We start from the raw sequence: 55,945 nt of genomic DNA on the forward strand, positions 1-55,945 counted from the left end.
GCAGCCCCGACGGGCATTTTTCGATGGCACATCCATGTGCCAACGAAAAACGTCGCGCATCCTGCGCGCCGCCCTTCGGGTATTCGCCCGCCGGGTCTGCCGCGCTGAGGGGGCCCGGCAGATCAAACGCAAAGCAACAGCAACAGCAACAGCAACAGCTGGCGACTGCAGCCTTCTCGATCCGCCATCGCAAATAAGGGCGGACTCACACGTTCAACAACAGGAACTCCCGCTCCCACGAACTGATCACCCGGAAGAACGTTTCGTATTCCTTGCGCTTGACCGAAATGTAGGCGCGCACGAAACGCGGCCCCAGCATCTCCTGCAGCGGCGTACACCGCTCCAGCTCGTCCAGCGCCTCGCCCAGCGAACGCGGCAACTGGTAGCCCATCTCCTTGCCGTTGCCGCTGATCGGCGCGGTCGGCTCCAGCTTCTCGCGGATGCCCAGCAACCCGCAGGCCAGCGTCGCCGCCATCGCCAGATACGGATTGGCGTCGGAGCCAGCGAAGCGGCTCTCCACCCGCATGTTCTCGATCGTGTCGATCGGCACCCGCAGCCCGCAGGTGCGGTTGTCGAAACCCCACAGCACGTTGCTCGGCGACACCTCGCCGAACATCAGCCGGCGGTAGGAATTGACGTTCGGCGCCAGCACCGCCATCGCCATCGGCACGTACTTCTGCAACCCCGCCAGGTAGTGCGCGAAGGTGCGGCTGTACTCGCCGGCGCGGCGCCCGCTGAACACGTTCTTGCCGTGCTTGTCGACCAGGCTCTGGTGGATGTGCATCGCACTGCCCGGCTCGTTCTCCATCGGCTTGGCCAGGAACGTGGCGTAGACGCCGTGGCGCATCGCCGCCTCGCGCATCGTACGCTTGAACAGGAATACCTGGTCGGCGCGCGACAGCGCATCGGAATGGGTGAAGTTGACCTCCAGCTGCGCCGCGCCGGATTCGTGGATCAAGGTGTCCACGTCCAGTTCCATCGCGTCGCAGTAGTCGTACATCAGGTCCAGGATCGGGTCGAACTCGTTGACCGCGTCGATCGAGTACGACTGCCGCGCCGTCTCCGGCCGCCCCGAGCGGCCGGCCGGCGGCAGCAGCGGAAAGTCCGGATCGGTGTTCTTCTGCACCAGGAAGAACTCCAGCTCCGGCGCCACCACCGGCTTGAAACCGATCGCCGCATACGCCTGCAACACGCCGCGCAGCACGTTGCGCGGCGCCAGGTCGTGCGGCTGGCCGTCCTTGGTGTAACAGTCGTGGATCACCTGCGCGGTCGGGTCGGTGGCCCACGGCACCATCCGCACCGTATCCGGGTCCGGGCGCAGCTGCATGTCCGAGTCCGACGGCGAGGTCAGGTCGTAGTAGTCGTCGGGATACTCGCCGGTGACGGTGGTGGCGAAGATGCCCTCGGGCAGGCGCGTGCCGTAGTCGTGGGAGAACTTGGCCGCGGGAATGATCTTGCCGCGCGCGTTGCCGGTGATGTCCGGCACCAGGCACTCGACTTCGGTGATGTGGCGATCCTTCAGCCAACGGCGCAGCGAGCTTTCCTGCTGTTCGGGGGTATTCTTGCGGGAGCGCGGTCGGCTGGCCATGGGGGAATTCGATTCAGTGCGTGCGGCGAGCCGCGTAGTGGCGACAGGCATCGCCGAAGGATTGGAAGATGCCCAGGTAGAACGGGTCGTCGAGGACGCGCCATTCCGGATGCCACTGTACCCCCAGCAGGAAGCCGGGACCGATACCGCGGAACGCCTCGATCAATCCGTCCGGCGCGCGCGCCTCCACGATCAGGTCGCCGCCGAGCCGGGCCACGCCCTGCCCGTGCAGCGAGTTGACCCGCACCCGCTCCCTGCCGGCGATGTCCGCCAGCCAGCCGCCTTCGCTCAGGGTGACCTCGTGCACCGGCGCGTACTGCAGGTCCAGCGCGGCCTGGGTGTCCTCGCGATGGTCGGACAGGCCGGGCACCGCATGTACTTTCTGGTGCAGGCTGCCGCCCAGGGCCACGTTGACTTCCTGGAAGCCGCGGCAGATCGCCAGGATCGGCAGGCCGAGCGCGATCGCCTGCGGGATCAGGTCCAGCGTGTTGGCGTCGCGCGCCGGATCGTGCGGATTGCCGAGCCAGCTGGGTTCGTCGCCGTAGTGATGCGGTTCGATGTTGCTGACCGCGCCGGTCAGCAACAGGCCGTCCAGCCGCGCCAGCCAGTCGCGCGGTGCGACCGGCGGCTGCAGCGACGGCAGCAGCACCGGCGTCACGCCGGCGCCATCGACCGCTGCACGCAGATACTTTTCTCCAGCGACCAGGAACGGATGCTGGCCGATGAGCTTGCGATCGGTCGACAGGCCGACCAGGGGCGATACAGCCATGCGAAGAGCTCGTGTGGCGTCGTCGCAAGTTACCCCGGGCGTTTTATTTTTACAACACGCCACAGCGGCGCCTGGCGGCCAGCACGGGCGTACGGCCACTGCCCATATCCGGCGCAGCGCGCTTTGTTACAGGATCGGGACGGCGGACGCGCAGATGCGGCGCCCGTCGCGTCCACGCTGCCGGCGCATCGGCCTGTTGAGTATTCTTGACGCGAACCCGGCTCTGCTAAGCTCGTCGCACTCCCGCAGGCCGCCACCATGACCCGCACCCACGACGCTCCGCCCCTGCCCCCGGACGCCGCCCAGGCCCTGCAACGCATCCCCGGCTGCGAACAGATCGACCTGCTGCTGCCGGACAGCAATGGCCTGCTGCGCGGCAAGCGCATCGCCCGCGACGCGCTGGAAAAGGTCTATCGCGACGGCGTATGCCTGCCGATGTCGCTGATCGCCACCGACATCACCGGCAATACGGTCGAGGAAACCGGCCTGGGCTACGACATCGGCGACGAGGACCGGCTGTGCTTCCCGGTCCCCGGCACGCTGCAGCCGGTGCCGTGGGCGCCGGTGCCCTCGGCGCAGTTGCTGCTGGCGATGCGCGACGGCGCCGGCGACCCGCTGGACATCGCCCCGCGCGAAGTGCTGGCGCGGGTGCTGGCGCGGCTGCGCGCGCGCGGGCTGACTCCGGTGATCGCGGTGGAACTGGAGTTCTACCTGTTCGATCCGCGCGCCGACGCCGACGGCCGGCCGCAACCGCCGCTGCAGGCGCACACCGGGCTGCGCAACGACAGCACCCAGGTCTATTACATGCAGGAGCTGGACGACCAGCGCGGCTTCACCGACGCGGTCGCGCAGGCCTGCCGCGCGCAGGGCATCCCCGCCGATACCGCGGTCGCCGAGTACGCGCCCGGCCAGTTCGAGATCAACCTCAAGCACCGCGGCGACGCGCTGGCCGCCTGCGACGACGCGCTGATGCTCAAGCGCGCGATCAAGGCGATCGCGCAGCAGCAGGGCCTGCTCGCCAGCTTCATGGCCAAGCCGTTCGCCGCGCAGTCCGGCAGCGGCCTGCACCTGCACGTGAGCGTGCTCGACGACGCCGGCGACAACGTCTTCGCCGGCACGCCGCAGGCGCCGGCCGACGCATTGCGCCATGCCATCGGCGGCCTGCAGCGCAGCGCCGACGACTGCCTGCTGCTGTTCGCCCCGCACGCCAACAGCTACCGCCGCTTCGTGCCCAATGCGTTCGTGCCGCTCAACGACAGCTGGGGCTTCAACAACCGCACCGTGGCGATGCGGGTGCCGTACAGCGATCCGGCCAATACCCGCATCGAGCACCGCATCGCCGGCGCCGACGCCAATCCATACCTGGTCGCCGCGGCGGTGCTGGCCGGCATCGAGCACGGCCTGCAGCATGGCTTCGACCCGGGTCCGCCGGTACAGGGCAACGCCTACGCACAGACCGAGATCCGCCATCCGGACTGGCGCGGCGCGATCGCCGGATTCCTCGCCAGCGACTTCGTCGCCGATCGGTTCGGCGCCCGCTTCCGCCACGTCTACGGCCAGCAGAAACGCCGCGAGATGCTGGATTTCCATGCGCAGGTGAGCGATCTGGATTACCGGTGGTATTTGCGTACGGTGTGAGGGGCCGGGATTCGGCATTGGGGATTGGGGATTCGTAGAAGCGACATTCCCGCCACCCGCCTTCCATGCAGCCAGGCGCTTTGAATCCCCAATCCCCAATCTCGAATCCCCGCCCCTCAATGCCCCAGCCCTCCCGCAACTGGTACACCGACAGCGCCACGCCACTGCCGCCGCAGCCGCCGCTGCGCGGCCAGGTGCGGGCCGACGTGTGCATTCTCGGCGCCGGCTATACCGGGTTGAGCGCGGCGCTGGCGCTGGCCGAGGCCGGTTATCAGGTCGCGATCGTGGAAGCGCAGCGTGTGGGCTGGGGCGCGTCCGGGCGCAACGGCGGCCAGGCCATCGTCGGCTACGGCTGCGAGCAGCACACGCTGGAAACGCTGCTCGGCAGCGCCGAGGCGCGGCTGCTGTTCGATTTCTCGCGCGACGGCATGCAGCTGCTGCGCGACCGCATCCAGCGCCACGCCATCGCCTGCGACTGGCGCGACGGCCATGCGCACGTGGCGATCAAGCCGCGCCAGGTGCGTGCGTTGCAGGCCGGCATCGTCGAGATGGCGCAGCGCTACGACTATCCGCTGCAGTGGTGGGACCGCGACCAGTTGCGCGCACACCTGCGCAGCGAGCGCTACCTGGGCGCGATGTACGACCCGGCCAGCGGCCACCTGCACCCGCTCGAATACGCGCACGGGCTGGCGCGCGCGGCGCTGGCCGCCGGCGTGCGCATCTACGAGCACTCGCCGGTGACCGCGCTGGTGCGCGGCGCGCAGCCGATCCTGCGCAGCGCGCACGGCGAGGTGCAGGCCGATTTCGCGGTGCTGGCCGGCAACGCCTGGCTGCGCGGCATCGCGCCGGAACTGGAATCGCGGATCATGCCGGTCGGCACCTACATCGGCGCCAGCGCGCCGCTGGGCGCGGCGCTGGCGCGCGAACTGATCGGCAACGACATGGCGGTGGCCGACGTGAACTGGGCGCTGGACTATTTCCGCCTCAGCCGCGACCACCGCCTGCTGTTCGGCGGCCGCGCCAGCTATTCCTCGCTGCCGCCGCCGGGCCTGCGCGGGGTCATGACCCGGCGCATGCGCCGGGTGTTCCCGCAGCTGCGCGAGGTCGCGCTGGACTACGTGTGGGGCGGCTATGTCGACATCACCCGCAACCGCGCCCCGCACTGGGGCCGGCTGACCCCGAACGTGTACTTCGCGCAGGGCTTTTCCGGCCATGGCGTGGCCGCCACCGGCCTGGCCGGCGACGCCATCGCCGCGGCCATCGCCGGGCAGTCGCAGCGCCTGGACCTGTTCGCCAGGATTCCGCACGCGCCGTTCCCCGGCGGCCGTGCGTTGCGCACGCCGCTGCTGGTGGCGGCGATGTCCTGGTACAAGCTGCGCGACGCGCTGTGGTGAGCGCGCCGCGGCGGCGGCATGTCGCCGCCGCCGGACGGCCTAAAGTTGCCCGCGGCACGGCCGCTAACTGAGGTCTACTCCCCAAGGGCGCCTTGCGCGGCTCGCATGCTGCAACCGTTGCCGGCCTACCCGATCGCCAGCGAAAGCGCGGCTGCCCAGCAGCGCATCCTGCTGGTGGAGAATTCGCGCACGTTCACCGGCCTGCTGCGCGAAGCGATCGAGCAGCGGGTGGAACTGCCGGTCACCGTGGTCTCGACCCTGGCCGAAGCGGCGCACGCACTGGACGACGGCGGCTCCTGGTTCCTGGCCCTGACCGGCCTGGTGCTGGCCGACGGCGACCGCGACACGGTGGTGGATTTCTTCGTCGCCCGCGGCCTGCCCACGGTGGTGGTCAGCGGGGTCTACGACGAGAGCCTGCGCAAGCGCGTGCTGACCCAGCAGATCATCGACTTCGTGCTGAAGAACGCGCCCGGCAGCATCGATTACCTGGCCTGGCTGGTGCAGCGGTTGGCGCGCAACCGCAGCATCGCCGCGCTGGTGGTGGACGATTCGCGCTCGGCCCGCGCCTACGCCGCGAGCCTGCTGGCGATGTATGGCTACCAGGTGGTGGAAGCCGCCGACGGCGCCGCCGGACTGAAGGCGGTGGAGGCCAATCCGGCGATCCGCCTGGCGGTGGTGGACCAGGAAATGCCGGGCATGGAAGGGGTGGAATTCACCCGCCGGCTGCGCGCGATCCGCGCCCGCGACAAGCTGGCGGTGATCGGCCTGTCCGGCAACAGCGACCCGTCGCTGGTGCCGCGCTTCCTCAAGAACGGCGCCAACGATTTCCTGCGCAAGCCCTTCTCGCGCGAAGAGTTCTTCTGCCGCGTGTCGCAGAACGTGGACCAGCTGGAACTGATCGGCACGCTGCAGGACCTGGCCACCCGCGACTTCCTCACCGGCCTGCCCAACCGCCGGCATTTCCTGGAACAGAGCCAGCGCCTGCTGCCGCAATGGCTGGCGCGCAGCGACACGGTCAGCGTGGCGATGCTCGACATCGACCACTTCAAGCACATCAACGACAGCTGGGGCCACGAGGCCGGCGACGACGCGCTGCGCGCGGTGGCGGCGACGGTGGCCGCGCATGCGCGCCCGCAGGACCTGGTGGCGCGCTTCGGCGGCGAGGAATTCTGCATGCTGGTGCCGGGCCTGGACGCGGCGGCGGCCGGCGCCTATTTCGAGACCCTGCGCCAGCGCATCGATACGCTGCAGGTGCAGGTGGGCGGGCAGGCCCTGCGCATCACCATCAGCATCGGCGTATGCACCAGCGACGCGCGCCGCGATGCGCTGCATCCGCTCTTGGCCGAGGCCGACAAGCACCTGTACCTGGCCAAGGCCGGCGGCCGCAACCGGGTCGAGCACGCCGCCTGAGCGCGCGCGTGCGGCCTCAGCGGCGCCTGGCGCCGATCACCAGCAGCGCCAGCAGGCTCAGCGCCGCGCCGGCACTGAGGTAGTAGCCGACCCACGGCAGGCCGTAGTGCTTGGCCAGCCAGCTGGCCACGTACGGCGCCGGCGCCGCACCGATGATGCCGGCCAGGTTGAACGACATCGAGGCGCCGGTGTAACGCACCGGCACCGGATACAGCTCGGCCAGCAAGGTGCCGCAGGGCCCGTAGGTCAGGCCCATGAACAACGACCCCAGCGACAGGAACGCCAGCAGCTGCCACGGATGCGCAGCGCTGAACAGCGGCGCGAAGCCCAGCCCGAACAGGACGATGACGAGCCCGGCCGCGATCATCGCGCGGTGCGTGCCGTAGCGGTCGCCGTAGTGCGCCGACAGCGGAATGCCGGCGGCGAAGAACAGGATGCCGACCATCTGCAACAGCAGGAACTGCTCGCGGCCGTAGCCGAGCACCGCGGTGCCGTAGCCCAGCGCGAACACCGTCATCAGGTAGAACAGCATGAAGGTCGCGAACACGCCGAAGGTGCCGAGCAGCAGCGCGCCGGCATGCCGCGACAGCACCGTCCACATCGGCAACGCCACCCGCTCCTTGCGTTCCAGCGCCTTCTGGAAATCCGGGGTTTCGTGGATGCGCAGGCGCACCCACAGCCCGGTCACCACCAGCAGAGCGCTGGCCACGAACGGGATGCGCCAGCCCCAGCCCATGAACTGCGCATCGTCCAGCACCGCATCCAGCAGCAGGAAGATCCCGGAGGACAGCAGGAAGCCCAGCGGCGCGCCCAGCTGGGGGAACATGCCGTACCAGGCGCGCTTGCCCGGCGGCGCGTTCTCGGTGGCCAGCAACACCGCCCCGCCCCATTCGCCGCCCAGGCCCAGGCCCTGGCCGAAGCGGCACAGCGCCAGCAGCGCCGGCGCCCACATACCGATGCTGGCGTAGCTGGGCAACAGCCCGATCACCACCGTGGACAGGCCCATGGTCAGCAGCGCCGCGACCAGCGTCGCCTTGCGCCCGATGCGGTCGCCGAAATGGCCGAACAGCGCCGAGCCGACCGGCCGCGCCACGAACGCCACCGCGAACGTGGCCAGCGACTGCAGCCGCGCCGCGTCGGCGTCGCCCTCGGGGAAGAACAGCTTCGGGAACACCAGCACCGCGGCGGTGGCGTAGATGTAGAAATCGAAGAACTCGATGGTGGTGCCGACCAGGCTGGCCAACAGCACGCGGCGCGGCGAATTGACGGGCGAAGCGGGAAGCGCGGCAGCGGTCATGGAAGCGGCATCGACGGGAAACCGCCCGATTCTGGCAGATCGGCCGCGGCGCCGCAGCGCCATGCCGCTTCGCGCTCAGCGCGGCAGTTGCGCGCGACCGGCGGCGGTCAGCACCGCCACCTCGCGCTCGCCGCGCGTCTCCACCCGGATCCAGCCCGGCCCCGCGCGCCCGTCGAGGGTGGCCTCGCCCAGCCAGGCCAGGGTCCGCAGCAGCACGCTCATGCGCACGCCGAGGCGCTTGCACAGCCGCGCCAGGGCGATCCCCTCCGGCTCCGGCGCCAATGCCTCGAACAGCGCCCGGGTCAGCGCCGGATCAGCGGACAAGCGCCACGCCGATGTCGCGCGGTGCCGCGTCGGCGGCCTCGGCCAGGTGCGGCGTCACCACCACCGGGATCGACTTGGAGGTCGGCGTGCGCGCCTCGTCGGCGAAGCTGGACAACGGCACCAGGCCGTTGGTTTCCGGGTAGTACGCGGCCAGGCAGCCGCGCGGGATGTTGTACTCGACCAGCAGGAAGCGCTTGGCCCGGCGCTGCACGCCATCCTCGCCGAGGCTTTCCAGGTCCACCCAGGCGCCGGCCTGCAGTCCCAGGTCGGCGATGTCGGCGGAGTTGATGAACAGCACCCGGCGCTCGCCGAACACGCCGCGGTAGCGGTCGTCCAGGCCGTAGATGGTGGTGTTGTACTGGTCGTGCGAGCGCGTGGTGGCCAGGGTGAACACCGGTTGCTCGGGGCGCTGGCGGCGCGCGCGGTGGATCGGGTTGTCGGTGGGCACCGCGTGCGCCTTGAACACCGCGCGCCCTTCCGGCGTCTCCCACACGCGGTCGCGTGCGGTGTTGGACAGGCGGAAACCGCCGGGCACCCGCACCCGCGTGTTGAAGTCGGCGAAATCCTCGAACACCTGCGCGATCAGGTCGCGGATGCGGTCGTAGTCGGCGACCAGCCAGCGCCAGCGGATCGCGCTGCGCGTGCCGAGCGTGGCCTCGGCCAGGCGCGCGACGATCGCCGGCTCCGACAGCAGCTCCGGCGACGCCGGCGGATTGATGCCGGCCGACAGGTGCACCATGCTCATCGAATCCTCGACGCTGACGCTCTGCGGCCCGCCCTCCTGGATGTCGATCTCGGTGCGCCCCAGGCACGGCAGGATCAGCGCGTCGCGGCCGTGCACCAGGTGGCTGCGGTTGAGCTTGGTGGTCACGTGCACGGTGAGGTCGCAGCGGCGCAGCGCGCGATGCGTGGCGTCGGTATCGGGGGTGGCGGTGGCGAAGTTGCCGCCCATGCCGAAGAAGGTCCTGGCGCGGCCGTCCAGCATGGCCTCGATCGCGCCGACGGTGTCGAAACCGGATGCGCGCGGCGGATCGAACCCGAACACCGCCTGCAGCCGGTCCAGGAACGCGGCCGGCGGCTTCTCGTAGATCATCATCGTGCGATCGCCCTGCACGTTGCTGTGGCCGCGCACCGGGCAGGCGCCGGCGCCGGGGCGGCCCAGATGGCCGCGCAGCAGCAGCAGGTTGGCGATCATGTGGATCGTGGCCACCGAATGCTTGTGCTGGGTGATGCCCATGCCCCAGCAGGCGATCAGCCGTTCGGATTTCAGGTAGATCTCGCCGGCGCGGCGCAGCTCGGCCTCGCTCAGCCCGGACTCCTCGACGATGGTCGCCCACGGTTCGGCGATCACGTCCGCGGCGAAGGCGTCGAAGTTGGCGGTGTGCTGGGTGATGAACTGCAGATCCAGCAGGCGCGGTTGCGCCGCGCGCGCGGCCTCGGCATCGCGCTCGAGCACGTGCTTGATGATGCCCTTGACCGCGGCCAGGTCGCCACCGATCTTCAGCTGGAAATAATCCGACGAAATCCGCGTCGAACCGTTGTGCAGCATCTGCAGCTTGTCCTGCGGATCGGCGAACTTCTCCAGGCCGCGCTCGCGCAGCGGATTGAACGACACGATCGCCGCACCGCGCTTGGCCGCCTGGCGCAGCTCGCCGAGCATGCGCGGGTGGTTGGTGCCGGGATTCTGGCCGAAGATGAAGATCGCGTCGGCCAGCTCGAAGTCGTGCAGCGACACCGTGCCCTTGCCGACCCCGATCTGCGACTTGAGCGCGGTGCCCGACGGCTCGTGGCACATGTTCGAACAGTCGGGAAAGTTGTTGGTGCCGAACTCGCGCACGAACAGCTGGTACAGGAACGCGGCCTCGTTGCTGGTGCGCCCGGAGGTGTAGAAGATCGCCTCGTCCGGCGAGGCCAGGCCGTTGAGGTGCGCGGCGATCAGCGCGAACGCCTCGTCCCAGCCCACCGGCACGTAGTGGTCGCTGGCGCTGTCGTAGCGCAGCGGATGGGTCAGCCGGCCCTGCCCTTCCAGCCAGTAGTCGCTGTACTTGGCCAGCTGCGCGACGCTGTGCTGCGCGAACAGTTCCGGCGTGGCGCGGCGCGCGGTGGCTTCGGCGGCCACCGCCTTGGCGCCGTTCTCGCAGAACTCGAAGGTCGAGGTGTGGTCGCGGTCGGGCCAGGCGCAGCCGGGGCAGTCGAAGCCGTCGGGCTGGTTGGCGTGCAACAGGGTCTTGGCCCCCTGCACCGCCACGTCCTGCTGCAGCAGGTGGGTGGCGACGGCGCGCAACGCGCCCCAGCCGCCGGCCGGCTGCGTATAGGGTTGGATGGTTTTCTTGCTCATGCGGGCTCTCCGGCGTGCTCGGCCTGGTGCAGGCGCTGCGGATGGCTGTAGACGACGTAATCGTGGTCGCGGGCGAAACCGATCAGGGTCAGGCCGGCGCTGTCGGCCAGCGCGATCGCCAGCGCGGTGGGTGCGGAAATGGCGGCCAGCAGCGGGATGCCGGCCTGGGCGGCCTTCATCGCCATCTCGTAGCTGGCGCGGCTGGTGACCACGGCGAAACCGCTGGCCGGGTCCAGGCCGGCGCTGGCCAGCGCGCCGATCAGCTTGTCCAGCGCGTTGTGCCGGCCCACGTCCTCGCGCGCCAGCTGCACGCATCCGTCGGCGTCGGCCCATCCGGCGGCGTGGGTGGCGCCGGTGATCGCGTTGAGCGGTTGCTGCTGGCGCAGCTCGCGCAAGGCCCGCGCCAGCGCCGCCGGCGCGATCGCGACGCCGGCCGGCAACGGCCGCGGCGCGCGCAGCACCGCCTCGATCGATTCGCTGCCGCACACCCCGCAGCCGCTGCGGCCCTGCAGGTTGCGGCGTCGCGACTGCAGCGCCGCGGCATGTGCGGGCGGGATCTGCAGTTGCAGCGAAACCCCTTCCAGGAAGGTATCCACGCTGGCGATCCGCAACTGCGCCGGATCCTCGACGATGCCCTCGCTGAGCGAAAAGCCCAGCGCGAAGTCGTGCAGGTCTTCCGGAGTGGCCATCATCACCACGAACGGCTCGCCGTTGTAGGCGAACGCCACCGGCACCTCGGCCGCCACCAGGTCCTGGGTGAGCGCGGTGCGCCCGTCGCGATGGCGACGCACGCCGCGCGCGACGGCGCCGGGCCGGGAAGACGCACGCGAGTACATGGTGACGCCTCCCTTCCGCAAATTCAGTGGAACAGCACGAACGCCTTCTGCAAGGTGACCCAGATGCCCCACAGCATCGGCACCCCGACCGCCAGCCAGGCCAGCGCCACCAGCAGCGGATTGCCGCCGTGGCCGACCTGCGCCAGCTGCGCCGCATCCAGCGCCGCGCCGCCGTTGCTGCCGACCTTCTCGTGCGCCAGCTGCTTCTCCGCAGCCAGTTCCTGCGCGGTCATGAAGTGCCTGGCCGCCACCGGCCGCACCAGCAGGTTGCAGATCAGGCCCAGCACCAGCATCCCGGCCAGGATGTACATGGTGGTGTTGTACACCTGTGACGGCGGCACGCCCAGGCCCAGCTGGTATTCGCGCATGTAGCCCACCACCACCGGGCCGAGGATGCCGGCGGTGGCCCAGGCGGTCAGCAGGCGGCCATGGATCGCGCCGACCATCTGGGTGCCGAACAGGTCGGCCAGGTAGGCCGGAATGGTGGCGAAGCCGCCGCCGTACATCGACAGGATCACGCAGAAGATGCCGACGAACAGCGCGCTGCCGCCGACCTTGCCGGCCCACGGCGCCGCCGCGTACAGGGCGATGCCGAGCACGAAGAACACGCTGTAGGTGTGCTTGCGGCCGAGCTTGTCGGACATGCTGGCCCAGAAGAAGCGCCCGCCGATGTTGAACAGGCTGAGCAGGCCGGTGAAGCCGGCGGCGATCGCGGCGATGGCCGCCAGCTGCGCGGTGTCCAGGCTGCCGAAGCCGGCGTCCACGCCGATCAGGCGTCCGCCGAACACTTCCTGCAGCATCGGCGAGGCCATGCCGATCACGCCGATGCCGGCCGACACGTTCAGGCACAGCACGCCCCACAGCAGCCAGAACTGCGGGATGCCCCAGACCTTCCTCACGTGCACGTGGTGGGCGGTGATCATCGCGTTGGCGCTGGCCGCCGGCGCGGTCCAGCCGGCCGGCGTCCAACCGCTCGGCGGCACCCGGTAGCCGAACGCACCGGCCATCATGAACACGAAATACAGCGCCGCCATGACCAGAAAGGTCTCCTTCACCCCGACCGAGTCGAGGCCGGCGAAGTGGCGCATCAGCGCATCGGCCAGCGGGCTGCCGATCATCGCACCGCCGCCGAAGCCCATGATCGCCATGCCGGTGGCCATGCCGCGGCGGTCCGGGAACCACTTGATCAGGGTCGAGACCGGCGAGATGTAACCCAGCCCCAGGCCGATGCCGCCGATCACGCCCGAGCCCAGCCACAGCAGCCAGATCTGGTGCAGATGGATGCCCAGCGCCGAGATCACCAACCCGCCGCACCAGCACAGCGCCGAGACCACGCCGGCCTTGCGCGGCCCGGCGCGTTCCAGCCACCCGCCCCACAGCGCCGCCGAACAGCCCAGCAGCACGAAGAACAGCGTGTACATCCACTGCAGCTCGCTGATCTTCCAGTCGCAGCTGGCCGACACGATTCGCGCCAGGAAGCCCATGTCCGCCGGACACGCCACCGCTTCGGTGATCCCCAGCGCCTTGGACAACGGCAACCAGAACACGCTGAAGCCGTAGGCCATGCCGATGCACAGATGGATCGCCAGCGCGGCCGGCGGCACCAGCCAGCGGTTGAAGCCCGGCCCGGCGACGATGCGTTCCTTCGCCAGCAGGCCGGTATGGGCCGTGTGCGCGGCGCTGGCCGCGCTACTCGAGTCGCTCATTCGATTCCCCTCCGGTGCAGCGGCGTCTTATGTGATGGAGCGCATATCGGCGATCGGACATGGCCTCTTCGGCGGCACGGCCGGCGCAAGGCGCGCGGCGAGCGTAGTACGAAAGCACGATGGCGCCGAGCATCGGATGGTCTAATAATCGGCTGTAGAAAGCCTATTGCGAGCCGCAACCCGCGTGTACAAGGTGACCATCCAGCCGCAATGGGAACTGCACACCGAGGATGGGCAGCGCCTGCCGCCGCGGCTGGCGGAACTGCTGCTGGCGATCCGCGACACCGGTTCGCTGGCCGCGGCCTGCCGCCAGACCGGGCTGTCCTACCGCTATGCCTGGGGCACGCTGCGCGAGGCGCGGCGCCTGTTCGGGCAGCCGCTGCTGCGCGCCACCCGCGGCCGCGGCGCCAGCCTGGCGCCGATCGGCGAGCGCCTGGTGTGGGCCGAGCAGCGCATCGCCGCACGCCTGGCGCCGACCCTGCAGAGCCTGGCCAGCGAGTTGGAGACCGAACTGGAGCGCGTGTTCCGGCAGGAAGCGGCGCCGCTGCGCCTGCACGCCTCGCATGGCTTCGGGGTGGAGACGCTGCGCCGCTGCATGGTCCTGGCCGGCGCGCCGCTGGAACTGAAATACCGCAGCCCGGACGATGCCCTGGCCGCGCTGCGCAACGACGCCTGCGACCTGGCCAGCCTGCACCTGCCGATCGGCGAACTGGAGAACGAACTGCTCGCGCACTACCGCGACCGGCTCGATCCGCACGGCGATTGCGTGCTGCACCTGGCCACGCGCACCCAGGGCCTGTTGCTGGCGCCCGGCAATCCCAAACGCATCCATGCCCTGCCCGACCTGTTGCGCGCCGACGTGCGTTTCATCCATCGCCAACCCGGCTCGGGCACGCGCCTGCTGCTGGAATGCCTGCTGGCGCAGCAAGGCCTGCCGCTGAGCGCCCTGCATGGCGCCGACATGGAGGAACTGACCCATGCCGCGGTCGCCGCCTACGTCGCCAGCGGCCTGGCCGATGCCGGCTTCGGCCTGGAACCGCCGGCGCGGCGCTACGGCCTGGACTTCATCCCGCTCGCCAGCGAGCGCTATTTCCTGCTGTGCCGCCGCGAGGCGCTGGACAGCGGCCGTCTGGCGCCGATCGTGGACCTGCTGCGCAGCGACACGTTCCAGCACGAACTCGGCCTGCTGCCCGGCTACGACGCGCACGATTGCGGGCGGGTACAGGGAGTGGCGGAAGCCTTTGCCGGGCTGGTGTGATTCGGGATTCGGGATTGCGAAGCAGGCGGCGGAGCGCCTGCGCCCGGGCCGTTCGGCGCTTCTTGTGGGAGGGACTTCAGTCCCGACGCTCTTGGCGGCCACGCCTGCTCGGCACCAGGACGCTGCGGCAGATCAGCGCAGGAAACGACATCGCGCAGCGGCGCGCTGGCGGCGCCATCCGGCCGTTCGCGTGCCGCGTCGGTTAGGCTTTGCGCCCCTCAACATCCGAAACGCTCCCATGCCAATGCCGATGTCGCTCCGCGTCGCCGCAGCTGTCGGCCTCCTGCTGCTCGCCACGCACGGCGCCCGCGCCGCCGACCTGCCCGCCGACCTGCTGCGCCAGCTGCCGGCCGGCTACCTGCCGCTGGAACAGCTGCGCACCGACCTGGACGGAGACGGCCGCGCCGACTACCTGGTGGCGCTGCAGCAACGCGGCGAAGCCGAGCGCGAACCGGCGCCGGCACGGCCGCTGCTGATCTTCGTGCAGCAGGCCGACGGCCACTACCGGCTGGCCGCGCGCAACGACCACGTGGTGCTCAAGCGCGACGATGGCGGCCAGTGCGACCCGTTCACCGACAGCGACGATCCGTTCGCGGCCAAGGGCCGCTACTTCACCGTGCAGAACGGCGTCTCCTGCGGCCAGCACTGGACCGACTTCATCACCTTCCGCTACGTGCCCGAGCGCAAGACCTGGCTGTTCCACAAGCGCATCCAGCAGAGCTGGCAGCTGAATTCGGATCCGTCGCCGGACGCCGACGCGCTGAAGAAGTCCACGGACAAGGTGGACGCCGCCGATCCCAAACATCCGCTCACCTTTGCCGAGTACGTGCCGGACTGAGTCCGCACGCGACCCCACGCACGTCACTGCCCGCGCTCTTTCGCTGTTAGCCCGGGGCGCAGCGACGGCGCGGCTGCGACCGGCACCGCGCCCGATCGAGGCACGCGCGGCGGCCGCTGCCGTGTCCGAATCCGGCCAGCGCGGCGCCGCGGCGGCGCGCACGCTATGCGCCCGATCTTCTCTTGGAGCGCATATGTCCAGCTTCGTCTGCGTCGGCCTGCCCGCCGCACCGTTCGCACCGCTGTTCGACCTCGACGATGCGCAGTTGCACGCGCACGGCGCGCGCCGCGTCCGCGCCGACCAGACCCCGGGCTTCCCATGCCGGATCAGCCTGGAAGACGCGCAGCCCGGCGAGGACCTGTTGCTGCTGCACTACCTGCACCAGCCGGCCGACACGCCGTACCGTGCCGCCGGGCCGATCTACGTGCGCCGCCACGTGCAGACTGCGACGGTGGCGCCAGGCCAGGTGCCCGACGCGATCCGCAGGCGCCTGATCTCGCTGCGCGGCTACGATGCGGCCGACATGATGGTCGCCGCCGACGTGCATGCCGGCGAAACGATCGCAGCCGCGATCGTGCAGGCCTTCGCCGATCCGCACGTGCGTTATCTGCATCTGCACAATGCGCGCCAGGGCTGTTTCGCCTGCCGCGTGGAGCGGGTTTCCGAGCCGGGATTTCGGGAGTCGGGAGTCGGGATGTGACCGGCCGCGTCCTGCAGGAGGGGCTTCAGCCCCGACGCGTTACCGGCAAGGCGTCGGGGCCGAAGCCCCTCCTACAGAACAGCGCAATGCTGCGCACTTGCCAATCCCCACTCCCGAATCCCCAATCCCGGCTCAAACCGCCAGATTGATCCAGGTCGCCTTCATCTCGGTGTACTTGTCGAACGCATGCAGCGACTTGTCGCGGCCGTTGCCCGATTGCTTGTAGCCGCCGAACGGCGCGGTCATGTCGCCGCCGTCCCAGTAGTTCACCCAGACGCTGCCGGCGCGCAGCTTGCGCGCCACCCGGTGCGCGCGGCCGATGTCGCGGGTCCACACGCCCGCGGCCAGGCCGTAGTCGCTGTCGTTGGCCATGCGCAGCGCGTGCGCCTCGTCGTCGAAGGCGATCACCGACAGCACCGGGCCGAAGATCTCCTCGCGGGCGATGGTGTGCTCGTGGCCGACCTCGTCGAAGATGGTCGGCTCCACGTAGCAGCCGCCGGCGACCACCTCCACGCGCTTGCCGCCGAGCAGCAACCGTGCGCCTTCCTCGTTGCCGCGCGCGATGTAGTCGAGCACGCGGTGGGTCTGCGCCTCGTCCACCAGCGCACCCATCGCCGCGTCGTCGTCGAACGGGTGCCGCGGCTGCAGCGCGCGCCCGGCGGCGACCACGCGGGCCACGAACTCGTCCTTGATCGAGCGCTCCACCAGCAAGCGCGAGGCCGCGGTGCAGACCTCGCCCTGGTTGTAGAAGATCGCGCCGGCCGCGGCCTGCGCCGCCTGCTCCAGGTCCGGCGCGTCGGCGAACACCAGGTTCGGGCTCTTGCCGCCGCATTCCATGTAGGCGCGTTTCATGTTCGACAGCCCGGCGCATTGCAGCAGGCGCTTGCCGACCGCGGTGGACCCGGTGAACACCAGGCCGTCCACGTCCATGTGCAGCGCCAGCGGCTCGCCGGCGCCCTTGCCGAAGCCGGGCACCACGTTGAACACGCCATCGGGGATGCCGGCCTCGGCCACCAGCTCGGCCAGGCGCAGCGCGCTCAGCGGCGATTTCTCCGAGGGCTTGAGCACCACCGAATTGCCCGCCGCCAGCGCCGGGGCGATCTTCCACGCGGCCATCAGCAGCGGGAAATTCCATGGCACGATCGCGCCGACCACGCCCAGCGGCTCGCGGGTGATCAGGCCCAGCTCGTCCTGCCCGGTCGGCGCCACCTCGCCGTAGACCTTGTCCAGCGCCTCGCCGGTCCAGGCCAGGCAGCGCACCGTGGCCGCCACGTCCACGCTGCGCGCGTCGCGCACCGGCTTGCCCATGTCCAGCGATTCCAGCAGTGCCAGCTCGTCGGCATGCTGTTCGACCAACTGCGCCAGTTTCAGCAGGGTCTTCTTGCGCTGCGCCGGCTTGGCCTGCGACCAGTGCCCGGCATCGAAACTGCGCCGCGCCGCGGCGACCGCGCGCTCGATGTCCTCGGCCTCGCCCTCGGCGACCCGGCCGAGCACGCGGCCGTCGATCGGGCTGATGCAGTCGAAGGTCTTGCCGCTGGCCGCGGCGACGTAGCGTCCGTCGATGAAGGCCTGGGTGCGCAGCTGCAGCGCGTCGGCCATCGCCTGCCAGGCATCGCGTGTGCGGGGTGCGGTCATCGGAAGCTCCGGATCGGGAGGAAGGAACGGATCTGCGGGTCGTGCGGCCGCGGCGAGGCGGCAGCAAGCCCCGCGGCGCAGCTGGCGCTCAGAACGTGGCCGGGGTGTTGGCGCTGACGATCACCACCGCCTCGCCGCCGACGTTGCGGAACCGGTGCGGCACCCGGCTCTCGAAATAGTACCCCTCGCCGGCGCGCAGCACGCGCACCTGCGTGCCGACGGTGATCTCCACTTCGCCCGCCACCACCACGCCGCCTTCCTCGCCCTCGTGCACCAGCATCGCGGTGCCGGTGTCGCTGCCCGGCGGCATCACCTCGCGCAGGATGCACATCTGCCGCTGCGGGCGGTGTTGTCCGACCAGGTAGTAGTGGATGCCGTCGCTGCCGACATCCGGCAGTTCGTCGGCGGCATAGAACGGCGCGTCGGCCGGCCCGATCTGCAGGTCCTGGGTGAAGAAATCGGCCAGCGAGATCGGAATGCCGTCCAGCACCTTCTTCAGCGAACTCACCGAGGGGCTGACCTTGTTCTGTTCGATCAGCGAGATGGTGCTGTTGGTCACGCCCACCCGCTTGGCCAGCTCGCGCTGGCTCAGTCCGTGGGCGGTGCGAACCCGATGCAGGCGGGCGCCGATATCCATCGCGTGATCAGGAAGGCCTTGGCGGTGTTGCCGGATACTTTACACAGCCGGCCCTCGCGGTCAATTTGCCGGTCGCCGCGCGAGGCGGCCGGCATGCCCGCCTGCACGGGCCTGTCGTGGCGCCGTTTCGTGCGTTCCGGCGCTGTGCAGCCGGCGGCGGCACGGCGGAGAGGCGCCGGCGCCGCGGCGGAGGCCCGCCCGCCACCACGCGCCCGGTTGGTGTAAAGTTTTTTCAACACTTCTCTCGCGTGGAGCCTGTGATGAGCACCGAGTCGCCCCCCTCCTCCCAGGCGCTGGCCGATCGCTACGCCGCCCAGGCCACCCAGGCGCCGGACGGCATGGACGCGTTCTGGATGCCGTTCACCGCCAACCGCCAGTTCAAGGCGCGGCCGCGGCTGCTGGCCTCGGCCGAGGGCATGTACTACCGCAGCGTGGACGGGCGCCAGATCCTCGACGGCACCGCCGGGCTGTGGTGCTGCAACGCCGGACACGCACGGCCGCGCATCGTCGAGGCGGTGTCCAGGCAGATCGCCACGCTGGATTTCGCACCGACCTTCCAGATGGGCTCGCCGCTGCCGTTCGTGCTCGCCGAACGCCTGGTCGCGCTGGCTCCGCCCGGCCTGGACCACGTGTTCTATACCAACTCCGGCTCCGAGTCGGTGGACACCGCGATGAAGATCGCGCTGGCCTACCACCGCGCCCGCGGCGAGGGCCAGCGCACCCGCTTCCTCGGCCGCGAGAAGGGCTACCACGGCGTCGGCTTCGGCGGCATCTCGGTCGGCGGGCTGCCCAACAACCGCAAATGGTTCGGCCCGCTGCTGCCGGGCGTGGACCATCTGCGGCATACCCTGGACATCGAGCGCAACGCGTTCTCGCAAGGGCTGCCGGCGCACGGCGTGGAGCTGGCCGAGGACCTGGAGCGGCTGGTCGCCCTGCACGACGCCTCGACCATCGCCGCGGTGATCATCGAGCCGATCTCCGGCTCGGCCGGCGTGGTGCTGCCGCCGCTCGGCTACCTGCAGCGCATCCGCGAGCTGTGCGACAAGCACGGCATCGTGCTGATCTTCGACGAGGTGATCACCGGCTTCGGCCGCGTCGGCAAGGCCTTCGCCGCGCAGCGCTTCGGCGTCACCCCGGACCTGATGACGACCGCCAAGGGCCTGACCAACGGCTGCGTGCCGATGGGCGCGGTGTTCGTCTCGCACGCCATCCACGACGCGTTCGCGCACGGCCCGGCCGGCGCCATCGACCTGTTCCACGGCTACACCTATTCAGGCCATCCGCTGGCCTGCGCCGCCGCGCTGGCGACGCTGGACACCTATGCCGAAGAGAAGCTGTTCGACAAGGCGATCGAACTGGGCGACTACTGGCAGCAGGCGATCCATGCGCTGAAGGGCCTGCCGCACGTCGTCGACATCCGCAATTTCGGCCTGATCGGCGCGATCGAACTGGCGCCGCGCAAGGATGCGCCCGGCGCCCGCGCCTACGAGATCTTCGAACGCTGCTTCCACGACGCCGGCCTGCTGATCCGCGTCACCGGCGACACCATCGCGCTGTCGCCGCCGCTGATCGTGGAGCGCGAGCACATCGACCGCATCTTCGCGGTGCTCGCCGACATGATCCGCAGCACGCCCTGATCCCCGCCCTCACCCCAACCCGCTCCGCGCTCCCCACGCGCGCCGCATGCCTGGAGAACCGCTCATGCTGGTCGGCGTCCCGAAAGAGATCAAGAACCACGAATACCGGATCGGGCTGACCCCGGCCGGGGTCCGCGAACTGGTGCTGCACGGGCACCAGGTGCTGGTGCAGCGCGACGGCGGCCAGGCCATCGGCCTGACCGACGCCGACTACGCACGCGCCGGCGCGCGCCTGGCCGACGACGCGGCCAGCGTGTTCGCGCAGGCCGACATGATCGTCAAGGTCAAGGAACCGCAGCCGGACGAGTGCGCGCTGTTGCGCCCGGGGCAATTGCTGTTCACCTATCTGCACCTGGCGCCGGACCCGGCCCAGGCCGGCGCGCTGCTGCGCTCCGGCTGCACCGCGATCGCCTACGAGACCGTCACCGACGGCCACGGCGGCTTGCCGCTGCTGGCGCCGATGAGCGAGGTGGCCGGGCGCATGGCGATCCAGGCCGGCGCGCATGCGCTGGAAAAGGCGCAAGGCGGCTCCGGCGTGCTGCTCGGCGGCGTGCCCGGGGTCAAGCCGGCCGAAGTGCTGGTGATCGGCGGCGGCGTGGTCGGCATCAACGCCGCGCGCATGGCGATGGGCCTGCATGCGCGGGTGACGGTGCTGGACCGCTCGCTGGAACGGCTCAAGTACCTCGACGAACTCTACGGCCACCAGCTGACCACCCTGTATTCCACCCGCGATGCGATCGAGCAATGCCTGCCGCACACCGACCTGGTGATCGGCGCGGTGCTGATCCCCGGCGCCGCCGCGCCCAAGCTGGTGTCGCGCGCGCAGCTGGCGCTGCTGCGCCCGGGCTCGGTACTGGTGGACGTGGCGATCGACCAGGGCGGCTGCTTCGAGACCAGCCACGCCACCACCCACCAGCAACCGACCTACGAGGTCGACGGCATCGTCCACTACTGCGTGGCCAACATGCCCGGCGGCGTGGCGCGCACCTCCACCTTCGCCCTGACCAATGCCACCTTGCCGTTCGTGCTGCAGCTGGCCGAACACGGCCTGCAGGCGCTGCGCGACGACCAGGACCTGCGCAACGGCCTCAACGTGCACGCCGGCAAGCTCACCCACCGCGCGGTGGCGCAGGCGCTGGGCGAGGATTTCGTGCGGCCGCTGGATGCGCTGGGCTGAGCTTTTCCTTCGAGGAACACCGACCATGACCGACTCCCTGTCCCACTACATCGGCGGCCGCCGCGTCGATTTCCGCGGCGGCGACTACGCCGAGGTGTTCGACCCGGCCAGCGGCGCGGTGGCGCGGCGCGTGCCGCTGGGCGGCGCGCATGCGGTCGACATGGCGGTGACCGCCGCCGCGCAGGCGTTCCCGGCCTGGGCGGCGACCCCGCCGCTGCAGCGCGCGCGGGTGATGTTCCGCTTCCGCGAACTGCTCGAACGGCATGCCGACACCCTCGCCCGCTGCATCAGCGCCGAACACGGCAAGGTGGTGTCCGATGCGCGCGGCGAGGTGACCCGCGGCATGGAGGTGGTGGAATTCGCCTGCGGCATCCCGCACCTGCTCAAGGGCGAGCACTCGGTCGATGTCGGCCGCGGCGTGGATTCGTGGAGCGAGTACGCGCCACTGGGCGTGGTCGCCGGCGTCACCCCGTTCAACTTCCCGGCGATGGTGCCGCTGTGGATGCTGCCGGTGGCGCTGGCCTGCGGCAACAGCTTCGTGCTCAAGCCGTCCGAGCGCGATCCGTCCGCCTCGCTGCTGCTGGCCGACTGGCTGCACGAGGCCGGCCTGCCGGACGGCGTCTTCAACGTGGTGCACGGCGCCAAACCGGCGGTGGACGCGCTGCTCGCGCACCCGCAGGTGCAGGCGCTGAGCTTCGTCGGCTCCACCCCGGTCGCGGCCGACCTGTATGCGCGCGGCAGCGCGCTGGGCAAGCGTGTGCAGGCGCTGGGCGGGGCCAAGAATCACCTGGTGGTGCTGCCCGACGCCGACCTGGACGACGTCGTGTCCGCCCTGCTCGGCGCCGGCTACGGTTCGGCCGGCGAACGCTGCATGGCGATCTCGGTGGCGGTGTGCGTGGGCGATGCGGTGGCCGATGCGCTGGTCGCCAGGCTGGCGCCGCGCGTGGCCGCGCTGCGCCTGGGCGCCGGCGCCGACGAACCGGACATGGGCCCGCTGATCAGCGCCGCGCATCGCGAACGCGTGCGCGGCTACATCGACAGCGGCGTGGCGGATGGCGCCACGCTGGTGGTCGACGGCCGCGCCGCGCACACGCCGACGGCGGCCGCTGGCTTCTTCCTCGGCGGCAGCCTGTTCGACCACGTGCGTGCCGACATGCGCATCTACCGCGAAGAGATCTTCGGCCCGGTGCTGTGCGTGGTGCGCGTGGCCGATGCCGAGGCCGCGCTGCACCTGATCGACGCGCACGAATACGGCAACGGCGCGGCGGTGTTCACCCGCGATGGCGGCGCCGCGCGCGCCTTCGCCCGCCGCGTGCAGGCCGGCATGGTCGGGATCAACGTGCCGATTCCGGTGCCGATGGCGTTCCACAGCTTCGGCGGCTGGAAACGCTCGCTGTTCGGCCCGCTGCACGTGCATGGCCCCGACGGCGTGCGCTTCTACACCCGGCTCAAGACCGTCACCGCGCGCTGGCCGGCGGCCGCGCGCGACGCCGAGTTCGCGATGCCGACGATGCGCTGAGCCGCGCAGCGCCGCAACGCAGCACGGGCGCGGCGCCGCGACGGTGTAGCCTTGCGCGACCCCCGACCCTACCGCCGCAGCCACAGGAGTCGTTCCATGATCAAGGTCAGCGTGATGTACCCGTATACGCCCGGCGCCCGTTTCGACCACGCCTACTACCGCGACACGCACATGCCGCTGCTGCAGGCGCGCATGGGCGCGGCCTGCAAGCGCTACACCGTGGACAAGGGCCTGTCCGGCGGCGCCCCCGGCAGCGATCCGACCTATGTCGGCATGTGCCACATCTTCAGCGACTCGGTGGAAGCGTTCCAGGCCGGCTTCGGCCCGCATGCCGACGAGATCCTCGGCGACATCAAGAACTACACCGACCTGACCCCTGTGATGCAGATCAGCGAGGTGGTGGTCGACTGAGCGCAGCGGCCGCTTCGCGTTGGCGCAGCGGCTCGCCCTTGCGACCGCCGCTCAAACGGCGAGGTGCTTGTAGAAGAGCGCCAGTTCCTCGCGGTGCGCGGCGCGTTGCTGCAGATACGCGTATTTTTCCGCAAGCGCCAGGTCTCGGCCCTGGCGCTTGAGCAGATACAGGGCCGGCAGTTCGGTGTTCTCGATGATCCATTCCCGGGTCGCCGCCTGTTCGAACCAACCTACGGACAGGTCGATACTGGTCGAGAGCTGCTCCCGCCAGTCGGGCCGTTCTGCGATCTCGTCGAACGCAAACAACCACAGCGAAAACCGGTCGTTGAAGTCCTGCAGGCTCTCGCCCAGGCCTTTCAGTTCGCGCCAGTCGGTCAGGCTGGCCACGACCTGGTTGCGGAGCCTGCTGGCCCTGGTTTGCTCTACGATCTCCCGCGACCAGGTGTCCGGATAGGCATAGGCATCGTCGTGTAGCACCCGCGCCAGGATCCGGTTCACCTCGGCCATCAATGGCCGGTCGAGCACATCGAGCGTCAGGTGCAGCGAATGCCAGCCTTTTCTTTTCGAGAGGCCGACGTTGTAGCGATACAGCATACCGTCGGCACCGGCTTTCTCGAACGCGCGGCCACGCTTCAACGCGAACCCATGCGCCGCGAAGCCGGCGGCCAGCGCGTCGGTGATGGTTTTCCTCGGATCCTGCATCGCGTTCATCGGCGCGCGCAGCGGTCGAGCCACGCGCCAGCGGCCACGCCAACCGCATAAGCGAGCAGGTCCATCCACACGAACGTGGAACCCAAGGCCAGGTGCCCCAGCGTGGTGGCGCGCAGCGCGTCGAGCCAGGGCGCACGGTACAGCTGCGACGCTTCCACCAGCCAGCATATGGCCAGTGCCAGCGCCGCCAATCGCAACGGCCGCGCGCGGGGTGCGAGCCACGCCAGGCCGAGGTAGACCATCAGCGCCCACAGCGCATCGCCGGGAAACTGGCCCAGCCACGACGGTAGCAGCCAGGGGAACTGCCGCGACGCCAACCCGGCGGAGATCGTCGCCACGAAGGCGGTGCTCAACCACAGACGGCGGCGTCCGGTTGCGGAAACGGGCATGGCGAAACGTCGGCGGCCAGGGGCCGCGCATTACAGCAGACCTGGCGCGGCGCTGGCGAAGGCCGCTTGGCGCGACCGCTATGCGCCGCCGCTGCGCAGCAGCGCCGCCACGGCGATCAGCACGCCCAGCACCAACATCACCAGCCACCCCCAGCGCTGGTGGAACGGGATCGGCACCGCCTGCAGCTTGCTCTCGGCGCTGGCCTGGTTCAGCAGCCAGCCGTGGCGGCACACCGGACACACCAACTGGTACTGCTTTTCGCGCACCCAGCCGAACAGATGGTAGAAGTGCCCATACGAGTAGTGCAGGCGCATCGCAAACACCTGCTCCTGTTCGCAGTTCCTGCAGAACTCGCGTTCTTCCACGCCACAGGCGACGTTGCGCTCGCCCCAGCCCCACAAGATCATCGTCGCGCCTCCATCGGCCGGGCCGCGATCCCCCGATCGCCAGGCCGTGCGGATTCTGTGCCCGCTCCAGGACAGCGTCAACGACGCCTGCTGCCAGGCGCGACCGCGCGCAAGTCTCTACAATGCCGGCCCCCTCGCAACACCGTGCCGCGCCCCGATGAACATCGTCGTCAAAGAAGACCTCAAGGCCTACATCGATCCGCTCACCGCCGACGAGTACGCCGCGCTGGAGCGCAGCCTGCTCGCCGAAGGCTGCCGCGATGCGCTGGTGCTGTGGGGCGACATCCTGGTCGACGGTCACAACCGCTACGGCATCTGCCAGAAGCACGGGCTGCCGTTCCAGACCGTGCAGAACACCCGCTTCCAGTCGCTGCAGGACGTGCACCTGTGGATGATCGACCAGCACCTGGGCCGGCGCAGCGTGTCCGACTTCCAGCGCGGCGTGCTGGCGCTGCGCAAGCGCGAGATCCTGGCCGAGCGTCGCAGCCGCGCCGCCGCGCCGGCCGCCGAATCCGCCGACGGCGCCGCTGCCGCAGTGAGCGATGCGCACGACGATGCCGCGCCCTGGGCCGATGTGCCGGCCGGCGCAGACGGCGCCAGCGTCGAGGCGATGCCGGCGCCGCTGAGCCGCGCCGACCTGGCGCGTGCCGCACGGCTTAGCAACAGCCAGGTGCTGCAGATCGAGAAGATCCAGAAGCAGGCCACCGCCGAGGTGGTGGAAGCGGTGAAATCCGGCACGATCTCGATCAACGCCGCCGCGGCGGTGGCCAGCCTGCCCGAGGACGAACAGCGTGCCGCGGCGATCGCCGGCAAGGACGAACTCAAGCAGGCGGCCAAGCGCGCCCGCGAATCCAAACGCAAACCGCGCGAGACAGCAGCCACCGAACAGGATGGCGATGGCGACGCAGCGCAGGGCGACAGCGAACTGGCCGCACTGCGCCAGCGCGTGGCCGAGCTGGATGCCGAGAACCAGGCACTGCGCGAGGAAGTGGCGGCCCTGCGCGCGCGGCTGCAGGGCTGATCCGGGCGCTGCAGCTCGCGCGATCCGGCCCGTTGCGCAGGCCGCGGTACCGACACCCCTCAGGCGTGCTGGGCCAGCGACAGGGTGTTGCCGTCCGGGTCGCGGAACCAGGCCACCCTGTCGCCGTTCGGCGCGGTCCAGATGCCTTGCGCGTCCTGGCTGTCGGCGAAGAACGGGTAGCGGATGAACGCAACGCCCTTGGCCGCAAGGGCGGCCACATCGGCACCGATATCGGCGCTCTCCCAACCGAACACGGTGTAGTCGGCGGCGACGCGCGCCGGCGGCTTGACGATGCGCAGGTTGATCGGACCGGCCGCGAATTTCAGGGCGAAGCCGTCGAAGCCCTGGCAGCGCAGGCCCAGGATGCCCTCGTAGAAGGCGCGCGCGCGGTCGATGTCGTCGACGGCGATGAAACCGGCAGGGGTGTGATCGGCGAGCATGGCGCGCGTCCGGCAAGTGGCCCGGAGGCGACCCTAGCATGCCGTCCAGCTCCCGCCCATGCCGCGCGACGGCGCCGTGTCGGAGCGGCGCGCTGGGCATGCCGGCGTTGGACGATCGCACTCACGCCGGTGGCGGCCGCTCCGATGAAACCGTCCTAACCGCGCGCTGCGTAAACTCGCCCACATGAGCGCGTCTCCCGAACCGACCATGCCGCCCGATCCGCGCCGCGCACAGCTGCGGCGCATGAAACTGCTGGCCGCGCTGCTGCTGCTGGCGATGCTGGCCGGCTTCCTGCTCAGCCACGTCATGGGCATGCACGGCGCCTGGGCCTGGATCGGCGCGTTCTGCGAGGCGGCCACGGTCGGCGCGCTGGCCGACTGGTTCGCGGTGGTGGCGCTGTTCCGCCATCCGCTGGGGCTGCCGATTCCGCACACCGCGATCATCCCGCACGGCAAGGCGCGCATCGCCGACAGCCTGGCGGTGTTCGTGCGCGATCATTTCCTGGAACCGGCGGCGCTGCTGACCAAGCTCAGCGCGTTCGATCCGGCCAAGCGGCTGGGCCAGTGGCTGGCCGAACCGGCGCAGGCCGGCAAGCTGGCCGAGCTGGCGCGCGGCTGGGCGCTGCAGGCCCTGGACCTGCTCGACGAGGCCGCGGTGCGGCGCCGCATCCATGGCTTCGTGGTGGCGCGCCTGCGCGAATGGAACGCGGCCGCGACCGCCGGCGAGATCCTCGGCCTGCTCACCGCCGATGGCCGCCACCAGGCCCTGCTCGACGAAGCGCTGACCCGGCTCGGCCGGCATCTGGACGATGCGACGGTGAAGCAGCGCGTGTCGGCGATGATCGTCAAGTACGCGCGCCGCGAATGGCCCAAGCTGGTCGGTACGGTGGAATGGGTCAAGCCGGTGGAAGGCATCGCCGACACCCTGGCCGAGCGCCTGGCGCACGCGCTGCTGGACGAACTGCAGGACGTGCTGTCGCAACCGCAGCATCCGCTGCGCCAGGACTACGAACGCTGGCTCGGCGGCTACGTGCAACGCCTGCGCAGCGACCCGGCCACCGCCGACAAGCTGCAGGCGATGAAGCAGCGGCTGATCGAGCATCCCGGCGTGCAGGACTACGTGCAAGGCCTGTGGGACCAGATCCACGCCAGCCTGCGCGAGGACCTGTCGCGCAGCGACGGTGTGCTGGTGCAGCATTTGCAGCGCTCGCTGGCCGCGCTCGGCGAATCGCTGTCCCAGGACAGCGCATTGCGCGACGCGCTCAACCAGCACCTGCTGGGCGGCGCGGAGAAGCTGACCCAGCGCCTGCGCAGCGGCGTCACCGACCACATCGCGCAGACCGTGAAAGGCTGGGACGAACGCCATCTGGTGGAACAACTGGAATTGAGCGTCGGCCGCGACCTGCAGTACATCCGCTTCAACGGCACCCTGGTCGGCGGCCTGATCGGGGTCGCGCTGCACGCAGCCGTCACGCTGATTCCATGAAGGTCGTAGACGGTCGCTCCCGCAATACGCCGCGGGGGCTGGTGCGGCCGCAACGATCGCGCTAGCGTGGGATGCGCGGTCGGGGCAGGACCGTCGCTTCAATCGTGAAAGCCATCCCGTACGGACCGGAGGGACGCCGATGCCGGTGCATCGCCAGCGTTCGCCAAAGGAAAGGGGCGCATGTCGAAGAACCGCTGGACACCCGCTGCCGGCCCTGCACGGTCGGCGCTCGGCGCCGCGTTGGCGGTGCTGCTGCTGGGGTTGCTGGCCGCGGCGCTGCTCGCCCGCGGCCTGCACGAGCGCAATCGCCAGCAGGCCAGCGACCGCTTCCAGCAACTGACCACGCACGTCACCGGCGAGTTGCAGCAACGCCTGAATGTCTACGAACACGGCCTGCGCGGCGCGCGCGGCGCAGTCATCGCCGCCGGCGGCGTCCATATCTCGCGCGAGCGCTTCGACCGCTACAGCGCTTCGCGCGAGTACAAGCGCGAATTCCCCGGCGTGCGCGGCTTCGGCTATATCCGCCGGGTGGCGCCGGCCGACGAGGCCGCGTTCCTGCAACAGGCACACAGCGACGGCGCGCCGTCGCTGCAGATCCACCAGCTGACGCCGCACGACGGCGAACGCTTCGTGATCCTGTATATCCAACCGCGGCGGCTCAACAATCCTGCGCTGGGATTCGACATCGCCTCCGAGCCGGCGCGGCGCGCGGCGGCGATCGCCGCCGCACGCTCCGGCAACCCGACCATCACCGCACCGATCCGCCTGGTGCAGACGCCGGGAGTCGGCAACAGCGGTTTCCTGCTGTTGCTGCCGATCTACCGCGAAGACCTGCCGCTGCAGACCCCGGAGCAACGCTGGCAGGCCACCACCGGCTGGGCCTATGCGCCGCTGAACATCGCCGAAGTGCTGGTGGCCTCGCCCAACCACGCCCACGAGCTGCTGCTGACCCTGGCCGACAGCGAAAACAGCACCCAGCCGTTCTATCGCGGCGACGGCGACGCCCAGGCGGCGGCCACCGGGCTGCGCGCCGAACGCAGCATGCCGATCTACGGCCGACGCTGGCTGCTCAACGCGCAGGCGACGCCGGGCTTCGTGCGCTCGCTCAACCAGACCTCGCCGCTGCTGGCCGGCGGCCTGGTCGGCGGCATCTCCGTGCTGCTCGCTGCACTGCTGTACCTGTACCTGACCGGCCGCCACCGCCGCGACCTGATCCTGCGCGAGCAGAGCCAGCTGGCCGCGCTGGTCGGCGGCTCCAGCGAAGCGATCGTGGCCGAGGACCCGGATGGCCGCATCACCCACTGGAATCCGGCCGCCGAGCGCATCTTCGGATACGCCGCGGCGCAGGCCATCGGCCAGCCGTTGCAGGAGCTGCTCGGCAACCAGATCCGCGACGCGACCGGCAACGGCACGCAGGTGCGGGAACTGCGCCATCGCGACGGCCATCGCGTCAGCGTGCTGGCCAGCGCCTCGCCGATCCTGGACAACGACGGCGACATGGTCGGCCACTCGCACCTGCTGCACGACGTGTCCGAACGGGTGCGCGCCGAAGCGCGGGTGCTGGAACTCAATGCCACCCTGGAACAGCAGGTGGCGCAGCGCACCAGCGAACTGGTCACCTATTCGGCGCTGCAGCGCGCGATCCTGGCCAACGCCGGCTACGCGATCGTGGCCACCGACCCGGACGGCACCATCACCCTGTTCAATCCCGCCGCCGAAACCATGCTCGGCTATCCCGCGCACGAGATGATCGGGCGCAAGGCCACCGGCCTGTTCCTGGATCCCGAGCAACTGGCCAGCCGCGCCGAAAGCATGGCCGCGCAATCGGGCATGGCGGTGGCGCCGGCGTTCGAATCGGTGGCCGCGCTGTCCACGCTGGGGCGCAGCGACACCCGCGAATGGACCTACATCAGCAAGGACGGCCGCCCGTTCCCGGTGCTGCTGACGCTGAGCACGCTGCGCGACGACAACGACCAGGTGATCGGCTACCTCGGCATCGCGGTGGATCTTACCGAGCAGAAGCGCCACGAGCGCGAGCTGCGCCTGGCGATCGACGCGGCGGAAACCGCCAATCAGTCCAAGAGCGATTTCCTGGCCAACATGAGCCACGAGATCCGCACGCCGATGAATGCGATCCTGGGCATGCTGTACCTGCTGCAGCACAGCGAACTGCCGCAGGCGGCCAAGGACATGATCCAGAAGAGCGACGCGTCGGCGCGCGCGTTGCTGGAGATCATCAACGACATCCTCGACTTCTCCAAGATCGAATCCGGGCGCATCGACCTGGAATCGGAACCGTTCGACCTGAACCAGTTGCTGGAGAACATCGCCGCGCTGATGACCTCAGCGATCAGCGCCAAGCCGGTGGAGATGATCGTCGAACCGTTGCCGGCCGGCTGCCGCTGGCTGCGCGGCGATGCGCTGCGCCTGAACCAGGTGCTGATCAACCTGGTGGGCAATGCCATCAAGTTCACCGAACAGGGCGAAGTGGCGCTGTCGGTGCGCAGCTTCCCCAGTGGCGAGGCGGGCAAGATCAAGCTGTTCTTCTCGGTCCGCGACACCGGCATCGGCATCGCGCGCGACAAGCAGAGCCTGATCTTCTCGCCGTTCCTGCAGGCCGACACCTCCACCAGCCGCCGCTACGGCGGCAGCGGCCTGGGCCTGACCATCAGCCGACGCCTGGTGGAACTGATGGGCGGCCAGCTCGAGGTGCAGAGCACGCCGGGCCGCGGCAGCGATTTCTATTTCGCGATCAGCTTCCCGGTGCTGCCGGCGCCGGCCGCCGAGGTCGAACATCCCGAAGCGCGGCGGGTGCTGATCGCCGACGACCACGACCTGGTGCGCAGCAACCTCAGCAGCATCGCCAGCGGCTTCGGCTGGCAGGTGGAAGCGGTGGCCAACGGCACCGACGCGATCGCCGCGGCCGGCCCGGAACGCGAGGGCTTCGACGTGATCCTGCTCGACTGGCGCATGCCCGACCTGGATGGGCTGCGCGTGGCGCAGCGCATCCGCGCGCAATCGGCGCCGGACCGGCAACCGATCATCGTCATGGTCACCGCCTACGAACGGCGGCTGCTGGAAGAGCAGCACTACGCGCCCAGCGACGTGGACGCGGTGATGACCAAGCCGGTCACCGCCTCGGCGCTGTACCGCACCATCGCCACGCTGCTGGCGCGGCGCCGCGGCGACGGCCCCTCGCCCTTGCTCAGCGGCGACGGCACCCCGCGCCTGGCCGGCGCGCGGCTGCTGGTGGTGGACGACAGCGAGATCAATTGCGAGGTCGCGCAGCGCATCCTCGAAGGCGAAGGCGCGCTGGTGGAACTGGCCCACGACGGCGAGCAGGCACTGCAGCGGCTGCAGCGCGATCCCAGCCGCTTCCACCTGGTGCTGATGGACGTGCAGATGCCGACCCTGGACGGCTACGAGGCCACTCGCCTGCTGCGCGAGGACCCGCGCCTGGCCGGCCTGCCGGTGATCGCGCTGACCGCCGGCGCCTACCGCCAGCAACAGGAGCTGGCACTGTCCAGCGGCATGAACGGCTTCATCGCCAAACCGTTCCAGGTCGAGGAACTGATCGCGATCATCCGCCAGTTCCTGCCGCTGCGCCTGCCGCTGCCGCTGGAGCCGCTGCCGACCTTCGCCGGAGAGGTCTGGCCCGACGCCGATCCGCAGTTGCTCGACGCCGCGCAGGCGCAGCGCCTGTGGAACGAGCGCGTGCCGTATCAGCGCTACCTGCTGAAACTGCTGCAGGACAACCCCGATCCGGCGGCGACGCTGCAGACCCTGCTGGATGCGCAGGCGCCGGCGGCGGCGATCTCCTACGTGCACAAGCTGCGCGGCTCGGCCGGCTCGCTGGCGCTGCCGGCGCTGGTCGCGGCCAGCGCCGCGCTGGAGGAACGGCTCGGCGACGCGCCGGGCCAGGCCGAGGCCGCGATCGCGGCCTTGGGCACGGCCATGAGCGCCACCGCCACGGCGATCCGGCGCTTCGTGGCCGAGGCCGAGGCGTTGCCCGCGGCGGTGCCGCCGGCCGCCCCCGCCGCGGACGCCGGCGCCGCGGCCGCGGTCCCGCTGCAGCAACGGCTGCAGCACCTGCTGCAGGCCCTGGACAGCGACGACCCGGACCGCGTGGAGCGGGTGCTGCACGACCTGGCGCCCTCGCTGCCCCCGGCGCTGGCGACGGAACTGCGGCAACTGGTGGAGAGTTTTTCCTTCCGCGAGGCCGAAGCTCAAGTCAGGCGCTGGCAGGCCGATGCATCCCCATAGCATTCGCCGCGCCGGCCCTGGAGGCCGCCGCGGGTGAACCCGACAAGGAACCACGATGGTCCAGCCCCCCATCCTGTGCGTAGACGACGAAGCCAGCAACCTGGCGCTGATCCGCCAGATCCTGCGCGAGGACTACGCCCTGGCCTTCGCCAAGAACGGCGCCGAGGCGCTGCGCGCGGTGGTCAAGCACCGCCCGGCGCTGATCCTGCTCGACGTCGACCTACCCGACCTGGACGGCTACACCATCGCCCGCACCCTGAAACAGGACCCGCGCACCGCGGCGATCCCGATCATCTTCGTCACCGGCAAGGACAAGGACGCCGACGAGAGCATCGGCTTCGAGGCCGGCGGCGTGGACTACATCACCAAGCCGTATTCGCCGAGCATCCTGCGCGCGCGGGTGCGCACCCACCTGTCGCTGGTCACCGCCGCCAGCCTGGCCAGCAGCCACCGCGACGCGATCCAGATGCTGGGCATGGCCGGCCACTACAGCGACTCGGACACCGGCACCCACATCTGGCGCATGGCCGCCTATGCGCGCGCACTGGCGATCGCCGCCGGCTGGTCGCGCGAGGACGCCAACCTGCTCGAGCAGGCCGCGCCGATGCACGACACCGGCAAGATCGGCATCCCCGACGCGATCCTGAAGAAGCCGGGGCCGCTGGATGCGGACGAATGGGCGGTGATGAAGCGGCATCCGCAGATCGGCTACGACATCCTCAGCCGCAGCAGCGCGCCGCTGTTCCGGCTCGCCGCCGAGGTCGCGCTGTACCACCACGAGCATTGGGACGGCAGCGGCTACCCGGCCGGCCTGGCCGGCGAACGCATTCCCGAGTCGGCGCGGATCGTGGCCCTGGCCGACGTGTTCGATGCGCTGACCACGCAGCGCCCGTACAAGGACGCATGGCCGCTGGCGAAAGTGATGAACCTGTTCCAGCAGCAGGCCGGCACCCAGTTCGAGCCGCGCCTGGTTGGCCTGTTCACCGAGATCCTGCCGCAGATCCTGCAGATCCAGGACTACTGGAGCGAACGCGAACCGGGCGACGACGTGCCGCACCGCGCCAGCGCGCAGGCCTCGGCGCGGCATCGCGATGGTTGAGCCGTCCGCACGCTGTCCGCACCAATGTAGGAGCGGCTTCAGCCGCGACAGAACCTATCCGTAGAGCCTGTCGCGGCTGAAGCCGCTCCTACAGAGGAACCCATCTCAGCGCCGCTGCAACCGCCAGGCGCGATGGATGCGCGGATTGCGCTCGAAATCCGGCGCGATGGTCTGCGCGGTGATCTCCTCGCACGACGCGAAGTCGGCCAGCGCGTCCTCGTCCAGCTTGAAGCGGCGGAAATTGTTGGAGAAATACAGCACGCCCTCCGGCATCAGCCGCGCCACCGCCGCGCGCAGCAGCCGCACGTGCTCGCGCTGCAGATCGAAATCCTCGGCGCGCGCGGAGTTGGAGAAGGTCGGCGGATCGCAGAAGATCACGTCGTAGCGGTTCTTCTCCGCCTCCAGCCAGGTCAGCGCGTCGGCCTGCACCAGCCGATGCTGGGCGCCGCCCTTGCCGTTGAAGCCCAGATTGTCCGCGCACCACTGCAGGTAGGTGCCGGACAGGTCCACGCTGGTGGTGGAATCGGCGCCGGCCACCGCGGCCTGCACGCTGGCCACGCCGGTGTAGCAGAACAGGTTGAGGAAGCGCTTGCCGCGCGCCTGCTGCGCCATCGCCCCACGCAGCGGGCGGTGGTCCAGGAACAGGCCGGTGTCCAGATAATCGAACAGGTTCACCCGCAGCAGCGCGTCGTGTTCGCGCACCACCAGGAACTCGCCGCGCTGCTCGAAGCGCCCGTACTTGCTGCCGCCCTTGCCGCGCTCGCGCGACTTCAGCGCCACCCGCTCGGCCGGCACCTCGAACACCTCGCGCGCAGCGGCCAGCAACTCGTTGCGGCGGCGGCGCACGTCGGCATCGGGAATCTCCTCCGGCGCGGCGTATTCCTGCACGTGCAGGTAGGTGCGGGCCTGGCCGCCGTCTTCCTGGTACACGTCGATCGCCGCCGCGTATTCGGGCAGGTCGGCGTCGTAGGCGCGGAAGCAGCTGACCTGTTCGCGCGCGCGCCAGTTCTTGAACTTGCGCAGGTTCTTGCGCAACCGGTTGGCGACCATCTGCGCGCCGTCGCTGAGCGCGCGCGGCGCCTCGGCCGGCTCGCGCTGCGCGACCGCGATCGGGTCGCAGACGATCAACGGACATTCCAGCGCGCCATTGAACATCTGGTATTTCTTCGCCGCGCGCAGGCCGGTGGCATAGGCCAGGTCGGCATTGCCGCACAGCAGGCTGGCGCGCCACTGCGGCACCGCGCGCTTGAGCGCCTCGCCCAGGCGCCGGTACAGCGCGGTGTCGGCGGCCAGGCGCTCGTCGTACGGCGGATTGCACACCACCGTGCCCAGCGCCTGCGCCGGCGTGCGCAGGTCGGCGACATCGCGCACCTCGAACACGATCGCCGCGGCGAACCCGGCCGCCTGCGCGTTCTCGCGCGCGGCGCGGATCGCATGCGGATCGATGTCGCTGCCATGGATCACCGGCCGCAGCGCGGCGCGGCCGGCCGCCTCGCGCTGCCGCGCCTCGGCCAGCAGGGCGCGCCAGGCCTCCTGGTCGAAGCCCAGCCAGCGGCTGGGCGCGGCACTGAATTGCAGCGGGCCGGCGTCGCCGCGGCGTGCGGCGGCCAGATCGCCGCGCAGCAGCCCCGGGGCCACGTCGGCGGCCATCAGCGCGCCTTCGATCAGCAGCGTGCCGCTGCCGCACATCGGATCCAGCAGACCGCCGCCCTGCGCGTACAGCTGCGGCCATTGCCCGCGCAGCAACACCGCCGCGGCCAGGTTCTCCTTCAGCGGCGCGGCGTTCTGCACCTGGCGCCAGCCACGCCGGTGCAGCGAGCCGCCGCCCAGGTCCACCGACAGCGTCGCGCGGCCCTTGCGCAGCGACAGGTTCAGGCGCAGGTCCGGATCCTCCACGTCCACCGACGGCCGCTCCAGGCCTTCGCCGCGCAGCGTGTCCACCACCGCGTCCTTGACCCGCTGCGCGGCATAGCGCGCGTGCGTGATCGCGGTGCCGGACACGTGCGCGTCCACCGCCAGGGTGTGCTGCGAGGTCAGGTGCTCGCGCCACGGCAACGCCGCCACGCCGGCATACAGCGCGGTCTCGTCGGGGCAGTCGAACTCGTCCAGCGGCCACAGCACGCGGCTGGCCAGGCGCGACCACAGCACCGCGCGCTGCGCATCGCGCAGCGTGCCTTCGCTATTGACCCCGGACACGGTGGCGGTGGCTTTGGCAACGCCGAGCGCGAGCAGCTCGTCGACGAGCAGGTATTCCAGGCCCTTGGCGCAGGAGACGAAGAATTTCACGGGAATGCGGACCACACGAAGAAGGAGGGATGCGCGGGCGGGCGCCAGGCCCGCCCCGCGCGTATCGCGGCAGCGCGGCCCACGGCGGGCGGGCGGCGGCAACGGACGGGAAGACGCGAATGGTCGGCCATCGCGCCCGCCATTACCAGCCCGGGGCGCGGTCCACGCCCGGCGCTTGGCGCCCACGACGCGCGGCGCGCGCTCACCACGGCGCCAGCCGCCAGCCGTCCGGATCGGCCTGCAGGCGCGCGTCCAGGCGCAGGCCGTCGAGGAACGCGGCATCGTGCGACACCACCAGCAGCGCGCCCGGGTACTGCAACAGCACCTGCCGCAGCGCCTCGCGCGCGTCCAGATCCAGGTGGTTGTCCGGCTCGTCGAGCAGCAACAACTGCGCCGGCGGATCGCGGTAGAACGCGCAGGCCAGCGCCGCCTTCAGGCGCTCGCCGCCGCTGAGCCGGCCGCTGGGCACGCCGATGCGCTGCGCGTCCAGGCCGAGCAGGGCCAGCCGCGTGCGCAGGTCGGCCACGTCGGCCACCGCATTGGCCGCCTGCAGCTGCGCCAGCGGCGGCTGTGCCGGATCGAGCAGCTGCAACCCCTGGTCCAGGTAGGCGCTGGGCACATGCACCTCGCAGCGTCCGGCCAGCGGCGCCAGTTGGCCGTCCAGCACCCGCAGCAGGGTCGATTTGCCGCTGCCGTTCGGCCCGACCACGCCGATCCGCTGGCGGCCGCCGATGCACAGCTCCAGCGCGGCGCGCGCCGGCGGCGCGTACGGCAGCCGCAGGCCACGCAGTTCGGCGACCCGGCGCCCGGCCGCCGCAGCCGGCATCGGCGCGAACAAGGCGACCGGCGCCGCGGCCTCGACCGCGTGCGCGGCCTCGCGCACCTGCGCGGACAGCCGTGCGTGCGCGGCAGCCGCTTGCTGCCGGTGCCTGCCGGCGCTGTGTTCGCTGCGCTGCTTCTGCCGGCCAAGCAGGATCGGCGCCTGGTTGGCGTCCTGCGCCTGGCGGCGGCCATGCGCGCTGCGCCGCTGCTGGCGCGCCTGCTGCTCGCGCAGCGCATCGCCCTGGCGCCGGCGTTCGTGTTTGCAGCGTTCCAGCTCGGCCAGCGCCTGCTGTCGCTCCTGCGCCTTGCACTGCGTGTAGAACGCGTAACCGCCGCCATAGTCGCGCAGGCCCAGCGACGACAGTTCCACGATGCGCTGCATGTCCTGCAGCAGCGCGCGATCGTGGCTGACCACCAGCAGCCCGTGCGGCCAACGCCGCAGTTGCTGCTGCAGTTGCCAGCGCTGCTCACGGTCGAGATGGTTGCTCGGTTCGTCCAGGATCAGCACATCGGCGTCGGACAGCCAGGCGCCGAGCAGCGCCACGCGCATCGCCTCGCCGCCGCTGAGCATGGCCGCCGGCCGCTCCGGCGCCAGCTGGCCGAGCCCGTGCAGTTCCAGTTCGGCGCGCAGGCGCTGGGCGATATCCCAGCGCTCGCCGAGCGCGTCGAAGTCGGCCGGATCGGCGCTGCCGGCCTCGATCCGCGCCAGTGCGTCCAGCGCCGGGCGCACCCCGGCCAGCGAGGCCACCGTGGCGTCGGCGGCGCGCACGATCTGCTGCGGCAGGTAATGGATGCGGCCGTGGCGCTGGCAGTGCCCAGCGCTCGGCGCCAATTGACCGGCCAGCAGGCGCGCGAACACGCTCTTGCCGACGCCGTTGCGGCCGACCAGGCCGGTGCGGCGCGCATCGAGTGCGAAATCGAGATCGGAAAACAGGGGCCTGCCATCGGCCAGGACATACGACGCGCTGTCCAGCGCGAGCAAGGGATGCGTCATGGGAACTCCACAGATGCCGGTCACGCCCGCCGCAGTCGGCAGGAACGGACAAGGCCGTCGAAGACGGCGGCATCAATGGCGCATCGGCGGAATCCTCGGCTCGCGGATCTGAAGCGCGATGGTAACCCGCGTGTCCGCGGCCGGGCAAAGGCGCGGCGGCGGCGCTCAGCCGCCGGCCAGGAACGCGTCGTGGTATTCGGCTTCCGCCACCGGCGGCAGGCGGTCGCCGAAACCGATCGCCTGGAAGTACCCGGCCGGCACCCCGGGCAACACCAGTCCCGGTTCCGGCGCGAAGCCGAAACGCGCGTAGAACGCAGGCTCGCCGAGCACCACGCAGCCAGCCGCACCCAGCGCCTGCAGCTGCGCCAGCGCCTCGCGCACCAGCCGCGTGCCCAGCCCCTGGCGCTGGTGGCCCGGCCCCACCGACAGCGGCCCCAGCGCGTACCAGCCGCGGCTGCCATCGGAGAGCTGCACCGGCGACACCGCCACATGGCCGACGATGTAGCCGTCGTGCTCGACCACCAGCGACAGGGTCAGCGCGCCGTCCGCGCGCAGCCGTTCGATGATCTGCTGCTCGTCGTGGCGGCTGTGCGCGACGCGGAAGAACGCGACCAGGGTCAGCGCCTCGATCGCGGCGTGGTCGGCCTGGGTCTCGGCGCGGATGTTCAGTTCCATCGGTGGCTCCGGTTGATGCGGCCCGCTGCGCGCGACACGCCGCTCACAGCGTTTCCAGCAATTCGGCGAACGCGCGCGCCGAGGTCTCGACGTGGTCGCCCAGGCGGTGCATGTCGTCGACCAGCAGCAACCGCGCCGCGCGCGCCTGCGCCCAGGCGATCACCTCGGCCGCGGGAATCAGTTCGTCGTGCCAGGCATGCACGATCGAGATCGGCACCGGCGCCGCGTCCAGCGCCGGCATCCAGCCCATCCGCGTCGGCGGCACCATCAGGAACAGGCCGCGCACCGGCACCTGCAGCGACACCTGCGCGGCGATGTAGGCGCCCAGGCTGGAGCCGGCCAGCACCACCGGCCCGCGCTGCGCGGCGGCCTGCGCCAACCCGAGCAGACGCTGCAGCCGCGCCGGCACGTCGCCGAGCTGGCTGACCTCGCGGCGCGCGTCCAGGTCGGTGAAGTCCGGGCGCTCGTGGCTCCAGCCCAGCCGCTGCGCGACCTCGGCCAATGCCGCGACCTTGATCGCGTCCGGGCCGCTCTCGAAGCCGTGCGCGAGGATGCAGTGGCCGCGGCTCACAGCGCCACCACCGCATCGCCGAGCCGCAGCGTGCCGCCGTGCACGATCCGCGCGCACAGGCCGCCATGGCCGCGCATCGCGTTGTAGCCGCCCGGGCCCAGCGCGTCCTCCATGCGCGAGCACGGATCGCATGGCGCGATGCCTTCCAGCTCGACCTCGCCGATGCGGAAACGGCGCCCTTTCAGTGCGATCAGCGGGATGCCGGAGACGACCAGGTTGCGCCGCAGCGTCGCCGGCGCCACCTGCGCATGGCCGGCCAATGCGGCGATCGCCGGCAGATGCTCGGCCTGGATCAGGGTCAGCCCGCGCGTGCCGTTGCGGCCGGCGTAGCGGTCGCCGAACAGGCCGCCATCGGCGTGCGCCACCGCCTGCGCCACTTCGAGCATCGGCACGTCGCGCGCCGGGCGCAGGCCTATCCAGTCCACGCGTCCGGCGCGCGGCAACGTGGCGAGCAGCGTCGCCAGCGGGCTATCGGGATTCAGAGTCATCGGCGAATGCTAGCATCCGTGTATGTCGCAGACCCCGCCGTTGCCGATCCACGATGCGCCCCTGCCCTACGTCGAACGGCTGCAGGCGCGCACCCTGGACGCGATCGATCTGGCGGTGATCCATTGCACCGAACTGCCCGACCTGGCCAGCGCGCGCGCCTACGGCGAACGCGTGCTGTATCCGTCCGGCACCGGCAACAGCGGCCACTTCTACATCGACCGCGACGGCAGCGTGTACCGCTACGTGCCGCTGCAGCGGGTGGCGCACCACGTGCGCGGCTACAACCCGCGCTCGCTGGGCATCGAACTGGTCAACCGCGGCCGCTATCCGCATTGGCTGGATTCGCGCCACCAGGCGCTGGACGAAGCGTATCCGCCGGCGCAGATCCAGGCGCTGATCGCGCTGCTGCACCAGTTGCAGGCGCAGTTGCCGCAGCTGCGCCACATCGCCGGCCACGACGCGCTGGACCGCAGCCGCGAAACCGCCAGCGACGATCCGGCGCGGCAGGTGCAGCGCAAGCTCGATCCCGGCCCGCTGTTTCCGTGGGCGCAGGTGCTGGAGGCGGTTGCGCTGGTGCCGTATGCGCCCTCGGCAAATGAGCTTTCAGACCGCTGACACCGCCCCCCTGTAGGAGCGGCTTCAGCCGCGACAGGCACCCTGATGGCGCGTGTCGCGGCTGAAGCCGCTCCTACAAAGGCAGCAGCCACACCGCGCCCCACGGCGCCAGCGCCGCAGGCTCAGCGCGGACCGACGTAGTTCTTCTCGCCTGCGGTCACCGCCAGCTCCAGGCGATTGCCGACCGGCGCCAACGGGCACACCACGTGGACGGTGAACGCGCACGGCGGGTTCTGCGCCAGGTTGAAGTCCAGCACGATGCGCTCGCCCTGCGGCGGCTCCACGAACAGATAGCGCGCGCCGCCATAGCTCTCGCGGCCGCTGGTGCGGTCGGTGAACGGGAAGAACAGCCGCTTGCCGTCGTCGTCGCGCAGCGCCTGCAAGCGGTAGCGGCGGCCGTCCAGGGTGAACTCGGCGCTGCCCGCCAGCGCCAGCGGCTGCGGCGTGCCGATCGAGGTGAGCAGTACGATCGCGCGCGGCAGCGGGGCCGGATGCCAGTCGGCGACCACGCGCCAGCGCGGATCGATCGGGAAATAGTCGATGCCGCGGAAGCTGCCGCGCGCGGCCGCATGCGGATCGCGGAAGCGCCAACCGAACAGGTTGCCGGTGCGCACCACGTAGAACTCCTGCTCGCCCAGCGCCAGCCGCGTCTCGCTGCCGTGCGCCGCATCGGTGCCGAGGCGGCCGGCGCGGAACGGTTGCCCGCGCACCGTCGGCGCGGCGCCTTCGGCAGCTTCGAACGACACGCCGGCATCGGCATCGATGCGCAGGCTGCCCAGGTGCGCGGGGCCTGACGGCAGCTGCACGTCGTTGCCTGCGGCACTGCCCACCTGGTGCACGCCGCTGCGCAGCCGGCCGGAACCGGTATAGCTGAGCCAGCCGCCCGGCGCGCGCAGCCGCGCCACGCGTTGCGCGCGGCGCTGTTCCACCGCCATCCGGTAGTGCGTGCCGGACTGCGAGCGCGGCGAGGCATCGGCGCCTGCGGCGCGCGGCCGCTCGCCGCAGGCGGCCAGGCCCAGCGCCGCCGTCAGCATCCACATCCCACGCCAGCGCATCGCCTCAGCCTCTGTAGTTGCCACCCATGTCTCCTCCACGCCACGCCGACGCGCCACGGCGCCCCTGCGGTGGCAGCTAGCCGCTGGCGCGCGGCCGCGCCGGGTCGGCGATCCAGCCGCTCCACGATCCGGCATACACGCGCGCACCGTGCAGGCCGGCATGCTCCAGCGCCAACAGCAGATGGCAGGCGGTCACGCCCGACCCGCACATCAGCACCACCTCGCGCGGATCGCGCCCGTGCAGCAGCGGCTCCAGCTCGGCGCGCAGCTCCTGCGGCGGACGCAAGCGCCCATCGCGCAGGTTCTGGCCCAGCGGGCGGTTGATCGCGCCGGGCACGTGCCCGGCGACCGGATCGATCGGTTCGACCTCGCCGCGGAAGCGCTCGCCGGCGCGCGCATCCAGCAGCCAGCCCGGCGCCTCGTGCAGGCGCGCGGCGACTTCCTCGGCATCGGCGATACGGCCGGCGTCGAAGCGTTGCGGATACGGCGGCTGCGGCGCAGGCGTTGCGGCGGCATCGGTTTCCGGCAGGCCGAGCCGGCGCCATTCGGCCAGGCCGCCGTCGAGCACGGCGACGCGGCGATGCCCGAGCAGGCCCAGCATCCACCACAGCCGCGCCGCGGCCATGCTGCCGTCGCCGGCGTCGTAGACCACCACCTGGGTGTGCGGCGCGATGCCCCAGCGCCCCAGCGTCTGCGCGAACGCATCGGCGTCGGGCAAGGGATGCCGGCCCAGGCCGCGGCGGCCGAGGTCGGACAGATCCGTGTTGAGATCGGCGTACACCGCACCGGGCAGATGCGACTGCGTGTAGGCCTGGCGCGCGAGCTGCGCGGCCTGCGGATCGGCGAGCGCGGCAGCGGCGAAACGCGCATCCACGAGGCGCAGGTCGGGATAGCCGAGCGCGGCGGCCAGCGCCGGCGCATCGACCAGGTGCTTCCACTCGGGGAAAGGTTCGCTCATGCGGTTTGCTCCAGTCGTCGGCGCAGGTTGAGCAGGATCGCCGCGGTCGCGCCCCAGATCCGCTGCCCCGGCCAGCCGTATTCCAGCACCACCCGCGGCCGTCCGCGGTAATCGGTCTCGATGCTGCGAAGATTGTCGGGCGCCATCAGGTAGGCCAGCGGCACGTCGAACACGTCCGCCACTTCGTCGGGATGCGGCTGCGGCACGAACGCCGGATCGATCGCGGCCACCACCGGCATCACCCGGAAACCGCTGATGGTCACGAACGGATCGAGGTAGCCCAGCGGTTCCACCTGCGCCGCGGACAGCGCGATTTCTTCCTCGCTCTCGCGGATCGCCGCGGCCACCGCATCGGCGTCGTCGGCTTCGATGCGGCCGCCGGGAAAACTGACCTGGCCACCATGGTGGCGCAGGCTGTCGGTACGCCGGGTCAGCAGCACGTGGGTGCCGTCGGCGCGCGGCAGCAGCCCGACCAGCACCGCCGCTTCGGCCAGTGCGCCGTCGGGCAGCAGGTCGTGCAGTTCGTGGTGGTTCCAGCCGGGACCGTCGGGCGGCAGCTGCAGCGGATGCAGCGCACGCAGCAGCCGCGTGCGCTCGGCCAGGCGCTGGCCCGGCGTCGGCGACCAGCCGCGTGCCGGCAGCACCTCCTGCATGTAGCGCTGGCGCTCGGCGTCGCTCATGCCACGCCAGCGCGCGATCTCGTCGCCGCTGCGCAGGCAGCCCGCGCAGTAGCCCTGCGCGTCGAGCGTGCACAGACCGATGCAGGGCGTGAGCAACGCATGGGGGACGGGATCCATCGGATTCGACACCTGCTCAGACTAGCGCGATTCGCGGGCAGCGGCACTTTCCCCGCCGCAAAAAAAATTGCGCCGGCGTTGCCGCCGGCGCAATCGTCATGCACTGGACAGCGCGCTTACTTGACGCTGATCAGCTTGATCTCGAACTGCACCGCCACGTTCGGCGGGAACGGCGTGCGCGGGTCGGCGCCATAGGCCTTGTCCGGCGGCAGGGTCACTTCCCACTTGGAACCGGCCGGCATCTGCAGCAGCGTGTCGCGCATGGCCTGCATCTCGACTTCGCTGACCTTGATCGACGGGATCTGCTGCGCCGGACGCGCCTGCGCCGGGCGCTGGCCGAACGGGTACGGACCGGCCACTTCCAGCTGCACGGTGCTGGCCTGGGTCGGCTTGGCGCCCTTGCCGGCTTCGATCACGCGGTACTGCACGCCGCTGGGCAGCGTCTGCACGCCGGCCTTGGCCTTGTTCTGCGCGATGAACTGGTCGCTCTTGGTCTTGTTCTCGGCAGCGGCCTTCTCGTAGTCGGCCTTGGCCTGCTGGGCACGGGCCTGCTCGCGCTTCTGGAACGCTTCGACGGCCGGCTTCAGCTGGTCGGCGGCGACCGCCGGCTGCTTCTTGGCGTAGGCATCCTGCAAGCCCTTCACCACCGCATTGATATCGAGCTGCTCGCCGCGGCCGGACAGTTCGGCAAGGTTGTTGCCGTAGTCGTAACCGAAGTAATAGCTCAGCTTGCCCTTCTCGGACGAGGTGTCCTGGGCGAACGCATTGCCGCTCAGGGCAAGGGCCGCCACGGCGACCGCAATAGAACGCAACTTCATCAAACAATTCTCCAGGGTGGTGGCACAGGACGGCCTGTGCCGCCTGAGATGACGCGTTAGGATAGCCGCCGCGGCGCATAACCGCTACCGACGACGCAACTCTGACAAACAAGCGTCGCCGGAGTTCCCTTCACTCTTTTTTTACATCTCAGGAATGGCCATGTCCGGCACGCCGGTCGTCACCACGACCCAAGATGCGATCCGCATCGTCACCGTGAACCGCGCTGACAAGCTCAACGCGTTGAATCGCCAAACATTACAGGCGCTGGACGCGGCCTTCGCCGAGGCCGAGTCCGACCCCGGCATCCGCGTCGTGGTGTTGACCGGCGCCGGCGAGAAGGCCTTCGTGGCCGGCGCCGACATCGCCGAAATGAACGAACTCACACCGGTTCAGGGTCGCGACTTCTCGCAGCTGGGCCAGCGCCTGATGCGCCGGATCGAGCGCCTGTCCAAGCCGGTGCTGGCGATGGTCAACGGGTTCGCGCTCGGCGGCGGGCTGGAACTGGCCATGGCCTGCCACCTGCGCGTGGCCGCCGACAGCGCCCGGCTCGGCCAGCCGGAGATCAACCTCGGGCTGATCCCCGGCTTCGGCGGCACCCAGCGCCTGGTGCGTCTGGCCGGCCGCGCCGCGGCGCTGGAACTGTGCCTGCTCGGCACGCCGATCGATGCGGCGCGCGCGCTGCAGTTGGGCCTGGTCAACCGCGTGGTGCCTGCGGCCGAGTTGCGCGAGGCCACGCTGCAGCTGGCACGGCAACTGGCCGCGGCCGCGCCGCTGGCGTTGCGCGGCATCCTCGACGCGATCCAGGTCGGCGCCGAATCGGCGATCGAGCAAGGCCTCGAGTACGAGACCGCGCAGTTTGGCCTGCTGTTCTCCAGCGAGGACATGCGCGAAGGCACGCGCGCATTCCTGGAGCGGCGCCCGCCGCTGTTCCGCAATCGCTGAGTCGCGCGCCCGATGCCCGACCTGCCCTCCCCCGCATCGCCGCTGCACCTGTTGCGCTGGGTGCTCGACGACGATCTCGACGCGGCGATCGATGCCGGCCTCATGGACTACGTCGGCACCGCCGACGACGACCTGCTCGATCCGGCGTATCCGCAGCTGCGCACGCAGCTGCTGGCGGCGCAACAGCGCCTGCGCGAGGCCTGGGCCGCGCGCGAACGCTACCGCGCACGCAGTGCACGCCTGGCGCGCCGCGCCGCCGCACGCGAAGCCCGGCGCGCACCGCCGGCGACCGTCGCCGCCGCGGCGCCGTCGCTGCCGCCGGCCGCGGCCGCGATCCTGGCGCGGGCCAAGGCCAGGGCCGCCGCGCGGGGTCCGCAATGAGCGCAGCGGTCGCCGCGCCGCGGCGTGGACCCACCTTGAGCAAGGCCGAGATCCACGAACTGTTCTCGCGCCTGTCCGAACTCAATCCCACGCCGACCACCGAGCTGGACTACAGCACGCCGTTCGAGCTGCTGATCGCGGTGATCCTGTCGGCGCAGGCCACCGATGTCGGGGTCAACAAGGCCACGCGTCGTCTCTATCCGGTGGCGAACACGCCGGCGGCGATCCTGGCGCTGGGCGAGGATGGCCTTAAGCGCTACATCTCCACCATCGGCCTGTTCAACGCGAAGGCCAAGAACGTGATCGCCACCTGCCGCATCCTGGTCGAGCAGTACGCCGGCGACGTGCCACGCGACCGCGCGGCGCTGGAGGCCTTGCCCGGGGTCGGCCGCAAGACCGCCAACGTGGTGCTCAACACCGCCTTCGGCGAGCCGACCATCGCCGTGGACACGCACATCTTCCGCGTCGCCAACCGCACCAGCCTGGCACCGGGCAAGGACGTGCGCGCGGTCGAGGACGGCCTGCTCAAGCGGGTGCCGGCGCAGTTCATGCACGATGCGCACCACTGGCTGATCCTGCACGGCCGCTACGTGTGCAAGGCGCGCAAGCCGGAGTGCCCGCGCTGCGTGATTCGCGACCTGTGCCGGTTCAAGGACAAGACGCCGGCGTGAAGCTGTTCCAACGACAGCCGTCGTAGCGCCGCTCAGCTTCACTGTAGGGAGCGGCTTCAGCCGCGACAGCGTCCCAAGCCGGAATTCCCACCGCTTCCCTCGTCGCGACTGAAGTCGCTCCCACAAGGGTTTCCGCGGCGCAATCGAGTTGCGAGACCTCTTGCGGGGGAGACTTCAAGTCCCGACTGCATGCCAGTTCGGAACGTCCACCGCTTCGCTCGTCGCGGCTGAAGCCGCTCCTACACCAGCTAGCGGATCGCCAGCCGGGTGCACTGTAGGAGCGGCTTCAGCCGCGACCGCTCGCGCAATCGAAAGACCTATCGCCGCGTTCGTCGCAACCGAAATTGCCCCACAAAGGCTTCCCAAGCGCAGCTGAGCTACGAGGTCTTTGTGGAAGGGACTTCAGTCCCGACTGCATAACAGTTCGGAACATCCACCGCTTCGCTCGTCGCGGCTGAAGCCGCTCCTACACCAGCTTGCGGATCGCCGGCCGGATGCACTGTAGGAGCGGCTTCAGCCGCGACCGCTCGCGCAACCGAAAGACCTATCGCCGCGTTCGTCGCAACCGAAATCGCCCCCACAAAGGCTTCCCAAGCGCAGCCAAGCGGCGAGGCCTTTTGTGGGAGGGACTTCAGTCCCGACTGCGTACCAGTTAGGAACGTCCACCGCTTCGCTCGTCGCGGCTGAAGCCGCTCCTACACGGCCTGCGAATAGCCGGCTGGGTGCACTGTAGGAGCGGCTTCAGCCGCGACAGCTTCCGAATCAGGAATACCCGCAGCTGCACTGGTCGCGACCGAAGCCACTCCTGCACGATTCCCGTGCATGCGCATCAGAACGGCGCGGCCCGCTACGCCGCGCGCTGCCCCTCCACGCGTCGGTCCAGTTCCTTCCAGTCCACCACCAGCGCGCAGCCGCGGGCGGCGGCATTGCGGCTCCAGTCGCGCAGCAGTTCCAGGCAGGCATGGTCGACGTGATGCAGCCGCGCCACGTCCAGATGCAGCTCGGTGTTGGGCGGCAACCGCTCCAGGGTGCGCGCCATCGTCGGCACGCGCAGGAAGGTCGCCGAGCCCTCCAGCGACAGGCGCAGCTTGCCGGCTCCGGCCCCTGCCGCAGCGCTGCCGTCGGCGTCCTCGTGCGCATGCACGCCGACCTTCAGCCGCGACTGCTGCAGCGCCAGCCGCAACAACGACAGGGCGAAACCGATCAGCACGCCGGTGAGCAGGTCGGTGGCGACGATGGCGAAGGTGGTCGCCAGGTAGATCGCGGCGGTGCCGCGGCCGTAGGCGGCCAGGTCGCGCACCTGCCCGAGCTTGACCATCTTCAGCCCGGTATAGACCAGGATGCCGGCCAGGCACGCCACCGGGGTCATCCGCAGCAGCCACGGCAGCAGCAGCGCGAACACCAGCAGCCAGCCGGCGTGCAGGATGGTGGACATGCGTGTGGCGGCGCCGGCCTGCACGTTGGCCGCGCTGCGCACGATCACGCCGGTCATCGGCAACGCGCCGAGAAAGCCGCACAGCATGTTGCCCACGCCCTGCGCGGCGAGTTCGCGATCGTAGTGGGTGCGCGGGCCGTCGTGCATGCGGTCCACCGCCGCCGCCGACAACAAGGTCTCGGCGCTGGCGATGAAGGCGAAGGTGAAGGCCGACAGCAGCAGCGTCGCATCGAACACGCCGAGCATCTCGGCCAGGGTCGGGGTCTGGATCGCCGAGAACAGGTTGGCCGGCACGTCGACCTTGCGCACGTCCAGGCCCTGCAACTGCACCAGCGCGGTCATCGCCACCACCGCCAGCAACGCGCCGGGCACGAAGCGCAGCGGTTGCGGCCGCAGCCGCTCCCAGGCCAGCATGATCGCGATGGTGCCCAGGCCGACCAACAGCGCGGCACGGCCCACGCCCGCATCCAGCGCCTGCCACAGCACCGCCGGCAAGGCGGCGAAGTTCTCCAGCCCGCGCGCCTTCGGCGCCGCATCCATCAGCACGTGCGATTGCGAGGCGACGATCAGGATGCCGATGCCCGAGAGCATGCCGGCGACCACCGCCGGCGAGGTCATGCGGAACCACACCCCGGCCCGGCACAGCCCGGCGATCAACTGGATCGCGCCGGCCAGCAGAATCACCGGCCCCAATGCGGCCACGCCATGCTGGCGCACGAGTTCGAACACCAGTACCGCCAGGCCGGCGGCCGGGCCGCTGACCTGCAGCGGCGAGCCGGCGATCATGCCGACCACCAGGCCGCCGACGATGCCGGTGATCAGGCCCGCGGCCGGCGGCATGCCCGAGGCGATGGCGATGCCCATGCACAGCGGCAGCGCGACCAGGAACACCACCACCGAGGCCAGCAGGTCGCGGCCGAACGCGCCGTTGCGCAGGTAGCCGGCGAGCGCGGAGGCGCCGGCGCGGGAGGGTTCTGTCATGGTTCGCATGGTCGACTCCTTCAGACCGCGACGTTGCGCAGGACCGGCACCAGGCGCGGGCGCGGGGTGGCTTCGGGCGCGCGCTTGCCCTCTTCCGGCAGCAGCGGCACGAAGCGGCCCTGCTCGGCGTCGAAGGCGCGGATCTCGCCGTGGGCGATGTCGTAGATCCAGCCATGGATGCGCAGCGCGCCGCGTGCCAGCCGCGCCGCCACCACCGGCTGGGTGCGCAGGTGGTCCAGCTGCGACACCACGTTCTCCTCGGTCAGGCAGTGCAGCGCGTCCTCGGGGTGCCCGGCGTGGTCGTGCTGCGCGGCGACCTGGCGCGCGCTGTCGGTGTGCTTGAGCCAGGCGGCCACGTTCGGCACGTCCTGCAACGCGTCGGGGTTGAGTACCGCCTTCATCGCGCCGCAGTCGGTGTGGCCGCAGACCACGATGTGTTTCACCTGCAGCACCGCCACCGCGTATTCGATCGCCGCGACCACGCCGCTGACGTGCTGCGAGTACGGCGGCACCACGTTGCCGATATTGCGGTAGACGAACAGTTCGCCGGGCTGCGCGGCGAACATCAGTTCCGGCATCACCCGCGAATCGGCGCAGGTGATGAACAGCGTATGCGGGGTCTGGCCGCCGGCCAGTTGCCGGAACAGGCCGCGCTGGCGCGGGTAGACCTCCTTGCGGAAGTGGCGGAAACCATTGAGCAGACTTTCCATGGGGGAACCTCGGGACAAGGGAAAGGCGTCTCCGCGGCGGATGCCGCAGAACGGGGGACGGACAGCGAGGGCCGCGCCGTGGACGCACTGCGCGAGTGCAGCAGGCGCTGGCGGGCGGGTGGAAGTCGGAGCGGCGATCGACCTCGACGCGGCCAGCGGCCGAGCGAGATCGGATCCGCTGGCTCAGGCGCTGGGAGGTCGCAGGCGCGGCCGCGGATGGGTGCCGGCGCCGTGCCGCGCCGCCGGCTCGGGCCAGATCGGCGCGATGCGTGCCGGCCGCCATGGCGCGGCCGGCAGCACCGGCGTGTCGTCGTACGCAAGCTGATCGGCGCTGCTGCGCGATGCGTCCTGCGCGTCCGCCACCTGCACCTCCGGCGCAGCCGCCTGGCCGCTGTCGGTCGGCGCCGGCGCCAGCGCCGTCGGCGCCGGGCGCAACGCCGGCATCAGCGCCAGCAGCGCGATCAGCAACAGTGCGGCGAGCATCGGCATCCGTTTGCGGGCATGCGAGTTCATGTCTCCACGCTACCCAGCGGGTCCGCGACCGACAAGTGGTGCAGCGCACAAAAGAGCCAATCGATGGCGCGCTGGCGAGACGATGCCGCGCTTTGTGATGTCCGTCGTCCGCCACACCCGCGTGCGGCATTTCATCTGCGCGCCATCGGAACGCAACATGGCGCGCGTCCAATGGCGCAGATAACGCAGTGGCGTGCACCGGCGTGCACGCCCGGTGTACGTTAAGTGTCACATTTACGCAATCTTCACATATTAGCCTGCGCGCATCTTCCACCGCCCAGGCAACCCATGAAACTGTCTCGCACCCTTCTCTCGGCAGCCGTGCTCGCTGCGATGTTCGCGCCTGCCGCCCACGCCGAAATCGCCATCGACGTGATCGGCGGCTCGGAAATCTCCTTCGAAGGCCTGGTCCAGGCCGACGGCAACTGGTACGACAACGACGTCCAGGACCTCAACGGCACCACCGGCAACAACGGCAAGAACTCCGAGTTCGGCATCCGCCGCGCCGAGCTGGTCGCCAAGGGCAAGGGCCCGGGCAACTACGAGTGGGTCGTCGGCTACGACGCCAGCACCCTGCGCGAGTCGGCCAACAACGGCACCACCGTGCGCAGCACCGGCAAGTTCCTGGACAACAACATCAAGTACAAGTTCGGCGGCAACGCCAACAACTTCCTGCAGGTCGGCCAATACAAGCAGCCCAACAGCCTGGAAGAACTGTCCAGCACCAAGAACAACGACTTCATCTCCAAGGCCTCGGTCACCAACACCTACGCGGTGTCGCGTCGCCTCGGCGGCGCGGTCGGCTACGGCGACAACAACTGGAGCGTGGTCGGCAGCGTGTTCGGCCGCGAGCTGACCCGCAACCTGGCGCACGGCAGCGGCTACGGCGCGCGCGGCACCTTCGCGCCGATCAACGAGTCGGGCAACATCCTGCACTTCGGCCTGAGCTACGTGAACTACGACACCGACGCCGACACGCTACGCCTGCGCGCGCGTCCGGACGCCGACCTGGCCTCGGTGCGCCTGGTCGACAGCGGCAACCTGACCAACACCGACCGCATCGGCGTGATCGGCGGCGAAGCGATGTGGGTCACCGGCCCGTTCAAGACCCAGGCCGAGTACTACAACGCCAAGGTCGAGCGCTACGGCTCCAGCGACAACTACAGCAGCGACGGCTGGTACCTCAGCGGCGTGTGGAACATCACCGGCGAGACCTGGGGCTACAAGGCCGGCGTGCCGACCACCCCGCTGCCGAACGAACCGGCCAGCGGCATGTGGCAGCTGGGCGTGCGTTACGACAGCATCGACCTGAACGACGGCGACCTGATCGCGCGTCCGGTCGGCGCACCGCTGGTCGACGGCGTGCTCGGCGGCAAGATGAGCACCTGGACGGTCGGCGCCAACTGGTACTGGCGCTCCAACTTCAAGCTGGCGCTGAACTACGTGATGGTGGACAGCAGCAAGTACAGCAGCACCACCCGCGGCAACGTCAGCGACAAGCCGAACATCCTCGAAGCGCGCGCGCAGTTCTACTGGTAATCGCCGCGGCCCGATGCCGCGCGCGGCGCATGCCGTGCGCGGCATCGGCGCCATGCTCCGTCGCAGCGTCATGTTTCCGTCATGTAGCAGCCCCGGCACCGTCATCGAACGGTTATGTAATGACCGCATGCGGTGCCCCGCATACCACCCTTCAGGAGCTTCCTCCGTGATCCTCTCGCTCAAATCCCGCGTCGCGACTGCTGTCGTCGCCGCGTCGTTCGTGTTCGCCGCCAATGCCGCCGATGTCACCGGCGCGGGCGCCTCGTTCATCTATCCGGTCATGTCCAAGTGGTCGGCCGACTACAACGCCGCGACCGGCAAGAAGGTCAACTACCAGTCGATCGGTTCCGGCGGCGGTATCGCCCAGATCAAGGCCGCCACGGTCGACTTCGGTTCTTCCGATGCGCCGCTGAAGCCGGACGACCTGGCCGCGTCCGGCCTGGCCCAGTTCCCGTCGGTGATCGGCGGCGTGGTGCCGGTGGTCAACGTGCAGGGCGTCGCCCCGGGCGCGCTGAAGCTGGACGGCAAGACCCTGGCCGACATCTTCCTGGGCAAGGTCAAGACCTGGAACGACCCGGCGATCGTCGCCCTGAATCCGGGCGTGAAGCTGCCCGACGGCAAGATCACCGTGGTGCATCGCTCCGACGGTTCGGGCACCAGCTTCAACTTCACCAACTACCTGTCCAAGGTCAACCCGGACTGGAAGAGCAAGGTCGGCGAAGGCACCGCGGTGCAGTGGCCGGTCGGCATCGGCGGCAAGGGCAACGAAGGCGTCGCCGCCTACGTCAAGCAGATCAAGGGCGGCATCGGCTACGTCGAGCTCTCCTACGCGCTGCAGAACAAGATGTCCTACACCGCGATGAAGAATGCCGCCGGCAAGTTCGTGCAGCCCAGCGACGAGAGCTTCGCCGCCGCTGCCGCCAGCGCCGACTGGGCCAGCGCCAAGGACTTCTACCTGGTGATGACCAACGCCCCGGGCGAGGCGTCGTGGCCGATCACCGCGACCAACTTCATCCTGGTCCACAAGCAGCCGAAGAACCCGGCCAGCGCCAAGGCCACCAAGGACTTCTTCAAGTGGGTCTACGCCAACGGCGACGCCCAGGCCAAGCAGCTGGACTACGTGCCGCTGCCGGACGCGCTGGTCAAGCAGATCGACGCGTACTGGAGCGCCAACCTGAAGTATTGATCGGCTCTCTCTCCGCCGATCGCTACCCGGACGCGGGCCCCTCACGGGGCCCGCGTTTTTGTTCCTTTTCCCTCCGAGACCATGCCCCCTTCTCCCCTCGGACCATGGCCCCTTTTTCGGGGAAGGTGTCCGAAGGGCGGATGAAGGCAGGCGCGAAGCGGTGCCTGATCTCGCAGGACGCACCAGAGCCGACCAGAGACCGGAGGACGCGCGCACCAGCGCAGCGAGTCCGCCCATCTGCGCGTGGCTTCGCCCGTCCCCTTCCCCCCGGCCCCGCTCGCGACGGCAGAAGGGAGCGAAGCTGCTGTTTTCCTTGACCAATTTCACGCACGGGCAGCTACGTCATGAGGCTGTAACAAAAACATCATTTCATAGCGAACATCCGCCGGACCTTCCGGCCCTCTTCGCTACGGAGTGACCCCATGAAATTGCAGCCGGCACGCTTTGCCGTCCTGTCCCTGGCCCTCGCCTTCGCCGTCACTGCCTGCCAGCCGGGCAATGGCGACAAGCCGCAGGGTGCCGCCGATGCGGCAGGTGGTGCGCCCGCAGCCGCTCCGGCCGACGGCGCCAAGACCGCCGCGGAAATCTCCGGCGCCGGCGCCTCCTTCATCTATCCGCTGGTGTCCAAGTGGTCGGCCGACTACCACACCGCCACCGGCAACAAGATCAACTACCAGTCGATCGGCTCCGGCGGCGGCATCGCCCAGATCAAGGCCGGCACCGTCGATTTCGGTTCCTCCGACAAGCCGCTGGACAGCGCCGAGCTGGCCGCCGCCGGCCTCGGCCAGTTCCCCTCGGCGATCGGGGGGGTCGTGCCGGTGGTCAACCTGGACGGCATGGAAGCGGGCAAGCTGAAGCTGACCGGCAGCGTGCTGGCGGACATCTTCCTCGGCAAGGTCACCACCTGGAACGATCCGGCGATCGTCGCGCTGAATCCGGGCACCACCCTGCCCAGCACCAAGATCAACCTGGTGCACCGCTCCGACGGTTCGGGCACCAGCTTCAACTTCACCAACTACCTGTCCAAGGTCAGCCCGGACTGGAAGAGCAAGGTCGGCGAAGGCACCTCGGTGCAGTGGCCGGGCGGCGTCGGCGGCAAGGGCAACGAAGGCGTGGCCTCGTACGTGCAGCAGATCAAGGGCTCGATCGGCTACGTCGAACTGGCCTACGCGCTGCAGAACAAGATGCCGTACGCCTCGCTGCAGAATGCGGCCGGCAACTGGGTCCAGCCCAACGCCGAAAGCTTCGCCGCGGCGGCCGCGTCGGCCGACTGGGCCAACGCCAAGGACTTCAACCTGGTCATCACCAACGCCGCCGGCGCGCAGGCGTGGCCGATCACCGCCACCAACTTCATGCTGATGCACAAGCAGCCCAAGGATGCGGCGCGCAGCAAGGCGACCCTGGAGTTCTTCAAGTGGGCGTTCGAGAAGGGCCAGCCGCAGGCCAACGAACTGCACTACGTGCCGCTGCCGCCGGAGCTGGTGCAGCAGATCGAGGCGTACTGGGCCAAAGAGTTCAAGTAAGCGCCACTCCGCTTCCGCCCACGCCGGCGGAAGCATGTGCGCGGCGGCGTGACGCGCCGCGCATGTGAACCGCGCCCGGCATTGCTGCAGGCAGCGCCGGGCGCCGCATCGGTACGACGTAGTCCGGACTTTCGGGTTCCCGCTCGCGCGGGAGCGACGCAGCCACCCACCGCGCGCGGCCATCGCCGCCGCGGCAACGATCGGACCGCGCCACCGCGCGCTCCGGCAAACACCGAGCCCATGAACGCCACTGTCATTCCCGAAGCGATACCGGCGCCCAGCGGACGCGACCTGCGCGACGCCCGTGCCGACCGTCTGTTCCGCTGGACGCTCACCGCCACCGTCGTCTTCGTCCTCATCGCCCTGGCCAGCGCGGCGCTGTCGATGCTGTGGGGCGGCCGCCATGCCTTGCAGATGCAGGGCCTGAGCTTCTTCTACTCCAGCGAATGGAATCCGGTCGAGAACAAGTACGGCGCGCTGGCGCCGATCTACGGCACCCTGGTCACCGCCATGATCGCGATGCTGATCGCGGTGCCGGTGAGCTACGGCATCGCATTCTTCCTGACCGAAGTGTCGCCGCGCTGGCTGCGCGGCCCGATCGGCACCGCCATCGAACTGCTGGCCGGCATCCCGTCGATCATCTACGGCATGTGGGGCCTGTTCGTGCTGGTGCCGGTGATGACCGAATATGGCACCCCCTGGCTCAACGACCACGTCGGCACGCTGCCGGTGATCGGCCCGATGTTCCAGGGCCCGCCGCTGGGCATCGGCCTGCTCACCGCCGGCTTCGTGCTGGCGATCATGGTGATCCCGTTCATCTCCTCGGTGATGCGCGAAGTGTTCCTGACCGTGCCGACGCGCCTGAAGGAATCGGCCTACGCGCTGGGTTCGACCAAGTGGGAAGTGAGCTGGGACATCGTGCTGCCCTACACCCGCTCGGCGGTGATCGGCGGCATCTTCCTGGGCCTGGGCCGCGCGCTCGGCGAAACCATGGCGGTGGCGTTCGTGGTCGGCAACACGGTGCGGCTGTCGCCGTCGCTGCTGGAACCGGGCACCACCATCGCCGCGCTGATCGCCAACGACTTCGGCGAGGCCACCGAGACCTACCGCTCGGCGCTGCTGTTGCTGGGCTTCGTGCTGTTCATCGTGACCTTCGTGGTGCTGGCGATCGCCCGCCTGATGCTGCAGCAACTGTCGCGCCGGGAGGGCAACTAATGGCCGCCGACATCGCCGACCGTCTGTACAACCGCCGCCGCGTGGTCAACGTGTTCGCGCTGCTGCTGTCCTGCTTCACCGCGCTGTTCGGGCTGGCGTTCCTGGGCTGGATCCTGTGGACCCTGCTGTCCAAGGGCATCGCCGGCATCGACGTCGACCTGTTCACCCGCATGACCCCGCCGCCGGGCGAAGAAGGCGGCCTGGCCAATGCGTTCTTCGGCAGCGCGGTGATGTGCGGCCTGGCGCTGCTGATCGGCACCCCGCTGGGCGTGGCCGCCGGCACCTGGCTGGCCGAATACGGCAATGCGCGCAAGACCGGCCAGGTGGTGCGCTTCGTCAACGACATCCTGCTGTCGGCGCCGTCGATCGTGCTCGGCCTGTTCGTGTACACGCTGTACGTGATGCAGACCGGCGGGCGCTTCTCGGCGATGGCCGGCGCGCTGTCGCTGGCCTTCATCGTGCTGCCGGTAGTGGTGCGCACCACCGACGAAATGCTGCGCCTGGTGCCTTCGCAGATGCGCGAAGCGGCGCTGTCGCTGGGCATCCCGCAGTGGAAGGTGACGGTGCAGGTGCTGTACCGCAGCGCCTCGGCCGGCATCGTCACCGGCGTGCTGCTGGCGCTGGCGCGCATCAGCGGCGAGACCGCGCCGCTGCTGTTCACCGCATTCGGCAACCAGTACTGGAACAACAATGTCATGCAGCCGATGGCGAGCGTGCCGGTGGTGATGAACTCCTTCGCCGGCAGCCCCTACCCGAGCTGGCAGCAACTGGCCTGGTCCGGCGCGCTGGTGCTCACCGTGTTCGTGCTGCTGGTCAGCCTCGGCGCGCGCGGCCTGCTGAGCCGCTACAAGACATCCAACGATTGATACCCCTATGGAACCGGCCATGAACGATCAGCACAACGCCGCACCGATGCACCGCATCGCCATGCCCACCGGGCACACCGCGCTGGCGCCATCGCCGGTCAAGGTGGCCGCGCGGGGCCTGGACTTCTACTACGACAAGTACCATGCGCTGAAGGGCATCAACATTGAGGTGCCGGAAAAGCGCGTCACCGCGCTGATCGGTCCGTCCGGCTGCGGCAAGTCCACGCTGCTGCGCATCTTCAACCGCATCTATGCGCTGTATCCGAAGCTGGAGGCGCGCGGCGAGGTGCTGCTGGACGGCGAGAACATCCTGTCGCCGAAGTACCCGATGAACCGCCTGCGCAGCAAGGTCGGCATGGTGTTCCAGAAGCCGGTGCCGTTCCCCATGACCATCTTCGAGAACGTCGCCTACGGCATCCGCCACCACGAGAAGCTGTCCAAGGCGGACATGACCGACCGCGTCGAGCAGGCGCTGCGCCAGGGCGCGCTGTGGGACGAGGTCAAGGACAAGCTCGGGCAGAGCGCGCTGGGCCTGTCCGGCGGCCAGCAGCAGCGCCTGTGCATCGCCCGCGCCGTCGCCCTGCGCCCGGACGTGCTGCTGCTCGACGAGCCGACCTCGGCGCTGGACCCGATTTCCACCAGCCGCATCGAGCAGCTGGTCGAAGAGCTGAAGAGCGACTACACCATCGTCATCGTCACCCACAACATGCAGCAGGCCGCGCGCGTGTCCGACTACACCGCCTTCATGTACCTGGGCGACCTGATCGAGCACGACCGCACCGAGATCATCTTCTCGCAGCCCAGCAAGCAGCAGACCGAAGACTACATCACCGGCCGCTTCGGCTGAGACGCCCCGACGCCAGCCCCGCGACGCCAGGACGGCCGCGGCGACACTAACGAATCCAACGGACCTACGACATGAACACCCAGCCGAACGAGCACATCGTGAAGAGCTACGACGAAGAACAGCACC

The 55,945-nt window shown here is 70.1% G+C and carries 51 protein-coding genes (1 of these 51 cut by a window edge); 26 read left to right on the forward strand and 25 right to left on the reverse strand.

The window, feature by feature from the left end; all coding sequences use genetic code 11:
• A partial coding sequence (locus tag HDC36_RS23300; protein ID WP_218848097.1) for a hypothetical protein occupies positions 1-197 on the forward strand: 197 nt, incomplete at its 5' end.
• Between the two features lie 8 nt (positions 198-205).
• Here the strand turns inward: HDC36_RS23300 and HDC36_RS06770 are convergent.
• Positions 206-1,588, reverse strand: coding sequence for a glutamine synthetase family protein (locus HDC36_RS06770; RefSeq protein WP_179565699.1), 1,383 nt, complete (start codon positions 1,586-1,588; stop codon positions 206-208).
• Positions 1,589-1,601: 13 nt separating this feature from the next.
• Positions 1,602-2,357, reverse strand: a complete 756-nt coding sequence (locus HDC36_RS06775; RefSeq protein WP_179565701.1) for a gamma-glutamyl-gamma-aminobutyrate hydrolase family protein — start codon at positions 2,355-2,357, stop codon at positions 1,602-1,604.
• A 258-nt stretch (positions 2,358-2,615) separates the two neighbouring features.
• Here HDC36_RS06775 and HDC36_RS06780 point away from each other — a divergent pair, with 258 nt between their 5' ends.
• The 3 genes from HDC36_RS06780 to HDC36_RS06790 all read left to right on the forward strand — a co-directional run bounded on the left by HDC36_RS06780 (position 2,616) and on the right by HDC36_RS06790 (position 6,799).
• Positions 2,616-3,995, forward strand: a complete 1,380-nt coding sequence (locus HDC36_RS06780; protein ID WP_179565703.1) for a glutamine synthetase family protein — start codon at positions 2,616-2,618, stop codon at positions 3,993-3,995.
• A 119-nt stretch (positions 3,996-4,114) separates the two neighbouring features.
• Positions 4,115-5,389, forward strand: coding sequence for an FAD-binding oxidoreductase (locus HDC36_RS06785; RefSeq protein WP_218848099.1), 1,275 nt, complete (start codon positions 4,115-4,117; stop codon positions 5,387-5,389).
• A gap of 105 nt (positions 5,390-5,494) precedes the next feature.
• Complete coding sequence (locus HDC36_RS06790; RefSeq protein WP_179565705.1) at positions 5,495-6,799, forward strand: diguanylate cyclase; 1,305 nt, start codon at positions 5,495-5,497, stop codon at positions 6,797-6,799.
• A 16-nt stretch (positions 6,800-6,815) separates the two neighbouring features.
• Here the strand turns inward: HDC36_RS06790 and HDC36_RS06795 are convergent, their stop codons facing one another.
• The 5 genes from HDC36_RS06795 to HDC36_RS06815 form a co-directional block, all read right to left on the reverse strand.
• Positions 6,816-8,096: an MFS transporter gene (locus HDC36_RS06795; RefSeq protein ID WP_179565707.1), complete on the reverse strand. Its 1,281-nt coding sequence runs from the start codon at positions 8,094-8,096 to the stop codon at positions 6,816-6,818.
• 75 nt (positions 8,097-8,171) lie between these two features.
• Positions 8,172-8,420, reverse strand: coding sequence for a hypothetical protein (locus tag HDC36_RS06800; protein WP_179565709.1), 249 nt, complete (start codon positions 8,418-8,420; stop codon positions 8,172-8,174).
• Positions 8,410-10,758: an FdhF/YdeP family oxidoreductase gene (locus HDC36_RS06805; protein ID WP_179565711.1), complete on the reverse strand. Its 2,349-nt coding sequence runs from the start codon at positions 10,756-10,758 to the stop codon at positions 8,410-8,412. Before HDC36_RS06805 ends, HDC36_RS06800 begins: the two co-directional genes overlap by 11 nt.
• Entirely contained in the window at positions 10,755-11,594 is an 840-nt protein-coding gene (gene fdhD, locus HDC36_RS06810; protein WP_179565713.1) for a formate dehydrogenase accessory sulfurtransferase FdhD, read from the reverse strand. The genes HDC36_RS06805 and fdhD overlap by 4 nt, the downstream gene beginning before the upstream one ends.
• A gap of 23 nt (positions 11,595-11,617) precedes the next feature.
• Entirely contained in the window at positions 11,618-13,300 is a 1,683-nt protein-coding gene (locus HDC36_RS06815; protein ID WP_179565715.1) for an OFA family MFS transporter, read from the reverse strand.
• Positions 13,301-13,484: 184 nt separating this feature from the next.
• Between HDC36_RS06815 and HDC36_RS06820 the strand changes: the two genes are divergently transcribed.
• The 3 genes from HDC36_RS06820 to HDC36_RS06830 all read left to right on the forward strand — a co-directional run bounded on the left by HDC36_RS06820 (position 13,485) and on the right by HDC36_RS06830 (position 16,096).
• Positions 13,485-14,558 carry a helix-turn-helix transcriptional regulator gene (locus tag HDC36_RS06820; protein WP_179565717.1) on the forward strand — a complete coding sequence of 358 codons (1,074 nt, stop codon included), beginning with the start codon at positions 13,485-13,487 and terminating at the stop codon, positions 14,556-14,558.
• A 244-nt stretch (positions 14,559-14,802) separates the two neighbouring features.
• Entirely contained in the window at positions 14,803-15,396 is a 594-nt protein-coding gene (locus tag HDC36_RS06825; protein ID WP_255432635.1) for a hypothetical protein, read from the forward strand.
• A gap of 193 nt (positions 15,397-15,589) precedes the next feature.
• Positions 15,590-16,096, forward strand: a complete 507-nt coding sequence (locus HDC36_RS06830) for a DUF1203 domain-containing protein (protein ID WP_179565719.1) — start codon at positions 15,590-15,592, stop codon at positions 16,094-16,096.
• 132 nt (positions 16,097-16,228) lie between these two features.
• On the opposite strand, the gene HDC36_RS06835 is transcribed toward HDC36_RS06830, so the two are convergent.
• Together HDC36_RS06835 and HDC36_RS06840 are read right to left on the reverse strand one after the other, a co-directional pair.
• Positions 16,229-17,731: an aldehyde dehydrogenase gene (locus HDC36_RS06835; protein WP_179565722.1), complete on the reverse strand. Its 1,503-nt coding sequence runs from the start codon at positions 17,729-17,731 to the stop codon at positions 16,229-16,231.
• Between the two features lie 88 nt (positions 17,732-17,819).
• Complete coding sequence (locus tag HDC36_RS06840; RefSeq protein ID WP_179565724.1) at positions 17,820-18,368, reverse strand: cupin domain-containing protein; 549 nt, start codon at positions 18,366-18,368, stop codon at positions 17,820-17,822.
• A gap of 260 nt (positions 18,369-18,628) precedes the next feature.
• On the opposite strand from HDC36_RS06840, the gene HDC36_RS06845 reads away from it, so the two are divergent.
• From HDC36_RS06845 to HDC36_RS06860, 4 genes are all read left to right on the forward strand, one after another.
• Complete coding sequence (locus HDC36_RS06845; protein ID WP_179565726.1) at positions 18,629-20,005, forward strand: aspartate aminotransferase family protein; 1,377 nt, start codon at positions 18,629-18,631, stop codon at positions 20,003-20,005.
• 64 nt (positions 20,006-20,069) lie between these two features.
• A complete protein-coding gene (gene ald / locus HDC36_RS06850; RefSeq protein ID WP_179565728.1) occupies positions 20,070-21,182 on the forward strand; it encodes an alanine dehydrogenase in 1,113 nt (370 codons plus the stop codon).
• A 25-nt stretch (positions 21,183-21,207) separates the two neighbouring features.
• Complete coding sequence (locus tag HDC36_RS06855; protein ID WP_179565730.1) at positions 21,208-22,701, forward strand: CoA-acylating methylmalonate-semialdehyde dehydrogenase; 1,494 nt, start codon at positions 21,208-21,210, stop codon at positions 22,699-22,701.
• Positions 22,702-22,797: 96 nt separating this feature from the next.
• Positions 22,798-23,112 carry an EthD family reductase gene (locus HDC36_RS06860; protein ID WP_179565732.1) on the forward strand — a complete coding sequence of 105 codons (315 nt, stop codon included), beginning with the start codon at positions 22,798-22,800 and terminating at the stop codon, positions 23,110-23,112.
• Positions 23,113-23,163: 51 nt separating this feature from the next.
• Here the strand turns inward: HDC36_RS06860 and HDC36_RS06865 are convergent, their stop codons facing one another.
• The 3 genes from HDC36_RS06865 to HDC36_RS06875 all read right to left on the reverse strand — a co-directional run bounded on the left by HDC36_RS06865 (position 23,164) and on the right by HDC36_RS06875 (position 24,620).
• On the reverse strand, positions 23,164-23,823 hold the full coding sequence (locus HDC36_RS06865) for a hypothetical protein (protein WP_179565734.1): 660 nt from the start codon (positions 23,821-23,823) through the stop codon (positions 23,164-23,166).
• Complete coding sequence (locus HDC36_RS06870; protein WP_179565736.1) at positions 23,820-24,212, reverse strand: DUF2809 domain-containing protein; 393 nt, start codon at positions 24,210-24,212, stop codon at positions 23,820-23,822. Before HDC36_RS06870 ends, HDC36_RS06865 begins: the two co-directional genes overlap by 4 nt.
• Before the next feature lie 78 nt (positions 24,213-24,290).
• On the reverse strand, positions 24,291-24,620 hold the full coding sequence (locus tag HDC36_RS06875; protein ID WP_179565738.1) for a hypothetical protein: 330 nt from the start codon (positions 24,618-24,620) through the stop codon (positions 24,291-24,293).
• Positions 24,621-24,777: 157 nt separating this feature from the next.
• On the opposite strand from HDC36_RS06875, the gene HDC36_RS06880 reads away from it, so the two are divergent.
• The gene (locus tag HDC36_RS06880) at positions 24,778-25,641 is read left to right on the forward strand and encodes a plasmid replication/partition related protein (protein ID WP_179565740.1); all 864 of its coding nucleotides are present in this window, start codon (positions 24,778-24,780) and stop codon (positions 25,639-25,641) included.
• A gap of 59 nt (positions 25,642-25,700) precedes the next feature.
• On the opposite strand, the gene HDC36_RS06885 is transcribed toward HDC36_RS06880, so the two are convergent.
• Positions 25,701-26,081, reverse strand: a complete 381-nt coding sequence (locus tag HDC36_RS06885) for a VOC family protein (protein ID WP_179565742.1) — start codon at positions 26,079-26,081, stop codon at positions 25,701-25,703.
• Between the two features lie 244 nt (positions 26,082-26,325).
• On the opposite strand from HDC36_RS06885, the gene HDC36_RS06890 reads away from it, so the two are divergent.
• From HDC36_RS06890 to HDC36_RS06900, 3 genes are all read left to right on the forward strand, one after another.
• Positions 26,326-27,567, forward strand: a complete 1,242-nt coding sequence (locus HDC36_RS06890; protein ID WP_179567902.1) for a DUF445 family protein — start codon at positions 26,326-26,328, stop codon at positions 27,565-27,567.
• Between the two features lie 180 nt (positions 27,568-27,747).
• Complete coding sequence (locus HDC36_RS06895) at positions 27,748-31,830, forward strand: CHASE domain-containing protein (RefSeq protein ID WP_179565744.1); 4,083 nt, start codon at positions 27,748-27,750, stop codon at positions 31,828-31,830.
• A 55-nt stretch (positions 31,831-31,885) separates the two neighbouring features.
• Positions 31,886-32,929, forward strand: a complete 1,044-nt coding sequence (locus tag HDC36_RS06900; RefSeq protein WP_179565746.1) for an HD domain-containing phosphohydrolase — start codon at positions 31,886-31,888, stop codon at positions 32,927-32,929.
• Between the two features lie 105 nt (positions 32,930-33,034).
• On the opposite strand, the gene rlmKL is transcribed toward HDC36_RS06900, so the two are convergent.
• The 5 genes from rlmKL to HDC36_RS06925 all read right to left on the reverse strand — a co-directional run bounded on the left by rlmKL (position 33,035) and on the right by HDC36_RS06925 (position 38,765).
• Positions 33,035-35,215 carry a bifunctional 23S rRNA (guanine(2069)-N(7))-methyltransferase RlmK/23S rRNA (guanine(2445)-N(2))-methyltransferase RlmL gene (gene rlmKL / locus HDC36_RS06905; protein ID WP_179565748.1) on the reverse strand — a complete coding sequence of 727 codons (2,181 nt, stop codon included), beginning with the start codon at positions 35,213-35,215 and terminating at the stop codon, positions 33,035-33,037.
• 202 nt (positions 35,216-35,417) lie between these two features.
• Positions 35,418-37,031 (reverse strand): ATP-binding cassette domain-containing protein, encoded by a 1,614-nt coding sequence (locus HDC36_RS06910; RefSeq protein WP_179565750.1) that lies wholly within the window; start codon positions 37,029-37,031, stop codon positions 35,418-35,420.
• A 165-nt stretch (positions 37,032-37,196) separates the two neighbouring features.
• Positions 37,197-37,706, reverse strand: a complete 510-nt coding sequence (locus HDC36_RS06915; protein ID WP_179565752.1) for an N-acetyltransferase — start codon at positions 37,704-37,706, stop codon at positions 37,197-37,199.
• 43 nt (positions 37,707-37,749) lie between these two features.
• Positions 37,750-38,277 carry an alpha/beta fold hydrolase gene (locus tag HDC36_RS06920; RefSeq protein ID WP_179565754.1) on the reverse strand — a complete coding sequence of 176 codons (528 nt, stop codon included), beginning with the start codon at positions 38,275-38,277 and terminating at the stop codon, positions 37,750-37,752.
• Entirely contained in the window at positions 38,274-38,765 is a 492-nt protein-coding gene (locus tag HDC36_RS06925; protein WP_179565756.1) for an MOSC domain-containing protein, read from the reverse strand. The genes HDC36_RS06920 and HDC36_RS06925 overlap by 4 nt, the downstream gene beginning before the upstream one ends.
• A 22-nt stretch (positions 38,766-38,787) precedes the next feature.
• Between HDC36_RS06925 and HDC36_RS06930 the strand changes: the two genes are divergently transcribed.
• Positions 38,788-39,381 (forward strand): N-acetylmuramoyl-L-alanine amidase, encoded by a 594-nt coding sequence (locus HDC36_RS06930; protein ID WP_179565758.1) that lies wholly within the window; start codon positions 38,788-38,790, stop codon positions 39,379-39,381.
• 122 nt (positions 39,382-39,503) lie between these two features.
• Here HDC36_RS06930 and HDC36_RS06935 read toward each other — a convergent pair whose 3' ends face one another.
• The 4 genes from HDC36_RS06935 to HDC36_RS06950 all read right to left on the reverse strand — a co-directional run bounded on the left by HDC36_RS06935 (position 39,504) and on the right by HDC36_RS06950 (position 43,009).
• Entirely contained in the window at positions 39,504-40,436 is a 933-nt protein-coding gene (locus HDC36_RS06935; RefSeq protein WP_179565760.1) for a DUF1684 domain-containing protein, read from the reverse strand.
• Between the two features lie 76 nt (positions 40,437-40,512).
• On the reverse strand, positions 40,513-41,394 hold the full coding sequence (locus HDC36_RS06940) for a sulfurtransferase (RefSeq protein ID WP_179565762.1): 882 nt from the start codon (positions 41,392-41,394) through the stop codon (positions 40,513-40,515).
• Positions 41,391-42,191, reverse strand: a complete 801-nt coding sequence (locus tag HDC36_RS06945; protein ID WP_179565764.1) for a DUF1289 domain-containing protein — start codon at positions 42,189-42,191, stop codon at positions 41,391-41,393. The genes HDC36_RS06940 and HDC36_RS06945 overlap by 4 nt, the downstream gene beginning before the upstream one ends.
• Positions 42,192-42,307: 116 nt before the next feature.
• A complete protein-coding gene (locus HDC36_RS06950; RefSeq protein ID WP_145707454.1) occupies positions 42,308-43,009 on the reverse strand; it encodes an FKBP-type peptidyl-prolyl cis-trans isomerase in 702 nt (233 codons plus the stop codon).
• 160 nt (positions 43,010-43,169) lie between these two features.
• Here HDC36_RS06950 and HDC36_RS06955 point away from each other — a divergent pair, with 160 nt between their 5' ends.
• Genes HDC36_RS06955 through nth form a run of 3 tightly spaced genes read left to right on the forward strand, consistent with a single transcriptional unit; the run spans position 43,170 to position 45,004 of the window.
• Complete coding sequence (locus HDC36_RS06955; RefSeq protein WP_179565766.1) at positions 43,170-43,952, forward strand: enoyl-CoA hydratase-related protein; 783 nt, start codon at positions 43,170-43,172, stop codon at positions 43,950-43,952.
• A gap of 12 nt (positions 43,953-43,964) precedes the next feature.
• Positions 43,965-44,333 carry a hypothetical protein gene (locus HDC36_RS06960; protein ID WP_179565768.1) on the forward strand — a complete coding sequence of 123 codons (369 nt, stop codon included), beginning with the start codon at positions 43,965-43,967 and terminating at the stop codon, positions 44,331-44,333.
• Positions 44,330-45,004 (forward strand): endonuclease III, encoded by a 675-nt coding sequence (nth, locus tag HDC36_RS06965; protein WP_179565770.1) that lies wholly within the window; start codon positions 44,330-44,332, stop codon positions 45,002-45,004. The genes HDC36_RS06960 and nth overlap by 4 nt, the downstream gene beginning before the upstream one ends.
• 847 nt (positions 45,005-45,851) lie before the next feature.
• Here the strand turns inward: nth and HDC36_RS06970 are convergent.
• From HDC36_RS06970 to HDC36_RS06980, 3 genes are all read right to left on the reverse strand, one after another.
• Positions 45,852-47,420, reverse strand: coding sequence for a SulP family inorganic anion transporter (locus HDC36_RS06970; RefSeq protein ID WP_179565771.1), 1,569 nt, complete (start codon positions 47,418-47,420; stop codon positions 45,852-45,854).
• 20 nt (positions 47,421-47,440) lie between these two features.
• Positions 47,441-48,130 (reverse strand): carbonic anhydrase, encoded by a 690-nt coding sequence (locus tag HDC36_RS06975; protein WP_179565773.1) that lies wholly within the window; start codon positions 48,128-48,130, stop codon positions 47,441-47,443.
• 183 nt (positions 48,131-48,313) lie between these two features.
• Positions 48,314-48,613 carry a hypothetical protein gene (locus HDC36_RS06980; protein ID WP_241093253.1) on the reverse strand — a complete coding sequence of 100 codons (300 nt, stop codon included), beginning with the start codon at positions 48,611-48,613 and terminating at the stop codon, positions 48,314-48,316.
• Between the two features lie 318 nt (positions 48,614-48,931).
• On the opposite strand from HDC36_RS06980, the gene HDC36_RS06985 reads away from it, so the two are divergent.
• From HDC36_RS06985 to phoU, 7 genes are all read left to right on the forward strand, one after another.
• Complete coding sequence (locus tag HDC36_RS06985; RefSeq protein ID WP_179565777.1) at positions 48,932-50,182, forward strand: OprO/OprP family phosphate-selective porin; 1,251 nt, start codon at positions 48,932-48,934, stop codon at positions 50,180-50,182.
• Between the two features lie 166 nt (positions 50,183-50,348).
• Entirely contained in the window at positions 50,349-51,368 is a 1,020-nt protein-coding gene (gene pstS, locus HDC36_RS06990; RefSeq protein WP_179565779.1) for a phosphate ABC transporter substrate-binding protein PstS, read from the forward strand.
• A gap of 422 nt (positions 51,369-51,790) precedes the next feature.
• Positions 51,791-52,891, forward strand: coding sequence for a phosphate ABC transporter substrate-binding protein PstS (gene pstS / locus HDC36_RS06995; RefSeq protein WP_179565781.1), 1,101 nt, complete (start codon positions 51,791-51,793; stop codon positions 52,889-52,891).
• Between the two features lie 240 nt (positions 52,892-53,131).
• A complete protein-coding gene (gene pstC, locus HDC36_RS07000) occupies positions 53,132-54,106 on the forward strand; it encodes a phosphate ABC transporter permease subunit PstC (protein WP_179565782.1) in 975 nt (324 codons plus the stop codon).
• The gene (pstA, locus tag HDC36_RS07005) at positions 54,106-54,972 is read left to right on the forward strand and encodes a phosphate ABC transporter permease PstA (protein ID WP_179565784.1); all 867 of its coding nucleotides are present in this window, start codon (positions 54,106-54,108) and stop codon (positions 54,970-54,972) included. Before pstC ends, pstA begins: the two co-directional genes overlap by 1 nt.
• A gap of 19 nt (positions 54,973-54,991) precedes the next feature.
• Positions 54,992-55,819 carry a phosphate ABC transporter ATP-binding protein PstB gene (gene pstB, locus HDC36_RS07010; RefSeq protein ID WP_179565786.1) on the forward strand — a complete coding sequence of 276 codons (828 nt, stop codon included), beginning with the start codon at positions 54,992-54,994 and terminating at the stop codon, positions 55,817-55,819.
• A gap of 71 nt (positions 55,820-55,890) precedes the next feature.
• Positions 55,891-55,945: the 5' end (the start) of a phosphate signaling complex protein PhoU gene (gene phoU, locus HDC36_RS07015; RefSeq protein WP_179565788.1), read on the forward strand. It continues 656 nt past the right edge of the window; the window shows 55 of its 711 coding nt (coding positions 1-55); its start codon is at positions 55,891-55,893; its stop codon lies beyond the right edge, outside the window.

Origin of the sequence: Xanthomonas sp. JAI131 (genome assembly GCF_013410075.1) — a bacterium.
GTDB lineage: Bacteria > Pseudomonadota > Gammaproteobacteria > Xanthomonadales > Xanthomonadaceae > Xanthomonas_A > Xanthomonas_A bonasiae.

What these genes read in the sequence shown, in the direction of transcription:
- HDC36_RS06770 (WP_179565699.1), bottom strand. Translation starts at nt 1,588, where the DNA reads ATGGCCAGCCGACCGCGCTCCCGCAAGAATACCCCCGAACAGCAGGAA.
- HDC36_RS06775 (WP_179565701.1), bottom strand. Translation starts at nt 2,357, where the DNA reads ATGGCTGTATCGCCCCTGGTCGGCCTGTCGACCGATCGCAAGCTCATC.
- HDC36_RS06780 (WP_179565703.1), top strand. Translation starts at nt 2,616, where the DNA reads ATGACCCGCACCCACGACGCTCCGCCCCTGCCCCCGGACGCCGCCCAG.
- HDC36_RS06785 (WP_218848099.1), top strand. Translation starts at nt 4,115, where the DNA reads ATGCCCCAGCCCTCCCGCAACTGGTACACCGACAGCGCCACGCCACTG.
- HDC36_RS06790 (WP_179565705.1), top strand. Translation starts at nt 5,495, where the DNA reads ATGCTGCAACCGTTGCCGGCCTACCCGATCGCCAGCGAAAGCGCGGCT.
- HDC36_RS06795 (WP_179565707.1), bottom strand. Translation starts at nt 8,096, where the DNA reads ATGACCGCTGCCGCGCTTCCCGCTTCGCCCGTCAATTCGCCGCGCCGC.
- HDC36_RS06805 (WP_179565711.1), bottom strand. Translation starts at nt 10,758, where the DNA reads ATGAGCAAGAAAACCATCCAACCCTATACGCAGCCGGCCGGCGGCTGG.
- fdhD (WP_179565713.1), bottom strand. Translation starts at nt 11,594, where the DNA reads ATGTACTCGCGTGCGTCTTCCCGGCCCGGCGCCGTCGCGCGCGGCGTG.
- HDC36_RS06815 (WP_179565715.1), bottom strand. Translation starts at nt 13,300, where the DNA reads ATGAGCGACTCGAGTAGCGCGGCCAGCGCCGCGCACACGGCCCATACC.
- HDC36_RS06825 (WP_255432635.1), top strand. Translation starts at nt 14,803, where the DNA reads ATGCCGATGTCGCTCCGCGTCGCCGCAGCTGTCGGCCTCCTGCTGCTC.
- HDC36_RS06830 (WP_179565719.1), top strand. Translation starts at nt 15,590, where the DNA reads ATGTCCAGCTTCGTCTGCGTCGGCCTGCCCGCCGCACCGTTCGCACCG.
- HDC36_RS06835 (WP_179565722.1), bottom strand. Translation starts at nt 17,731, where the DNA reads ATGACCGCACCCCGCACACGCGATGCCTGGCAGGCGATGGCCGACGCG.
- HDC36_RS06840 (WP_179565724.1), bottom strand. Translation starts at nt 18,368, where the DNA reads ATGGATATCGGCGCCCGCCTGCATCGGGTTCGCACCGCCCACGGACTG.
- HDC36_RS06845 (WP_179565726.1), top strand. Translation starts at nt 18,629, where the DNA reads ATGAGCACCGAGTCGCCCCCCTCCTCCCAGGCGCTGGCCGATCGCTAC.
- ald (WP_179565728.1), top strand. Translation starts at nt 20,070, where the DNA reads ATGCTGGTCGGCGTCCCGAAAGAGATCAAGAACCACGAATACCGGATC.
- HDC36_RS06855 (WP_179565730.1), top strand. Translation starts at nt 21,208, where the DNA reads ATGACCGACTCCCTGTCCCACTACATCGGCGGCCGCCGCGTCGATTTC.
- HDC36_RS06860 (WP_179565732.1), top strand. Translation starts at nt 22,798, where the DNA reads ATGATCAAGGTCAGCGTGATGTACCCGTATACGCCCGGCGCCCGTTTC.
- HDC36_RS06865 (WP_179565734.1), bottom strand. Translation starts at nt 23,823, where the DNA reads ATGAACGCGATGCAGGATCCGAGGAAAACCATCACCGACGCGCTGGCC.
- HDC36_RS06870 (WP_179565736.1), bottom strand. Translation starts at nt 24,212, where the DNA reads ATGCCCGTTTCCGCAACCGGACGCCGCCGTCTGTGGTTGAGCACCGCC.
- HDC36_RS06875 (WP_179565738.1), bottom strand. Translation starts at nt 24,620, where the DNA reads ATGATCTTGTGGGGCTGGGGCGAGCGCAACGTCGCCTGTGGCGTGGAA.
- HDC36_RS06880 (WP_179565740.1), top strand. Translation starts at nt 24,778, where the DNA reads ATGAACATCGTCGTCAAAGAAGACCTCAAGGCCTACATCGATCCGCTC.
- HDC36_RS06885 (WP_179565742.1), bottom strand. Translation starts at nt 26,081, where the DNA reads ATGCTCGCCGATCACACCCCTGCCGGTTTCATCGCCGTCGACGACATC.
- HDC36_RS06890 (WP_179567902.1), top strand. Translation starts at nt 26,326, where the DNA reads ATGAAACTGCTGGCCGCGCTGCTGCTGCTGGCGATGCTGGCCGGCTTC.
- HDC36_RS06895 (WP_179565744.1), top strand. Translation starts at nt 27,748, where the DNA reads ATGTCGAAGAACCGCTGGACACCCGCTGCCGGCCCTGCACGGTCGGCG.
- HDC36_RS06900 (WP_179565746.1), top strand. Translation starts at nt 31,886, where the DNA reads ATGGTCCAGCCCCCCATCCTGTGCGTAGACGACGAAGCCAGCAACCTG.
- HDC36_RS06910 (WP_179565750.1), bottom strand. Translation starts at nt 37,031, where the DNA reads ATGACGCATCCCTTGCTCGCGCTGGACAGCGCGTCGTATGTCCTGGCC.
- HDC36_RS06915 (WP_179565752.1), bottom strand. Translation starts at nt 37,706, where the DNA reads ATGGAACTGAACATCCGCGCCGAGACCCAGGCCGACCACGCCGCGATC.
- HDC36_RS06925 (WP_179565756.1), bottom strand. Translation starts at nt 38,765, where the DNA reads ATGACTCTGAATCCCGATAGCCCGCTGGCGACGCTGCTCGCCACGTTG.
- HDC36_RS06930 (WP_179565758.1), top strand. Translation starts at nt 38,788, where the DNA reads ATGTCGCAGACCCCGCCGTTGCCGATCCACGATGCGCCCCTGCCCTAC.
- HDC36_RS06935 (WP_179565760.1), bottom strand. Translation starts at nt 40,436, where the DNA reads ATGCGCTGGCGTGGGATGTGGATGCTGACGGCGGCGCTGGGCCTGGCC.
- HDC36_RS06940 (WP_179565762.1), bottom strand. Translation starts at nt 41,394, where the DNA reads ATGAGCGAACCTTTCCCCGAGTGGAAGCACCTGGTCGATGCGCCGGCG.
- HDC36_RS06945 (WP_179565764.1), bottom strand. Translation starts at nt 42,191, where the DNA reads ATGGATCCCGTCCCCCATGCGTTGCTCACGCCCTGCATCGGTCTGTGC.
- HDC36_RS06950 (WP_145707454.1), bottom strand. Translation starts at nt 43,009, where the DNA reads ATGAAGTTGCGTTCTATTGCGGTCGCCGTGGCGGCCCTTGCCCTGAGC.
- HDC36_RS06955 (WP_179565766.1), top strand. Translation starts at nt 43,170, where the DNA reads ATGTCCGGCACGCCGGTCGTCACCACGACCCAAGATGCGATCCGCATC.
- HDC36_RS06960 (WP_179565768.1), top strand. Translation starts at nt 43,965, where the DNA reads ATGCCCGACCTGCCCTCCCCCGCATCGCCGCTGCACCTGTTGCGCTGG.
- nth (WP_179565770.1), top strand. Translation starts at nt 44,330, where the DNA reads ATGAGCGCAGCGGTCGCCGCGCCGCGGCGTGGACCCACCTTGAGCAAG.
- HDC36_RS06970 (WP_179565771.1), bottom strand. Translation starts at nt 47,420, where the DNA reads ATGACAGAACCCTCCCGCGCCGGCGCCTCCGCGCTCGCCGGCTACCTG.
- HDC36_RS06975 (WP_179565773.1), bottom strand. Translation starts at nt 48,130, where the DNA reads ATGGAAAGTCTGCTCAATGGTTTCCGCCACTTCCGCAAGGAGGTCTAC.
- HDC36_RS06980 (WP_241093253.1), bottom strand. Translation starts at nt 48,613, where the DNA reads ATGCTCGCCGCACTGTTGCTGATCGCGCTGCTGGCGCTGATGCCGGCG.
- HDC36_RS06985 (WP_179565777.1), top strand. Translation starts at nt 48,932, where the DNA reads ATGAAACTGTCTCGCACCCTTCTCTCGGCAGCCGTGCTCGCTGCGATG.
- pstS (WP_179565781.1), top strand. Translation starts at nt 51,791, where the DNA reads ATGAAATTGCAGCCGGCACGCTTTGCCGTCCTGTCCCTGGCCCTCGCC.
- pstC (WP_179565782.1), top strand. Translation starts at nt 53,132, where the DNA reads ATGAACGCCACTGTCATTCCCGAAGCGATACCGGCGCCCAGCGGACGC.
- pstA (WP_179565784.1), top strand. Translation starts at nt 54,106, where the DNA reads ATGGCCGCCGACATCGCCGACCGTCTGTACAACCGCCGCCGCGTGGTC.
- pstB (WP_179565786.1), top strand. Translation starts at nt 54,992, where the DNA reads ATGAACGATCAGCACAACGCCGCACCGATGCACCGCATCGCCATGCCC.